The following is a 57,168-nucleotide window of genomic DNA, read 5'->3' on the forward strand; positions in this document are numbered from 1 at the left end:
CCTACCAAGCCGCCTCGGGCGCCGGTCAGGTCGGCGTGGACACGCTGCACGACCAGCTCAGCAAGGTGGCCGGCGATCGCTCGCTGGGTTCCCGGCCGGGCAACGTGCGGCAGGCGGTCGGCGACGACCTCGGCCCGTTCCCGGCGCCGCTCGCGCTCAACGTGGTGCCCTGGTCGGGCTTCCTGGAGCCGCTCGGCTGGTCGTCCGAGGAGCTCAAGCTGCGCAACGAATCCCGCAAGATCCTCGAGCTGCCGGCGCTGAAGGTCTCGGCCACCTGCGTGCGCGTCCCGGTGGTGACCGCCCACTCGATCGCCGTGCACGCGGTGTTCGGCTCCGAGGTCACCGCGGACGGCGCTCGTCAGGCCCTGCGCGGCGCGCCCGGCGTGATCCTGGTCGACGACCCGGAGGCCGGCGAGTTCCCGATGCCGATCGACGCGGTCGGCACCGACCCGTCCTGGGTGGGGCGCATCCGCCGGGCGATGGACGACCCGCGGGCCCTCGACATGTTCGTGACCGGCGACAACATGCGCAAGGGCGCCGCCCTCAACACCGTGCAGATCGCCGAGCTGATCGCCGCGGAGAAGAAGTGACCGGCACCGGAGTCGTCGAGGTCGTGATCACCGCGGCCGACGCGCAGTGGCTCGACGCCTTCACCCGCCGCCTGGTCGAGGAGCGGCTCGCCGCCTGCGGGCAGCAGGTCGCCGGGATTCGCTCGATCTTCCGCTGGGACGGCGCGGTGCAGGACGAACCCGAGGTCCGGGTCGCCCTGCACACCCGCGCCGAGCTGGTCGACAAGATCGTCGAGCGCGCCAACGCCGAGCACCCGTACGACGTGCCCTGCGTGCTGGCGCTCCCGGTCCTGGCCGGCAACCCGGCCTACCTCGACTGGGTCTACCGCGAGACCGGCACCTAGGAGAGGTCCTCGCGGGTCAGCAGCGCCCGCAGGGTGATGCCGTCGGCCGCCAGGGCCTGGGAGCCGCCCTCCTGCCGGTCGATCACGCAGAGCGCGTGGTCCACGTGCGCGCCGAGCTTGCGCAGCTCGCCGGTGGAGATCACCACCTGGCCGCCCGACGTCACCACGTCCTCGACCACCAGCACCCGGCGGCCGGCCACCTCGGCGCCCTCGCACAGCCGGGCGGTGCCGTACTTCTTGGCCTCTTTCCGCACGAACGCGGTGGGCAGTTTCGCGTGCCGGGCCAGCGCGGTCACCACCGCGATGCCGCCCATCTCCAGACCCGCCAGCACCTCGGTGCCTTCCGGGATCAGCACCGCCATCCGCTCGGCCAACTGGTCGAGCAGCTCCGGGTCGGCCTCGAACTGGTACTTGTCGAAATACTCGGTCGCGGTGCGGCCGGAACGCAGGACGAACTCGCCGGTCAGCCGGCTCACATCGCGGACCCGCCGAGCCAGGTCTTCAGAGGAAGTCACAAGTACCAAGCCTGGCAGGCCGCCCGGGGACGGATGACAGCACCCCACACGCAACGACTCAGCAACCGACAAATCGTGCCGATCAGGGGATCATGCAGAGCATTCCGCACCGTTGGTTCGGCGCGGGGCAGAGCAGCGCTGCGGACTCCGCGAAGGCCGGCGCCGAGGCCGTCGCGGAGGCCGTCGGCGGCCGCGAGCCCAAGGCCGTGCTGGTCTTCTGTTCGGTGGCCCATGACCTGCGGGCCCTGCTCGCCGGGGTGCGCGCGGAGGCCGGCCCGGACGCGGCCGTCATCGGCTGCACCACGATGGGCGAGCTCGGGAACTCCGGGATGACCACGGGTGGCGTGTCGGTGGCCGCGCTCGGTGGCGACGGCTTCACCGTGCACACCCGGGCGGCGCACATCAGCGAGTCCGACCCGCGGGCCTCGGGCGCCGCGGTCGCCGAGGCGTTGCGCGGTCTGCACGACGACCACAAGGTGTTGCTCCTGCTGTGCGACGGGCTGACCGGCCATCCGCACGACATCGTCCGCGGCGCGTACTCCAGCGTCGGCGCGGTCGTTCCGCTGGTCGGCGGCTTCAGCGCGGACGACCGCAAGTTCGAGCGGACCTACCAGTTCTACGGCGACGAGGTGCTGACCAACTCGGTGGTCGGGCTGGCCCTCGGCTCGGACGGGCCGATCGGCATCGGCATCGCGCACGGCTGGCGCCGCGTCGAACCGCCGATGATCGTCACGAAGAGCCAGGGCGCGCACATCTATCAGCTCGACGACGAGCCGGCCCTGGACGTGCTGCTGCGCCGGAACAACTTCGTCGGGACGGCCGAGGAGTTCTTCGACAACGGCAGGCAGTTGCAGCCGCTCGGGCTGTCCCGCCGCAACGGCGAGGACATCCGGGTGATCCACCAGGGCGACGACGAGGAACGTACGGTCTGGGGCACCGCCGACATCCCGCAGGGTGCGCTGGTCTGGCTGATGGAGGCCGACCGGCAGGCGCTGCTCGACGGCGCGACCTGGTCCTGCACCGAGGCGCTGGCCCGGCTCGACGGCCTGGCCCCGCTCGGCGTGATCGCCTTCGACTGTGCCGGTCGCCGGGCCGGACTCGTCGAGGGCGGGATGGACGAGGAGATCACCGTGCTCCGGCAGGCGCTGAACGGCGCGCCGTTCGCCGGTTTCTACACCGGTGGCGAGATCGCCCGCGTGCGCGGCGCGAGCGGCCTGCACCACCTCACCCTCGTCACCCTGGCGCTGGCCTGACTCGATGATTAACTGGTCGACGCACCTGCTCACCGAGTTCTTCACCGCGGTCAACGCGGCCGAGGGCGAGATGGTGGCGATCACCAACGCGGTCGAGCGCGCGACCGAGATGGTCGAGGCCGAGGTGGGCGCGGTGGTGCGGGAAGGCAAGGTCCTGGGCGCGTACGGCTTCGGACCGGCCGTCCCGGAGGCCCGGCTGCTCGCCGTGGCCGCCGGCGAGACCCTGCTCGACGTGATCGGCATCGGCGAGATGTACGCGGTGGCGAGCCCGCTCGGCGGCGAACAGGCCGACGCGCTGATCGTGGGCCGGCTGGACGAACCGTTCGGCGCCGAGGAACGGCAGATGCTGCAGGGCATGGCCCAGGTGCTCGGCCTGGGGCTGCGCAGCATCCGGGTGCTCGCCGCCGAGCGCCACCTGCGCGCCGAGAAGGAACGGCAGGCGACCAGTGCGCAGACCGGGCAGCGGCTGGTCGAGTCGCTGCTGACCATCCAGCGGGCGATCTCGGCCCGGCGGCCGCTGCCGGAGATCCTGGACGCGGTCACCGGCGGTGCGTCGGAGCTGCTGGGCGGGGCCACGGTGGCGCTGCTGCTGGCCGAGGGCGGCCCGGATCGTCGCCTCACCGTCGCCTCCACCTGCGGCGGCGAGGACGGGGAACCGCTGCACGAGGCGGCCGCGCGGGCCGCGATGGCGTCCGGCTCGGTGCTGGTGCGGCCGGACAGCACCGGCACGGTGATCGCGACCCCGGTGCGGGTGACCGGCGAGATGGCCGGCTGCCTGGTCGCGCACCTGCCCGGCGGCACCGATCAGCATTCCGAGGAGGCCGACCAACTGGCCGCCTTCGCCCAGCAGGTGAGCCTGGCGCTGACCGATGCGCGCACCGTCGAGGCGGTTCGCGAGGCGCACCACGACCCGGTCACCGGCCTGCCGAACCGGGCCCTCTTCCTCAAGATCCTCAACCGGGTGCTGGCGTCCCGGGGCACCTCGATCGACCCGACCAGCGTGCTCTTCATCGACCTGGACCGGTTCAAGGCGGTCAACGACAGCCTCGGTCACGAGGCCGGCGATCAGTTGCTCGCGCTGGTCGCCCGGCGCCTGCGCGGTTGCGTCCGGGCCAGCGACACCACCGCCCGGCTCGGCGGGGACGAGTTCGCCGCGATCCTGCACGACTCCCCGATGGAGGCCGCGACCCTCGTCGGCGAGCGGGTCGTCGCCGCGATCAAGGAGCCGTTCCGGGTGGCCGGGCGGGAGATCTTCATCGGCGCCAGCGTCGGCGTAGCGATCTCCCGGGAGGAGTTCGAGGAGTCCGAGGCGCTGCTGCACAACGCGGACGTGGCGATGTACCGGGCGAAGAAGGACGGCCCGAACCGGGTGCTGGTCTACGAGCCGTACATGCACGCCGAGGCGCTCGACCACCTGAGCCTGCGCGGCGACCTGCAGCGGGCGCTGCGCGAGGGCGAGTTCCGGCTGCAGTACCAACCGCTGATCCGGCTGGCCGACGGCGCACCGGCCGGCGTCGAGGCGCTGATCCGCTGGCACAGCCCGACCCGCGGATTCGTCTCGCCGGTCGACTTCATCCCGATCGCCGAGGAGTTCGGGCTGATCGTCGACATCGGCCAGTGGGTGCTCGAGACCAGCGCCCAGCAGGTGGCCCGCTGGCGGCGCGAGTTCCCCGACCTGGCGCTCAACGTCAACGTCTCCGGGCACCAGCTGATGCACCCGCGCTTCGCCGACAACGTGATGCGGGCGCTGGCCATCGCCGGCCTGCCGTCGAGCGCGGTGACGCTGGAGCTGACCGAGTCGGTGCTGATGAGCGAACCGGATCTCGGCAAGGCGGCGCTGCACACGCTGCGCGGGCTGGGCGTGCAGCTGTCCATCGACGACTTCGGCACCGGCTATTCGTCGCTGGCCTACCTGCGTGAGCTGCCGGTCGACGAGCTGAAGATCGACCGGGCCTTCATCGCGCGGGCCGAGCTGACCGGGGAGGACCTGGCGCTGGTGCGCACGATCGTCGAACTCGCGCAGATCCTCGGGCTGCGCACGGTGGCCGAGGGGATCGAGAACGCCGCCCAGCTGACCGCGTTGCGCCGGCTGGGCTGCGGCTATGGCCAGGGCTACCACCTGTGCCGCCCGACCGACGCCGAGGAACTGCCGTCCCGGCTGCTCACCCAGCTTGTCGAGAACCGCGCCGGTTGATCATCACCCGTCCGCGTACTTGATCTCAGCGGTACAACATGGAAGATCCTTTTGGGGTACTTTTCGCCTAATTGGTGCTAATCACTCGGAAGGAACATTTCCGTGACACCCTTCGCTTTGTTCTTCCTCATCGCACTGGCCGGTTCCTCCTGCTTCGCCCTCGGCCGGGCCCTCGGCCGCGGCGAACGCTACGAGAAGGGTTACCGGGAAGGCTTCCGCGACGGCGAGACCGGCTCCCTCGCCCGCGCCGCCCGGTTGATCCAGCTCAACGGCCGGCCGGCCATCGCCCCCGCGGTCGAGACGATGCTCGGGCCGTACGCGGTGCCGCAACAGCAGCTGCCCGGCCGGACGGTCGGGCCGGCCGTGACGTCGGTCCCGGTCCGACCCCAACTCGCGCTCTAGTTTCTTCTTAAACCCAAGACCCGGGGTGTACGGCGTGAAGCCGGCCCCGGGTCCTTCGTTTTTCCGGCCCTTACGACACCAGGTGGAGCACGATGCCCAGCACGGTGCAGCCCGCGGCGACGTTGACGCCGACCGGGCCGAGGTTCTCGCCGCGGCGGGTGGCCAGGAAGCCGAAGACGACCGCGGCCGCACCGGCCGGGAAGAAGAGCACCGCGACCGCGGCCAGCACGAACGACAGGACGCTGAAGACGCCGACGACCTCGTGGTTCACCGGTTGCAGCGGTTCCGGGCCGGCGGCGACCACCGGCTCGGGGTCGGCGACCACCACAGCGGGGAACTCCTGCGTGTCGTCCATGTCCGGCGGCGGCATCGGGACGACGGGAGCGGCCACGCCGACGGCCACGACGATGGCGGGAAACTCCATCGTCTGCTGATCGGCAAACGGATCCACCAGCAGTTCGTCGGCCGGCGGGGAGATCGTCGCTATGTCGAGCACCAGGCCGCTGGGTGGCGGTGAGATCGGGGTTATGTCCGGCACCAGGCCGCTGGGTGGTGGGGAGACCGGCGCATCGCCGAACGGGACCCAACTGTCCGGGGGATAGGCCGGGGCACGCTCGAGCAACGTCATCTCGGGCGGAGGTGGCGTCGGGAGGGCGAGGTCGGCCGGTGCCGGCGGTGGGCCGGGATCGGTGTCCACCAGGTACCCGATCGGCGCCGGGGAGTGCGGGGCGGTGCCGAACGGGAGGCCGCCGGACGGGTCGTAGGGGCGCGGGGTCCCGAACGGTGACTGGGCCGGGGCCGAGCCGGCGTAGTCCCAGGCCGGGGTGGTCTGGGCAGATGCCGGGGCCGCATAGGGGATCGCCGGGGAGATCGGCACCACGGACGGCTCGCCGTGCGGGTTGCGCGGAGAGCGCTCGATGTTCGTGAGCGGGTCCCAGCCGGCCGGGACCGGGGGCCAGTCCGGTGGCGGGGCGCTCGGGGAAGAAAGCGTCGGCTGGCCGCACGTGCCGCAGTACGGGGTCGGCCGGGACAGGGCCGAGCCGCAGTTGACGCAGTTCATGTGCTCTCCCGGAGTAGTCCTGAGGGAGCACATCGGTTGCTGATGGCCGAACTTTAGGGTGCGGCCTGCTTTTCGCGCGGGAGCCGTCGCGCACCGCTGTTGCGGTTGGCGACGGCGCACGCGCGTACTCCTTAAACGCCCAGCTGTTTGCGCACCTCAGCCGCCACGCGCCCACCTTCCGCACGCCCGGCGATGGCCGCCTGAGCGGCCTTCATGGCCGGGCCCATCTGGGCCTTGCCGGTGAAACCGCCGGCCGCGAGCGCCTCCGCCACCGTCTCGGAGATCTCCTCGGCGCTGAGCTGTTTCGGCAGGTAGCGGTCGATGACCTCGCCCTCGGACAGCTCCTTGGCCGCCTGCTCGGACCGCCCGGCGTCGGCGAAAGCCGTCGCCGCCTCACGCCGCTTCTTCGACTCCTTGGCCAGCACCGCCAGCACCTCGTCGTCGGAGAGCGCACGCGCCTCGCGCCCGGCCACCTCGGCGTTGCGGACCGCGGCCAGCGCCATCCGGAGCGTCCCGGTGCTCAGGTCGTCGCGCGCTTTCATCGCGGTGTGCAGGTCATCGTTCAGGCGGTCTTTCAGCGTTCCCATGGACGGAGAAACTACTCTTGCCGTCATGCGTAAGCGTCCCTTTATCGGCCTGGCCGCCGGCGTCGCCGCGGCCGGCGCCGCCACGTTCGCCTATTCCTCGCTCATCGAGCGGAACATGTTCACGCTGCGCCGTTTCGATGTCCCCGTGCTCGAACCGGACGCCGAACCGCTGCGCATCCTGCACATTTCCGACCTGCACATGATGCCGTCGCAGGCGCGGAAGCAGGCGTGGGTCGCCGCCCTGATCGGCACCGACCCCGACCTGGTCGTGGTGACCGGCGACAACCTGTCGGACCCGGCGGCCGTCCCCGGCGTGCTGCGGGCGCTGGACCCGTTCCTGTCGCTGCCCGGCGCGTTCGTCTTCGGCTCGAACGACTATCGCGGCCCGGTGTGGGGCAACCCTTTGCGGTACGTTTTGCCCGGTTCACGGGAGTACGTGCAGGGTGTGGAGCTGCCGACCGAGGAGTTGCGCGGCGCCCTGGCCGACGGCGGCTGGGCCGACCTGAACAACGCCCGCACCGTGGTGAAGGCGGGCGGCCGCTCCATCGAGCTCGTCGGCGTCGACGACCCACACGTGGACCGCGACGACTACGCCTCGGTGTCCGGCCCGATCTCCGGCGGCGCCGACCTGCACATCGGCGTCACCCACACGCCCGCCACCCGGGTGCTCGACGCCATGGCAGCGGACGGCTTCTCCCTGCTGCTGGCCGGCCACACCCACGGCGGCCAGGTGTGCGTCCCGTTCTACGGCGCCCTGACCACCAACTGCGACCTGCCCCACGCAATGGCCAAGGGCCTGCACCGCTGGCCCGGCTCCGACGTCTGGCTGCACGTCTCAGCCGGCCTGGGGACCCACCCCACCGCCCCGATCCGCTTCGCCTGCCGCCCGGAAGCCTCGGTGCTGACGTTGATACCGCGCTGACCTGCGGTTTTGCTGCATGGGGGATACCGATTTCGCCGATCGCGTAGGCGTCGGATAGTATTTCCTGGCAGCTCGGGGTATGGCGCAGCTTGGTAGCGCGCTTCGTTCGGGACGAAGAGGCCGTCGGTTCAAATCCGGCTACCCCGACCAGGTTAGAGGCCGTTTCCTTCATTGGAAACGGCCTCTGCTGTTTCCGGAGCGCCGGTCAGCGGGTCAGTTCGTTGTAAGCCGTCAGGACGGCGGTGGTGTGGTCGGCCAGGTCTCTGGCGTTGTCGGCCGGCGGTGTCAGCTCTGTTGCCTCGAAGAGGTAGTCGGCATCTCGCAAGGCTTCTCGGGCCCGGGCCAACGAGTCCTGGCGTTGGATGAAGGCCTCGGTCTCGTCGGCCAGCTTGGTCAGGTGGGCTATCCGCGACGTAGTGTCCGCGGTCAGCCGTTCGAATAAGGCTTGTGCCCTGTTCACCCGGTCGGCGGTCTCGGCGTGGATCGGGGTGTCCGGCGGGATCTCCTCGAGGATCTGGGCCAGCTCGGACCAGGTGTCCCCGACCCGCTCGCGTTCCAGCAACGTGCCGGTCAACTCCCAGATGGTGGTGGCGATCGTCGGGCTGGGGTCGTCCAGGTTGAGGTGCCGGCGCAAGGCGGGCCAGCGGTCGAGGGTCAGGATCGTGGCGTCGATCGCCCGGCGCAGGTCGTCGCGGTCCTCGGGGACCGTCAGCACGCGGTAGTCGGCGGCCGAACGGCCCAGGAGGCGCCAGTTCGCGGTCGCGGGGATGCCGACCTCGTCGGAGCGCTGCCTCAGCCGGACTATCACCACCGAGCCGAACTCCAGGTTGTCGCTGGGGCCCGAGACGGTCGGTGGGCGACGACTTACCAGTGTCTGAGTCTTGCCGTCGGCCAGAAAGAGCTTCACACCTGGATTTTGCCGTATCGCCGCGAGGATCCGGGGAGTCGCCCGAGTACGGGCTGGTCCGCACCGGCGGCGGCGATCGGAAGGCGGTCGTGGTCGCGCGGAGCTGGCTGGACAACACCCGGGCCGCCCTGGTGCGGATGTGCGCGGACGTGGCGCCCCGGCTCGCCCCGTCACCGGCCGTGGCCGCCTGGTGCGCGGTCCCGGCCGGGATCGAAGCCATCCGGGACGCGATGAAATAAGGGGCGCGGCCTAACGCCTTGGTCTGGTCGGCCCGACGGTGGGCTGGCCCGGTGCCGTCGGCGGGTCGGGCTTGTTGTCCTTGCCGTTGCTCTTCTGGATCACCACGACGCCGCCCTTGATGGTGCGGCCGCTCGGGTCGGTGCCGGCCGCGGTGCCGGCCGGGCAGGACGAGTCGGTCTCGCCGCCGACGCTGACGTCGAAGCCGGCGCCTTCCAGGCGGCTGCGGGCGCTGTCGATCGAGTCGCAGGTGACGTCCGGGATCGAGCGCTGGTCGCCGACCGCGATCTTCTTGTTGTCCGGCGTCTTGAACTGGACCTTCGGCTTGCCGTCCATGAAGTCGCCCAGGGTGTTCCAGACCGCCGGGTTCACAATGCCGTGCGACATGCGGTCGGAATGGTCCTGGTAATCGGGGTTGACCAGGTAACCGGCCACCACCAGCGACGTGGTGCCGGCGATCAGCGCGGCGGTCTTGTCACTGTCGGTGGTGCCGGTCTTGCCGAACACCGGGTGCTTCACTACGCCGTGCGTCTGGCCGGCCGTGGTGCCGTGGCATTGGCCGAGCTGGGCCGAGTCGCCGACCGGGCAGCGGGCCGCGTCGAGCGCGGCGCGGGCCACGTCGGCGCTGGTCGCCCGGATGCAGTGGGATTTGCCGACGTCGAGCTTCTCGTTGTCCTGGGTGGCGATCTGCTCGATCGGGGTGGGCTCGCAGTACATGCCGTCGCCGGCCAGCGTCGCGTACGCGTTCGCCATGTCGAGCGGGGTCGACGCCGAAACGCCCAGGGTGAAGGCGCCCCACTGGTTGGCCGACACCGGGTCGTTCGCGAACGTCGCGTCGGGATAGGAGACGCGGAACTGCACGCCGAACCGCTTGGCCACGGCCACCACATTTTCCGCGCCGGCCCGTTCCTCCAGCGGCACGAAGAACGTGTTCACCGAGTTACCGAAGCCGGTCCACATGTTGTAGACGCCGGCTTCACCCTCGCCCGCGTTGCCCGGACACCAGAAGTGCGTTCCGGCGCAGGCGGACGGGTTGCTCGAATTGATGATGTAGCCCGATTTGTAGCGAACCGGAGCATTGATCGTGTACCCGAGCGGATAGCCCTTTTCCAGGGCGGCCACCATCGTGAACATCTTGAACACCGAGCCGGCCTGGTAGCCGGTGATGTCGCCGCCGCCGCTGAGCAGCGGGTTCGTCGTGTTCGGGTAGGTGCCGAGGATGCCCTTCTTGGCCTTCTTCGGGTCGGACGAGATCTTGTTCTGCGGGTGGGCCGGGTCGTCCAGCTTGTAGCGCCGGTTGGCGGCCAGCGCCCGGACCTTGCCGTCGCCGGGCTCGACCGCGGCGATCAGCAGAGCGTTCTTGTCCTTGTCCGAGATCTTGTCGTTGATGTTCTTGCGAGCGGCGTCCTGCGCCTTGATGTCCATCGTCGTGGTGATGCGGTAACCGCCGCTCTTGAGGCGACGCTCCCGGTCGTACGCCGTCTCGCCGAACTCCTCGCGCCCCATCCACCAGCGGTAGAAGTAGTCGCAGAAGAAGCCCCAGGCGTTCTTGGCCACCGAAACGCAGCCGTTGCCGATCGGCTTGACCTGGCGCGGCAGGGTTTCCTTGACCGCCTTGTCCGCCTCGGCCTGGGTGATGGCGCCCATCTCGACCATGCCGGGGATGACGTAGTTGTTGCGGCGCTGGAGGATCTGGTCGTAGCCCTCCTGGCTGGTCGGGTTGAAGCTGGTCGGCGCCTTGACGATGCCGGCCAGCATCGCCGCCTGGCCGATGGTCAGATCCTTCGGCTTCTTGTTGAAGTAGATCTGACTGGCCGCGAAGACGCCGTACGCCTGGTTGCCGAACGGCGCGATGTTCAGGTAGCGCTCCAGGATCGCGTCCTTGCCGAGCTCCTTCTCCACCTGAATCGCGTACTTCATCTCGGTGATCTTGCGTTTCGGGGTGTCTTTGGTGGCGTCGACGACTTCCTGCGGGTTGGTCGCCGAGTAGGCCAGCGACATGCGCACCCACTGCATGGTGATCGTCGAGGCGCCCTGCTTGCCGGACTTGCCGTTGTTGTTGCTGACCACGGCGCGGGCGACGCCCTTCAGGTCGACGCCGTTGTGGTGGTAGAACTCCCGGTCCTCGGCGGCCACGATCGCCGCCGCCATGTATTTCGACATGTCTTTCAGCGCGACGTCGCTGCGGAACTCGTCGTAGAACTGCGCGATCTGCGTCTTGTTGTCGGACGCGTAGATGCGGGTGATCTGTGGGGAGCTGAAGGTCTTGAGCTCACTGGGCAGGTCCGCGAACGTCTTCCCGCCGGCCTTGGCGGCCAGTCCCGACATGGCGGCGGCCGGGAAGGCGGCGGCCGCGACGACGACGCCGGCGAGTAAACCGCAGATCAGCAACGACGTCGCGTTGGCGAAGATGTTGTGATCGCGTCTGCGAATCCAGGAGGTCACCTGAGCAGGGTACGCGAAGGCGACCCGCGGTCACGCCACGAGAAGGGCGCGCTTTGCCCAGAATCATTCTCCCCGGTCAGCATTGATGCGGGGCGGAGTTTGGCCAAGAAACTGGGTGGCCTTTGCCCGGTAGGCCCGAGCTATGCGTATTTGACGGACAACGTTGCGTAATCGCCCGACTACAGAGCATGATGGTGCGGCGAGCTATCGCAGGACGTCTGCACTGCTTGGGGGACATAAGAGCGCGGGCGTCTGGGGGTGAACGCAAGGGGGGACGTGTACAGATGGGGATGATCAGCGACTGGCCAAGCATGGCGGCGTGTCAGAGTGGCGACCCTGACGCGCTGTTCGTGCAGGGCGCTGAGCAGAACGTGGCGAAAAGGATCTGCCGCAGCTGCCCGGTCCGCTATGAGTGCCTCGCCGATGCCCTGGACAACCGGATCGAGTTCGGCGTCTGGGGCGGGATGACGGAACGGGAGCGGCGAGCCCTGCTCCGCCGTCACCCGCACGTGGCGAGCTGGCGGAAGATGTTCGAGGCCGCGCTGAAGGAGAAGAGCGCCGACAAGGTGCTGGTCCCGACCCGCTGAGCTCAGCTCACGAGCAAGGCGCCGATCGTCCGTAGCCCGTCGACGTCATGAACGTCGGCGGGCTGCGCAGTGATCGAGACGGCCGGAACCGCGGGGAAGCTCCCGGTGAACGTCTCGGCCACGCGTACCTCTCTGGTTGCCTGCCGCATCAGCGCGGCGTGAATCCGCAGCGCATCGGCCGTCATGGCCTGATCGCCGGCGTCCGTCAGGGCCTCCGCCGCCTCTTCGCTGCGCTCCGCCGAGAGGTCATCGATCGTCGAGTCGTGCATCCGGTTGAGGACCAGCCCGGCGAGCGGCATCCGCTCGGCCACCAGTCGCTCCGCGAAATAGGCCGCCTCCCGGACCGCATCCCGTTCCGGGGCCGCGACGAGCAGGAACGAGGTCTCCCGGTCCTGCAGGATGCGGTAGGTCTCGTCGGCGCGGTGCCGGAATCCGCCGAACATCGAATCCAGCGCCGCCACGAAACCCGACAGATCAGTCAAAAGCTGAGCACCCAAGATTTTTTGTACGGCGCGGGAGAAGATCCCGAACGACGCCGTGACCAGGCTGAACATGCTCTTGCCGGAGCGCGCGGGGGCCAGAAGTAGGCGCAGCATCCGCCCGTCCAGGAAGCGGGACAGCCGGGCCGGGGCATCGAGGAAGTCGAGCGCCGACCGCGACGGCGGAGTGTCGACCACGATCAGGTCCCACTCGTCGGTGGCCCGCAGCTGGCCCAGTTTCTCCATCGCCATGTATTCCTGCGTGCCCGCGAACGTCGAGCTCATCGCCTGGTAGAACGGATTCGCGAAGATCTCGGCGGCCCGCTGCGGCGTGGTGTGCTGCTGCACCACCTCGTCGAACGTCCGCTTCATGTCGAGCATCATCGCGTGCAGCTCGCCGCCGTTCTCGGTGTCGATGCCCTTCACCTGGCGGGGGGTGTTGTCCAGCTCGCTGAGGCCCATCGATTGGGCGAGCCGGCGGGCCGGGTCGATGGTCAGCACCACCGTGCGCCGGCCGTGCACCTCGGCGGCGCGCACACCGAGCGCGGCCGCGGTCGTGGTCTTACCGACGCCGCCGGCCCCGCAGCACACGATGATCCGGGTGGCCGGATCGGCGAGGAGGCCATCGACGTCGAGGCGAGGGGCGGCAAGCTTCAGGGGCACCCTTCGAGCGTACTGAGGCGAAACCGCTACGGCCCTGTAGATCAGGTCACCCAGGTGGCCACCTGTTTTCATATGCATCTACAAGCTTGAATTGCCGATGCCCTGGTGATCCCACGTTCGACGCGACCACCGGCCGGCTCACCCGCGTGAGGAACTGGCCGGGCTCGGCTCGACCGCGTTCGCCTACGACGCGGCCGACAACCCGACCACGGTGGGCACGGCGACCCAGGCGTTCGACCCGGCCGGCTCTGCTGGTCGCAAGCGAGCGGTACGGTCACCAGCCCGGCCTGCGGCACGGTGCCGTCCGGCGCGACCGCGTACACCTACGACGACCTCGGCAACCGGCTCACCGCCGGATCGAAGACGTACGCGTACGACCAGGCGTCCCGGCTCGTCTCGGCCGCCGGCGCCACCTATAAGTACGACGGCGACGGGCTGCGGACGAGCAAGACGGTCGGCGGAGTCACCACGACCTTCGTCTGGGACGGCAACGCGACGCCGAACCTGCTCAGCGACGGCACCGCCAGCTACCTGTACGGGCCGGACGGCACCCCGATCGAGCAGATCAACGCATCCGGTACGGCGTTCTACGTGCACGACCAGGTCGGCTCCACGATGGCGCTGCTGACCTCGACCGGCACCATCGGCGCGACGTTCGCCGCTCGGCACCGGCCTGATGGTGCTGGGGGCCGCGGCGGCGGTCACCGGCTGCATCGTCCTCGAGCCGTGCGGCGCGGCGGCCCTGGTGGTCGGCGGCGGCATCGTCATCACCGACGCGGTGGCACTGGGCGGCACCGCCATCCTCGGCGCGGCCGGCGGCTACGCCCTCGGCGCCATGCACTCCTCGGGCGGCGCCACCGCCGGCTGGAATCCCGACTGGGAGAACCTGGATTGGGACTCCGGCGACGACGATGACGACGGTTACCGCACCTCGCACAGCCGGGAGGCTCAGCAGGAGCAGGCGGACGCGGCCTGGGCCGCGATCAAGCGGCGGGCCCGCATGGTCGGCAAGGATCTGACCGAGGCCGACAAGCGCAGGTGGCACGATGCCATCACCAAGCAGGGCGGCGACTACAACGACATTCTCAAAGAGGGCCTCAAATTGTTCTGTGACGAATGATGGGTAGCACCAGGCAGGACCAATCCGAGCTGGCCTCCGCCGTCCGCGCCCTCGAGGGGGCGCGGCTGGTGGAGGTCCGCCGGACCCTCAACATCGCGATCGTCGGCCTGCTGCGCGGCGACGAAGAGGTGCGTCTGCACGCGCAGTGCCCGCTCCGGATCGGGGTCGGCGACCGGCTTCTGATGGCCTCCGGTGACATGCGGTACCCACTGAGCGGCGCCGGTGACCGGGCGGAGGCGTTCGACAGCTACCGCACCAACTACGACCGGTTCGCCGAGCAGGTGACGGCGCGGTTCGCCGCGCACGACTTCGACATCATGCGGGCCGAGCTGGGCCGGGGCGGAAAGATCACCCTGGAGGCGGTGGACGACTTCTGGATCGAGGTGGCGCCGGACGTCTCCGGGCCGATCGAGTGCTGGCGGCTGTTCGTCAAGGATTCCGACGAACACTTCGTCTATCAGGCCCGCTAGGCCTTCATCAGCAACGCGGCGAGTTCGTCGAGGGCGGCCCGGTCCACGCCACCGGGCAGCAGGGGCAGCTCGACGATCGGGTGGCCTGCCTCGGCGAGCTCGCCGCGCAACGTCTCCTCCAGATCACGCCGGGCCAGGTAGGCCTTGGCCTCCGCGGCCAGGCCGTTCACCGTCGTCGCGTCGGTGGCCAGGCCGGCCTCGGCCAGCCCTCGCTTGAGTTCGGCCTTGGTCACCTTGCCCCCGGTCAGCAGCGCCGGGCGGGCGTTGTTGACGATTATCCGGCCGAGCGAGATGTTCAGCGCCTTCAGCTCGGCCATCGCGTCGAGGGTCTCCTGCACCGGCATCTCCTCGAGCAGGGTGACCACGTGCACCGCGGTGATCGGCGAGCGCAACAGCGACGAGACACCATCACTCTGCGTCTTGATCGGGCCCATCTTCGCCAGCTTCGCCGTCTCGGCGGTGACGTTGAGGAACCGGCCGATCCGGCCGGTGGGTGGGGCGTCCAGCACGACGGCGTCGTAGATCCGCTTGCCGTCCTGCGAACGGGTGGTCGCCTCCTTGACCTTGCCGGTCAGCAGCACGTCCCGCAGGCCGGGGGCGATCGTGGTGGCGAAGTCGATGGCGCCGACCTTGCGCAGCGCCCGCCCGGCCGCGCCCAGGTGGTAGAACATGTCGAGGTATTCCAGGAGCGCTTCCTCCGGGTCGACGGCGAGCGCACGCACCTCGCCGCCGCCGGGCACCTGCGCGATCCGCAGCTCCTTGTAAGGGAGCGGTTCCACCTCGAAGAGCTGGGCGATGCCCTGCCGGCTCTCCACCTCGACGAGCAGGGTGCGGCGGCCGCTCGCGGCCAGGCCCAGCGCGAGCGCGGCAGCCACCGTGGTCTTGCCGGTGCCGCCCTTGCCGGTGACGACGTGCAGCCGTTCCGGCCATCTGCTGTTGACGCGCTCGCCCATGCCCCCCACGTTACGGCGGCCGATCAGCCGGCCACTTCGCAGACCAGCCAGCCGGTCTTGCGGATCACTGTGAACTCGAGGTCCTGCTTGGCGGTCTTTTCGTCGGCGGTGGAGAGCGTGAGCTGCACGGACACCAACGCGCGGTTCTCCCCGGAGTTGGACACGGCCGGCTCCTCCCACCGGTAGACCGGGTCCTGGTAGCCGTCCGAATAGCTTTTGATCTCGGCCACCCGGTCGGCGAGCTTCGTCTTGTCGCGGGCCTCCCGGCAGACCAGGTTGTCGGCGGCGGTCGCGTCCTGCTGGGTGTAGACCGCGGTGAGGAAGCGGTTGACCGCGGTCGCCGGGTCGGCCGAGCCCGGATTGTCGGCGTCCCGGAGCAGGAAATAGGCCGAGACGGCGCCGCCCGCGCAGAGCAGCAGGGTGGCGGCGAGCGCGAGCGACACCCAGACCGCCCCGCGCCGGCTCTTGCCCGCGGGCGCGGCCGGTGCCGCCGGGGCCTGCTGGGTGCCCGACCAGATCGGCTCCGCGGCCGGCGGCGCCGATTGGGGCCACGCCAGATGGTCGGGCGGCTGGGTCTGCCACTCGCCCGGAGCCTCGTGCTGCGCATGCCACGGCTCGGCCGGAGGTATCACTTGGGTGTATTCCGCCGCGACGGCCGGCATCGTGTCGGTGGGCACCTCGTCCGACCAGCCGGCCGGAGGCAGGAACGGTTCGGACGGCGCGCTGAGGTAATCGCCGGCCGGGTGCCGTGGCCACGTGTGCGGTGGCTCCGGCGCCGGGACCGGCTCGGCCGGCGGGATGGGCTGCGGCGGCTCCGGATCTGGCGACGGCACCGGCGAAGGCTCCGGGTGACCCGGATGGCCGCCGTACGGGTGCGTCATGTCGCCCTCCGTGATCTCGCTTGGTGTGTCTCAGCCTAACTAAGCAGACCCTCCCGCGGGTCCTAAGCTGACGCGGTACCCGACGATTAGGGAGTATCCAGGCGATGCAGAAGTGGGAGTACGTGACCGTGCCCCTGTTGGTCCACGCGACCAAGCAGATCCTCGACAACTGGGGCGAGGACGGCTGGGAGCTGGTTCAGGTGGTGCCCGGGCCGAACCCGGAGCAGTTGGTCGCGTACATGAAGCGGCCGAAATCGTGACGACACCTATCAGTGGTGAGGGCGGCGTGGACGCGTACGGCCGGTTGGCCGAACTCGGTCTCACGCTGCCGCAGGTGGTGCCGCCGGTGGCGGCCTACCTCCCGGCCGTGCAGTCGGGCAACCATGTGTACGTCTCCGGGCAGCTCCCGATGGTGGAGGGCAAGCTCGCGGCGACCGGCAAGGTGGGCGCCGAGGTGACCGCGGAGCAGGGCGCCGATCTGGCCCGGATCTGCGCGCTGAACGCGCTGGCCGCGATCGAGGCGCTGGTCGGCCTCGGTCAGCTCGTGAAGATCGTCAAAGTGACCGGGTTCGTGGCATCGGCGCCGGGCTTCACCGGTCAGCCGGCCGTGATCAACGGCGCGTCGAACCTCTTCGGGGATGTCCTCGGTGAGCAGGGCACGCACGCGCGCAGCGCGGTCGGCGTGGCCGAGCTGCCGCTGGGCGCCCCGGTCGAGGTCGAGGTCATCGCCGAAGTTCAGTAAAAAGGTTGCTCTGCGTTACCTGAGCGGCCGCTGAGATCGCACATCCGGTCCTCGGCTTATCCCCCATGCGCGACGTACGATTTCGCGCATGGGGGGTGCTGCGCTCGACGGACTGCCGGGCTGGGTGACGCTGCTGCGCGCGCCGAACCCGGGACCGATGACTCTGGATGGCACCAACACCTGGGTGTTGCGCGCTTCGGGCGAGGGCCTGGGCGTGGTGATCGACCCCGGTCCGCTGGATGAGTCGCACCTGACCCGGATAGCCGAGCACGGCCCGTTTCGCTCCATCCTCATCACGCACGGTCACCACGACCACGTGGAGGGTGCGGCCCGGCTGTCCCGGCTGCTCGGTGGCACGCCGGTGCTGGCGGCCGACGCCGAGCACGGTGAACCGTTCGATGGCGTCGGTGACGACGACGGCCTCAAGATCCAGATCGTTGGCACACCCGGACATACGGCGGATTCGGTGTGTTTTCTCGTCGAACACGGGAATACGTCCGCAATGTTCACCGGAGACACGATTCTGGGCCGTGGGTCGACGGTGGTGGCCGCCCCGGACGGCGATCTCGGCTCCTACCTGACGAGTCTCGAGGTGCTCACGGCGTACGAAAATGTCCTGATGTTGCCGGGTCATGGCCCGGCGCAGGACGACGTCGCTGTTCTCGCGCGGGGTTATCTGGCCCATCGCCGCGAGCGTCTCGCGCAGGTGGAAGCGGCGATGTCCGCGGGCGCCGAGACCCCGGAGCAGGTGGTCGATCTCGTATACCCGGACATCGATCCCGCCATCCGATTTGCGGCGATCTTCTCGGCCAAAGCTCAACTGGATTATCTCGGTCACAAAAATCGGGAATCAGGAACAAGGGCGAACGGGTTGGATCGGCTGTGACTTGCCAGGTGTGTGGAACCGTCGCCGTGCCCGGCGCGCGCTTCTGCCACAACTGCGGCGCCGCTCTGCCGGCCGCGGCCACCCTGCCCGCCACCGAGCGGCGCATCGTGACCGTGCTCTTCGGTGACCTGTCCGATTTCACCTCCTGGTCCGAAGACCTCGACCCGGAACGCGTCGGCGCCGTGACCGACCGGGTGCTGGCCGCGCTCGCCGGAGCGGTGAAGACGTTCGGCGGACATGTCGACAAGCTGACCGGCGACGGGATCATGGCGGTCTTCGGCGCGCCGGTGGCCCACGAGGACGACGCCGAGCGGGCGGTGCGGGCGGCGTTGAGCATGCAGCGCGCGGTCCGCCGGGTGCTGGACGACGAGCGCGGCGGTGGCGCCCCGCTCGGCCTGCGCATCGGGGTCAACACCGGCGAGGTGGTGGCCGGCATCCAGGCCGGCATCGAGTACACGGTCATCGGCGACACGGTCAATACCGCCGCTCGGTTCGCCGACGCGGCCGCGGTCGGCGCCGTCTATGCGGGCCAGCGCACCAGCGGTGGCACCCGGCACGTCGCCTCCTGGCGGCAGTTACGCCCGCTGCGGCTCAAGGGCAAGCGTGAGCCGGTCCCGGCGTTCGAGCTGCTCGGCCTGCACGACGCGCCCGGCACCCGATCCGGTCTCGGCGACGAGGCGCCGTTCGTGGGCCGGGAATCCGAGCTGGGCCGGGTCGCCGGCCGGCTCGCCGAGGCGATCGACTCGAACACGGCGCGCGTCATGGTGATGACCGCCGAGGCCGGCATCGGCAAGTCCCGCTTCGCGGGCGAGGTCAAACGGCTCGCGGCGGGCTACGACATCAGCGCCGGCGGGCGCTACGCGGCGCACACCGGCGCCCGGGTGCTTCGGGTGCGCTGCCGCGCGTTCGGCGAGCGGCGCCGTTTCGCGCCCCTGGCCGACCTGGTCCGCAAGTCCGTCGGACTGCCGAAAGATGTGGTCTCCACGGTCGGCCGGGTGGTCGTCGAGGAGCGGTTGCGCAAGCTCGCCAACCGGCTGAGCCGCGACGGCTCGCCCGCCAAGATCGACATCGACCGGCTGCTGGCGCTGCTCGGCTACGGCGAGGCCCCGGCCAATCCGGTCGGCCCGGCCGCCCCCGCCGACTGGCACCCCACCGCGCGGCGGCTCGACGCCGAAGCCATGTCGCTGGCCGTCGCCGAACTGCTCACCGCCCTGGCCGCGGAGACGCCGCTGGTGGTCATCGTGGACGACCTGCACGACGCGACCGCGTCGACGGTCGACGCCCTCGGCCGCACCCTGTCGCTGCTCGAGGGCCCGGTCGTGGTGCTGCTGCTGGGCCGGCCCGAGCTGGTGCGCACGGCCGGCGCGCTGACCCGGCTCGCCGACGCCGAGGTGCACTCGCTGCCCCCGCTGCGCGGCGCCGACGCGTCCCGGCTGCTCACCTCCTATCTCAACGGCGGCAAGCTGCCGCAGCCGGACAACGACCGATTGCTGGCCACCGCCCAGGGCAACCCGTTCTATCTGGCCGAGATGGTCACGCTGCTGATGGAGCGGGGCGCGCTCACCCCGGCGATCGGCGCCAACGCGGCCGGCAAATGGCAGCTCGCCGCCGGTTCGCTCGGCAGCCAGCTGCTCTCCCGCGACCTGGCCGCGGTGCTCGCGGCGCGGATCGACGCGCTGCCGGCCGAGCCACGCGCGGTGCTGCGCGACGCCGCCGTGGTCGGCGACACCGTGCCGACCGGGGTGATCGAGGCGCTGCGCGAGCGGCGGGCGGCCAGCGACGCGCGCCCCGGTGCGGTGGCCGCGGTCGAGCTCGAGCGCTCCATCGACGAGCTGCTGCAGCGCCGCATGCTGCACCGGGCGCGCGGCGGTTACGCGTTCACCACCCCGCTGATGCGGGAGGCGGCCTACGCCGGCATCGGCAAGGCCGACCTCGCCGACCGGCACGCCTACCTGGCGACCTGGGCGGCGCCCGAGACGATCAGCCGGCTCGGTTACGACGGCGCGAGCCGGCTGAGCCTGACCGAAAACGAACGGGACGCGTTCGTCGCCACCCATGTCGAGTGCGCGGTCGAGCTGGCCGACCAGGTGCGGCTGCGGCCGGAGGCGTCGGTGCGCGACGTGGCCCCGATCGGCGTCGCGGCGCTCGGCCGGCTGGCCCGGCGAGCCCTGGCCAACATCGAGCCGGCCGCCTCGATCGAATACGCGGAACGCGCCGCCGTGCTGGCCAAGGAGCCGCTGCCGCTGCCCGACCAATTGGTGCACGCCCGCGCGCTGCTGCGCCTGGGTCGCGCCGAGGAGGCCCTCGCGCACGGCGCGAAGATCGCCGAACACTCGGCCGAGGAACCGGTCTGCCGAGCCGAGGCGCTGCTGGTGGTGGGCCGGGCGCACGAGGCGCTGGGCGACGGCGCGCTGGCCGTGACCGCCTGGCAGGAAGCGCTCGACGTGGCCACCGAGGCCGAGCTGCTGCCGGAACGCGCCAACGCGATGCGCCGGCTCGGCATGGCCGACTTCCTGGCCGGCCGGCTCAGCCAGGCGAGCAGCCGGTTCGCGGCGGCCTACCAGGTGACGCTGGCCGCCGGCGACCGGCACGGCCAGGCCTGGGCGCTGCAAAATCTGGCCTGGGTGACCACCACCCGGGGCGACTTCGCCGGCACCGACGCGGTTCTCGGCCGGGCGGCGCGACTCTTCGCCGAGCTCGGCGACCCGGTCGGCCGGTCCTGGCTGCGCGGCACCACGGCGTTCGCCCGGCTGTTGGCCGGCCGGCTGCAGGAATCGCGCCGGCTGGCGCGGGTCTTCCTGCCCTTCGGCGACCGGGTCGGTGAGGCCTGGGCGGTCGGCACGCTGCGCGCGGTCGAGGCGTACGCGTCGAGCGAGCTCGGCGAACTGGGGGAGGCGGACGGCGAGGCCCGGCGGGCGTTCCGCGACTTCAACGCGGTTGGCGACGACTGGGGCCGCGGGCTCGCGCTCGTGGTCCGGGGCGCCATCGCCCGTGGGCTGGGCGAGTTCGACCACGCTTTCGACCTGCTCACCGACGCCGTGGGCTACGCCGACCGGACCGGTCACCCGCTGCTGCTCGGGATGGCCGGCACGCTGCGCGGCTTCGTCTCGCTGCACCGCGGCGACCTGGGCCTGGCCGAGGAGGACGCCCGCCGGGTGATCGCCGCGGTCGAGCCGCACAATCCGCTCGCCCCGGCCCAGGCCGGCCCGCGGGTGCTGCTGGCCGAGGCGCGCAACCGCTCGGGTGACGCGAAGACGGCGATCGGGCTGCTCGCGCCGATCGCCAGCGACACCGCGCCGTCGTTGCTCTTCTCCCGGCGGCACGCGCTCACCGCCTATGCGTCGGCGCTGCTCGCCGACGGCCGGGTGGAGTCCGCGGCGAACTGGATCGAGCGGGCTCGCGACGTGCAGTCCGAGGACGTGCGCAGCGGTGTGCTGTCGGCGATGGTGCACGCCCGGGTGCTGGCCGCGAGCGACCGGTGCGACGAGGCGAGCGAGGCGGCCGAGGAAGCGGTGCTGCTGGCATACGCCACCGAGCAGGCCAGTGAGCGGGTGGCGGCCGAGGAGCTGCGGGCGACCCTCGCGTCGGCCCGGATCGAGCCGTCACCGCCGGAAACTGTCGCCTACGCGTCCGACGTGCCCGGATGATGAGCGCGTAAGTTCTGTGGAATGACGGAGACCCCGCCAGGACGACTGCCTACCCCGTACGTGCCTGGCATGTCGGGTTTATCGGTTATGGCTCGTGGGGGGCATGCGACCGTCTATCGCGCCACCCAGGATTCGGTCGGCCGCGAGGTCGCCATCAAGATGGAAAATCGGCGGCTGGAAAGCAACCGTGACCAGGCCCGATTCCTGCGCGAGGCGCGGGCGGCGGGCAAGATGTCGTCGCATCCACACGTGGTCGACCTGTTCGACGTGGGCGTCACCGTCGACCAGCACCCCTACCTGATCATGGAGCTGTGCGACGGGTCATACCTCGATCGCATGCGCGTCTCCCCGCTGGGCGCGACCGAGGCCCGCGACCTCGGCATCAAGATCGCCGACGCGCTGGTGCACTCGCACGCCAACGGGGTGCTGCACCGCGACGTGAAGCCGGCCAACATCCTCTACTCGCACTTCAACTCGGCTGTCCTCGCCGACTTCGGCCTGGCCGTGCTGGGCGAGATGCGCGACTCGTCGGTCAACCTCGAGGTGCTCACCCCGGCGTACGCTCCGCCCGAGTCGTTCCGCCACGACAGCCCGTCCCCGTCGGTCGACGTCTACGCGCTGTGCGCCACGCTCTATGCGGTGATGCGCGGCCATCCGCCGCGCTGGGACACCGACCGCAGCCCCAGCCTGATCACCCTGATGGACCTCTTCCACCGGCCGATCCCCGACCTGCCGGGCGTGCCACCGGAGATGACCCAGGTCCTGCGGTACGGCATGGACAACGACCCGGCGTCGCGGCCCACCGCCGAGCAGTTGGTCGCCCTGCTCACCAAGGTCGACCTGGACGACAGCCGGCCGGCGGGGCCGTGGGTGCCACCGCCCCGCTACGGCGGCAGCGACGACACTCCCACGGTGCGCCACCAGCTCAAACAGTCGAAGAAGCGGTGGTTCTTCGGCCTACTCGGGATCGAGCACCGCTAGCAACTCTCCGGTGTCCACCTCGGCGCCGGGGTGCACCGGCAGCGAGGCCACCACGCCCGCGCTCGGCGCGTGCACCGGGTGCTCCAGCTTCATCGCCTCCAGGGTGAGAAGCAGCTCCCCGGCCCGCACCCGCTGACCGGGCACCACCAGCACCCGGCGGACCGCGCCCGGCAGCGGGGCGATCAGCGAGCCCTCGGCCGCCTCCGGGGCCGGCAGCGGGAAGCGGGACAGCTCGCGCAGCGCGACCGAACCCTCCGGGCTGTCGACGTAGGACACCTCGCCGACCCGGTGCACGTTGAAGGTCAGCCGGATGCCGTTGACATCCAGCACCACCCGCTCGTTGCCGGTCTCGATCACCACGGTCCGCGGGTGGTCGTCCAGCACCGGCGCCTGCCCGAGCCCGGCCAGGTCCAGCTCCTCCGGGTCGACGGCGCGCACCCACCAGCCGGCCAGCTCGCCGTGCCGGTTCATCCGGTAGCCCACCTCGACCGGGCCGGCCGGGCCCCGGTACACCGCGGTCTGCGAGCCCGACGGCACGTTGCGCCAGCCGGACGGCAACGACGCGAGCACGGCGGCGGTCGCGCGCCGATCGGCCGCTCCGGCGAGGGCGGCGGCCAGACACGAGATGCGTACGGCGTCGACCGCGGACAACAGCGGCGCGAACACCTCGGGCCGCCGGTCGAGGAAGTTGGTGTCCAGTTCGCCGGCCCGGAACGAATGGTGCCGCAGCACCCGGACCAGCAGGTCCCGGTTGGTCGCCACGCCGTGCAGCTGGGTGCGGGTCAGCGCGGACGCGAGCATCCGGGCCGCCTCCTGCCGGGTCGGCGCCCAGGCGATCAGCTTGGCCAGCGTCGGGTCCGGGTGCACGCCGACGACCGAGCCGTCCTCGACCCCGGCGTCCAGGCGCAGGCCGGGCGCGGGCAGCGGGCGGAACACGCCGGCCACGTCGGGGACGAAGAAGCGGTGCAGCGTGCCGGAGGCGGGCAACCAGGCGTACGCCGGATCCTCGGCACAGATGCGCACCTCGATGGCGTGCCCGCGGATCGGCGGCGGACCGGGCATCGGCAGGACGCCGCCCTCGGCCACCAGCAGCTGCAACCGGACCAGGTCGTAGCCGGAGACGCACTCGGTGACCGCGTGCTCGGCCTGCAGGGTCGGGGTGAGCTCGAGGAACCAGAAGTCGCCGTCCGGATCGAGCAGGAACTCGACGGCGCCGGCGCCCACGTACCCGATCGCCCGGACCGCGACGATCGCGGCGCGGCACAGCTCTTCGCGCAGACCGGGGTCGACCGCCGGGGACGGGGTCTCCTCGATGATCTGCTGGTAGCGACGTTGCACCGAGCACTCGCGCTCGCCGAACGGGATGATCGAGCCGTGCTCGTCGGCCAGGATCGGGATCTCGATGTGCCGGACGTCCTCGACGTACGGCTCGCAGTAGACGTCGCAGCCGACCTCGCGCCGGGTCGAGGCGACCGCCTCGGCCAGCGTGGTGGCGTCCCGGACGACCCGCATGCCGGCGCCGCCGCTGCCGCAGTCCGGCTTGATCAGCACCGGAAATTCGGGCACCTTTGCCGGGTCGGTCCAGGTCGGCAGCACCGGCACCCGGGCCTCGGCGACGAGAGCCTTGGTCTCGCTCTTGCTGTGCAGCGTGGCGAGCGTCTTGGCCGGCGCGCCCACCCAGATCATCCCGGCGTCGACGACCGCGGCCGCGAACTCCGGGTCCTCGGCCAGCGGGCCGTTACCGGGGTGGATGGCGTTCGCACCGGTCCGCTGGGCGGCCGTGATGATCAGATCGCCACGAAGGTACGCGGCGGCCGGTGTGCCACCGTCCAGCCGGACCCCGTAGTCCGCCTCACCGACGTGCGGCGCGTCGGAGTCGGCATCGGAATAGACGGCGACCGTCTCGATACCGACCAGGCGGCAGGTGGCGAACACCCGGCGGGCGATCTCCCCTCGATCTGCCACCAAGAGACGTCGGATCACTGGTCTACCTTTCCGGAACGGAACACGCCGACGTGCCCGGCGCCCTCGACGACCGCGCTGTGCACGGCGGAGAGGCAGAGTCCGAGGACGGTACGGGTGTCGCGGGGGTCGATGACACCGTCGTCATCACGGCCGGCCGGCTCATCGGCCGGCCAGCTGAACACGAAACGTGGATCGCCGGCCCGGCCGGTGCCGAGCGCGAGATGCGGCACGGCGGAGTGCGCCAGCGCCTCGATCTCGGCCGGGCCGAACTGGGCGGTCAGAAACACCAGGGCGGTGTCGGTGGTGTTGGCGAGCTGGATGAAGTGCACGGCCTTCTGCGTCTCGACCGTGGTGTGCGGCGCGCCGGTGCCGGCCAGCACCCCTACCGGATAACCGTGCAGCTCGCCCCAGCCGGCCACCAGGGCGGTGCCGAGGTCGGGCATGAACTCGTCGAAGTCGCTGCCGTCCAGGATCCGGGCGAGGATCTCGCGCGGGTCGATGTCGGGCTTCTCGATGCCGGCGATGGAGAGCAGGTCCCCGGGGTCGTACTTCGGTGGCGCGGGCGGGAAGGTGCGTGGCAGCGGGCCACGCTTGCGCCAGTTGAGCCGGCGGACGCACTGACGGGCCAGCCGCAGGCCGTCCCGCTCGTCCTCGGCCAGTTGGTCGGCCGGGCCGGCGCCGCCACCCATGATCCGGACCATGATCGTGTAGTCGGAGAGCTCGGGCAGGTAGGCGGCCTCACCGCTGACCGGGCCGAAGACCACGCAGAACGTGGGCACCCGGTCGGTGGCCAGCCGGCCCAGGTCGCGGGCCAGGCCACCACCGGGGGGAGGCCCGCCCGCCGGGGCCTCGGCGGCCGATTCGACCAGGCCGACCAGGGGCAGGCGGTTGGTGGCGGCGATCCGGGCGGCCCGGCGGATCTTCTCGACCGGGTACGGGTCGACCGGGTTGCGCGGCAGGGTCGGGTCGGTCGCGACGATCATGCATTCGACGCCCTCGACCACGCCGATGCCGGTGACCACGCCGGCGCCGACCGCGAACTCGGTGCCCCAGGCTGCCGCCGGAGACAACTCCAGGAACGGGCTGTCCTGGTCGAGCAGCATTTCGACGCGTTCCCGGGGAAGCAGCTTGCCGCGCGCGTGGTGCCGGGTCACGGCCTTCTCACCGCCACCGGCCCGCGCGGCGTCGAACGCCGTCTCCAGCTTGCCGAGCCGTTCCAGGGCGACGCCGCGGTTCTCCAGGTAGGCAGGGGTGCGCGGGTCGATCGCCGTGTCGAGCACGGTCACGACGGGACCCCGTTGCGCTGTACCCCTGTGTTCAAAGCCGCGCCCTCTCGTGTTCGCCGGTGCCTCTCGACCACCTCCGTAACGAGTGGCCGAGCGGGTGCGACACGGATCTGAATGCGGCGGCTTTGTACCCTTTTCAGGGGTAATAAGGGCGTTTGCGGGGCTTTGCCCGCAAACGCCCTATATCTAGATCAGACGCGAGCGCGACGCGCGAGGCGCTCGGGGTCCAGGATGATCACGCTCTTGCCGTCCAGGCGCAGCCAGGCGCGGGAGGCGAAGTCGGCCAGCGCTTTGTTCACCGTCTCGCGGGAGGCGCCGACCAGCTGGGCCAGCTCTTCCTGCGTGAGGTCGTGAGTGACGCGCAACACACCGCCGTCCCGGGTGCCGAAGCGGCCGGCCATCTGCAGCAGGTTCTTCGCCACGCGGCCGGGCACGTCGGTGAAGATCAGGTCGGCCAGCGCGTCGTTGGTGCGACGCAGCCGGCGGGCGAGCACGCGCAGGAGCTGCTCGGCGATCTCCGGACGGTTGTTGAGCCACGGGCGCAGCGACGTCTTCTTGAGCCGGGCCAGCCGGGCATCGGTCACCGCGGTCGCGGTGGCCGTGCGCGGGCCCGGGTCGAACAGCGAGAGCTCGCCGACCATGTCGGACGGGCCCATGATCGAAACCAGGTTCTGCCGGCCGTCCGCGGCTCGACGGCCGAGCTTGATCTTGCCGGACAGCACGATGTACAGGCTGTCACCGGCCTCGCCCTCGTTGAACAGGACGTCGCCCTTGCGGACCTCGACCGTGTCCATCTCCTTGGCGAGCGCCTCGGCGGCTTCCGGGTCCACGCCCTGGAAGATCCCGCTCCGCGCCAGCACCTCATCCATCTGCCGCACCTCCGAACACGCGCAACGCCTGCGCTCGATCAGTCTAGGCGCACGCGGGCGGGAATCGGGCAGGCACCCCTTGATCCAGATACCGCAGGGTAACCAATCCGACCGTGACGGGCCGTGTTTTTCGTTCCCTTGGACGGAGCGTTACGGGCCTTTCGTCGGGTCGTCCGCGTTGCTACCTGAAGGTATCGTCGCCGTCGATGAATTCCCAGCCCCCTGCAGCGCGGACGGGCCTTTTCGGACGTCCTGTCCTCACAATCACGATTGTCCTGGCGGCACTGGTCGGTGTCGGTGCCGGAACTGTCGCCTTTGCGAATAATGTGGGCACTCGGAAACCGCAATGGCAACAGCCGGTCGCCGGTTCGACAAAAGCCGCGACTTCGGCGAAACCCGCTAGAACCGAATCGGCGCCGCTCGACACCATCACGCTTTCCGCCACCGGCGACATCATGATGAGCAACGCGCCCAGCCGGATGCCGCCGAATGACGGCGACGGCTTCTTCAACTCGGTTCGGGACGGCCTGAAGTCCGACCTCGTGATGGGCAACCTCGAGCAGCCGCTCACCAACGACACCGGCGCCTCCAAGTGCGGATCGCCGCCGACGCCCAACTGCTTCGCCTTCCGCTCCCCGCCGTCCTACGCCAAGCACCTCAAGGACGCCGGGTTCGAGCTGATGAACCTCGCGAACAACCACACCAAGGACTTCGGCACCGACGGCGCGCGCAACACCCGCGCCGCCCTCGACGACGCCGGCCTCAAATACACCGGCAACACCGATGAGATCACCGTCGTCGAGGCCAAGGGGATCAAGGTCGCGGTGGTCGGCTTCTCCGGGTACGCCGGAGCCAACAACCTCAACGACCTCGACCACTCGCGGGCCGTCATCAAACAGGCCAAGCAGCAGGCCGATCTGGTCGTCGTGCAGGTGCACATGGGCGCCGAGGGGGCCGGCATGCAGCACGTCAAGCCGGGCAGCGAGCTGTTCCACGGGGAGAACCGGGGCGACCCGATCAAGTTCAGTCACGCGGTCATCGACGCCGGGGCCGATCTGGTCGTCGGGCACAGCCCGCACGTGCTGCGCGGTATGGAGTTCTATAAGGGCAAGCTGATCGCCTACAGCCTCGGCAACTTCGCCGGCGGCGGGAAGACGCTCTCCAGCTCCGGCGTGCTGAAGTATGGCGGGATCCTGCGCGTCAAGCTGACCCCGGACGGCGCCTACGGGGGCGGGGAGTTCCTTTCGACGTACATGAACTCTGTCGGCCTCCCGACCCGGGACTCTTCACAGGAACAGGGCCGCAAGCTCGTGGCCCAGCTCAGCGAGGACGACTTCGGCGACACCGCGGCGGTGATCGGCAAGGACGGCTCGATCCGCCCGCCGGCGTGACCGAAACCTGTCGTACCCACGACGTACTCTTTACCGGTGACTCTGGTGGGGCGATCGATCAAGCGGTTCGCGGGGGAGACGCCGATCGGGCGCAAGCGACGCGCCCGCAAGATGGCCAAGGTCCTCGCCGAGACGCATCCTGATGCGCATTGCGAGCTCGACTTCACCAATCCGCTCGAGCTGGCGGTCGCCACGATCCTGTCCGCGCAGACCACCGACGTGCGGGTCAACCTGGTCACGCCGACGCTGTTCAAGCGCTACCTCACGGCGGCCGACTACGCCGCGGCCGACCGCGCCGAGATGGAGGAGCTGCTCCGCCCGACCGGCTTCTTCCGGGCCAAGACCGATTCGCTGATCAAGCTCGGCCAGGCCCTCGTGGAGAAATACGACGGGGTGCTGCCGGCCAAGCTCGACGAGCTGGTCGCCCTGCCCGGCATCGGGCGCAAGACGGCCAACGTGATCCTCGGTAACGCGTTCGACGTTCCCGGCATCACCGTCGACACCCACTTCCGCCGGCTGACCAACCGCTTCGGCTGGGTGCAGGAGGAAGACCCGGTCAAGATCGAGTTTCAGGTCGCCGAGCTGATCGAGAAGCGCGACTGGACGATGCTGTCGCACCGGGTGATCTTCCACGGCCGGCGGGTCTGTCACGCGCGCAAGCCGGCCTGCGGCGCCTGCACGCTCGCCGCGATGTGCCCGTCCTACGGCACCGGCCCGACCGAGGCGGCCGCCGCGGCCAAGCTGCTCAAGGGCCCGCGCGCCCGGGAGCTGGCGATCGCCGCCGGCGTCGACCCCGACCTGGTCCCGGCGGCGGCGGTTCTCGCGCCGGAGGCGCCGTGAGACGGCTTTTCTACCTGTCCGCCGTCCTGCCCCTGCTGGCCGTCCTGCCCCTGTTATCAGGCGGCTGCACCGCCGAGGCCAAGTCCGCCGAGACGCCCTCGCCGTTCGCCGCGTGCACCGCACTGACCTCGTCCACCGCGTCGAACGCGTTGCCCGACCTCGAGCTGCCCTGCTTCACCGGCAAGGAGAAGGTCGCGCTGCGCTCGCTGCGGGGGCCCGCCGTGATCAACCTCTGGGCGTCCTGGTGCGAGCCGTGCCGCCGCGAGCTGCCGGTCATGCAGCAGCTGGCCCACACGGCCGGCGACAAGCTCACCGTGCTCGGCGTCGACACCGGCGACGGGCGGGAGGCGGGCGCGTCGTTCGCCGCCGACAAGGGCGTGACGATGCCGTCCCTGTTCGACGAGGACAAGAAACTGGTCAACGCGGTCGGTGGCATCAACCTGCCGGTGACCATCTTCCTGGACGCCTCGGGCAAGGTGTTCGTCAACAAGCTGCCGCTCGACGCGGCCAAGCTCACCGCATTGGTCAAGGAGCACACCGGAGTGGCGGTTCCGCTATGAGTCGCGGCCGGTTGCTGTCGCGGCCCGACGACCTGCCGTCCTGGTTCGAGCCGCTGCTGAGCCGGGTGAGCACCTGCAGCACCGAAGACTTCACCGCTCTGCGGCCGCCGGTCGGCGGCGGTCGGCCCAGCGCGGTCCTGGTGCTGCTCGGCGAGAGTGAGCCGGGCAACCCCGATCTGCTCGTGCTGCAACGCGCGGCAACCATGCGCAACCACGCCGGCCAGCCGGCCTTCCCGGGCGGCGGCACCGACCCCGAGGATGCCGACGCGGTCGCCACCGCGATGCGCGAGGCGCAGGAGGAGGTCGGTCTCGAGCCGGCCAGCGCCGCGGCCCTGGCGCTGCTGCCCGACCTCTACATCCCGGTCAGCTCGTTCGTGGTCACCCCGGTGCTGGCCTGGTGGCGGCACCCGCACCCGGTGAGCCCCCGGCAGCCGGCCGAGGTGGCGCACGTCGCGCGGTTACCGATCAGTGAACTCGTCGACCCGGAGAACCGTATCCGGGTGCGACATCCCAGTGGCTGGGTCGGCCCGGCGTTCCAGGTTCGCGGGTTGCTCGTCTGGGGCTTCACGGCAGGGGTGATTTCGGCATTGCTCGACATGGGTGGCTGGTCGCGGCCGTGGCAGCCGGGTCGCATAGTGGAGTTGCCGGACGCATCCGCCCCGGTGCCGGCCGCGCGGGGCGGCGCTCCCGACGAGGTTCTGCCATGATCGTGCACTGGCCCGCCGTCTCTACGCTGAGTGGGTGCCCGTGGTCGACGCCATCCTGATCGTGCTCATGCTGGTCTTCGCGATCAGCGGCTATCGCCAGGGCTTCGTGGTGGGCGCGCTCTCTTTCGGCGGATTCTTCAGCGGTGTGCTGATCGGCCTCCAGATCGGCCCGCTGATCGCGGAAAACTTCGCCGACCCGACCGCTCGCCTCGTGGTCTCCCTCGGCACGATCTTTGCGCTGGCGGTGCTCGGCCAGACCCTGGCCGGCTGGCTCGGCACCCACCTGCGCCGGCAGATCTCCAGCAAGCCGCTGCAGCGCGTCGACGACGCCGGTGGCGCGGTGATCTCGCTGCTGGCCGTGCTGCTGGTGGCGTCGCTGATCGCGGTGCCGCTCGGGTCCACCCCGTTCGAGGGTCTCAACGGGCAGGTCCGCAACAGCGCCATCCTGCGCGGCCTCGACGGTCTGCTGCCCGACCAGGCCGAGGCGCTGTCCTCGGCGCTGCGCAACACGCTCGACACCAACGGCTTCCCGGACGTCTTCGGCGGCCTCGCGCCGACCAAGACCAAAAATGTCGCGGCGCCCGACCCGAAGCTCAAGAACTCGCAGATCGTCCAGAAATCGCAGAGCTCGGTGATCAAGGTGCTGGGCACCGCGCCGAGCTGCTCGCGGCGCATCGAGGGGTCCGGTTTCGTCTACTCCACCGAGCGGGTGATGACCAACGCGCACGTCGTGGCCGGCACCCGTTCGGTCAAGGTCGAGGCGAACGGCGACACCTTGGAGGGCAAGGTCGTGGTGTACGACCCGGAGCGCGACCTGGCGGTGATCTACGTGCCCGGCCTGCGCGCCCCGATCATGCCGTTCGTGACCAAGGAAGCGGCCAGCGGCAACAGCGCGATCGTCCTCGGCTATCCCCAGGACGGTCCGTACGATGCGCAGTCCGCCCGGGTCAGCGACGTCGGCAACATCACCGGCCCGGACATCTACGACTCCGGCGACGTGACCCGCGAGATCTACACGATCCGGTCGCTGGTCCGCAGCGGCAACTCGGGCGGGCCACTGATCAACCCGAACGGCCAGGTGCTCGGCGTGATCTTCGCGGCGGCGGCCGACGACAAGAACACCGGCTTCGCCCTCACGGCCAAGGAAGCGGCCCCGGTCGCCACTTCGGGCCTCAACCGCACCCGCGGGGTCTCGACCGCCGACTGCGCCTGAGCTCAGGTGGTGTGGGCAAAGCGGCGCACGGTCAGCGTTGCCGCGATCGCCGAGATCAGGAACAGCAGACCGGCTAACCACCAGGCGCGCTGCTTCGGCGCCGGCGGGGCCGCGATCGGCGCGGCGGCCTGACCGGCGGCCACGGCGCGCTCCGACGGAGTGCCCCAGGCATCGGGCGCGGACTGGGCCTGACCCGGCACCGGAGCGCTGCCGAACCGGGCGACGCCCGGCGACGGGGTCGTGTCCAGCGGGTTCTCGAAGATGGCCGGGACGTTGGCGGTCAGCGCGCCGGTCGGGTTGATCTCGCCGAAGCCGAAGGTGGCGTCGCGCCCGGTCGGGCCGAGGTCCTTGGCGGTGCGGATGATCCGGTTGATCACCTCACCGGCCGGCATGTCGGGCCAGCGGGACCGGATCAGCGCGGCCGTGCCGGCCACCATCGGCGACGCGAAGCTGGTGCCCTGCACCTTCCAATACTCGCCGCCGGCTCGGGCGCCGACCAGCTGGGTGGCCGGAGCGGTCACCACGGTCTCCTTGCCGGTGATCGAGCCGGACCAGAGGGTGTTGGCGTCCTTCTCCATGCCGGCCACCGCGATCACGCCGGGCTCACGAGCCGGGTACCACACCTCGGTGTCCGATGACGCGCTGGTGTTGCCGGTGCAGGCGACCACGACGACGTCCTTGGCGAACGCGTAGTCGATCGCCGCGGCCAGGGTGGCGCTGCTGCCGTTGCCGCCGAGCGACAGGTTGATCACCTTGGCGCCGTGGTCGACCGCCCAGCGGACGCCCTTGGCCACGATGATCGCGTCGCTGTACCGGTTTTCCTCGTCCAGGACCCGGACCGGCAGGATCTTCGCCTTGGGCGCGATGCCGATGATGCCGGCGGTGTCGTCGCCGCGGCCCGCGATGATCGCCGAGACGGTGGTGCCGTGCCCGACGAGGTCGGCGTCGCCGTTGCCCTTCGGGTCGACCAGGTCGAGGCCGGGTAGCACCTGACCCTGCAGATCGGGGTGGGTGGAGTCGACCCCGGAGTCGATGACGGCGACGGTGACGCCGGTGCCGTTCGCGTACGTCCATGCGCCGGCCACGTCGAGCGTTTTCAGATACCACTGGTCGTCGCGAACCTGGTCGCCGACCAGTGGATTGGCCGGCTCGGCGACCGGGGGCGGCGTTGCCAGCGCCGGGGCGGCCGGGGTGCTCAGCCCGACGAAGCCGGCGAGCGCGGCCGCGACCAGAACGGCCCCGGGACGGCGTGGAGTCAGCAACGGGCACCGCCGACAGGTGCGCACCATCGCGCCCTTGCGGGCCAGGGACTCACGCTCGCAGCACTCATCGCCATTCCAATCCCGGATGGTCGATGCAGATTACTCCGAAACCTCGTCGTGTTGGTGGGGTCGGTCGATCCATATCGCACTGCGAGTCTGTTAAATCCGTCGCTTCTACGCGTACGGCGGGAGGTGTGCCAGCTGCACGAGGCGTACGCCCTCACGGCGCGTGATGAGGCGGCCACGGCCCGGCGGCATCAGGGCCGGCCGGACGGCGCCGATCAACGGGCCCTCATCGGACGGACCGGACATCACCAGGCCCGGCGCCGAGAGCTCCCGCAACGGCTGGATCACCGGATCGAACATGGACCGGCTCGCGCCGCCGGCCCGCCGGGTGATCACCAGGTGCAGGCCGATGTCGCGGGCCTGAGCGATGTATTCCAGCAGCGGCGACAGCGGGTTCGTCGGCCCGGCGACGACCAGGTCGTAGTCGTCGACCAGCACAAACAATTCCGGGCCGGTCCACCACGAGCGGTCGCGTAGTTGCTGGGCGGTGACGTCGGGGCCGGGCAGGCGGCGTTCCATGTACCCGGCCACCGACTGCATCAGCTCCAGCGTCTTCTGCGCCTGGATGCCGTATCCGATGCGGTGTTCGGACTCGGGCAGGTCCATCAGGCCGCGGCGGTAGTCGACCAGGATGATCCGGGCCTCGTCCGGTGCGAACCGCCGGATCACCGTGGTGGCCAGGGACCGCAGGAACGAGGTCTTGCCGCACTCGGCGTCGCCGAAGAGCAGGAAGTGCGGCTCGGTCGCGAAGTCGAGCTCGACCTGCTGCAGATCAGCCTCGGAGATGCCGATCGGCAGCCGCAGACCGCTGCTGCGGTTGAGATCCATCTCGGCGTACGGCACCGAGGCGGGCAGCATCCGCACCCGCGGGGCGAGCGGGCCGTGCCAGTTGGTGGCGATCGCCTTCACCAGCGCGTTGGTGTCGGCCATGGTGCTCAGCTCGGGCCGGACGGTCAGCAGGTGCAGGAACTTGTTCTTGTCGGTGGGGTGGTCGGTGATGCCACGGCCTGCCTTCTCCGGCACGGCCATCGCGGCCCGGCGGTTGACCACCGAGTCGCTGGGGTCGCCCAGGCGCAGCTCCACCCGGGAGCCGAACAGGTCGCGGATCGCCGGGCGGAAGTCCATCCACCGCGAGGTCGCGGCGACCACGTGAATGCCGTACGACAGGCCGCGGGTGGCGATGTCGGTGATGACGCCCTCGAGCTCCTCGTATTCCTTGCGCAGGGTCGCCCAGCCGTCGACCACCAGGAACACGTCGCCGAACGGGTCGTTGTCCGCCGCGTTGCCGCCCAGGTCGGCGGCGTTCGCCCGGCGGCGGCGGTAGGACGACATCGAGTCGATGCCCATCGACGCGAAGCGGGCCTCCCGCTCGCTGAGCAGCGTCATGATCTCGCCGATCGTGCGCCGCACGCCGACCGTGTCGAGCCGGCCGGAGACACCGCCGACGTGCGGCAGGTCGCGCAGCGTGCCGAGCGACCCGCCACCGAAGTCGAGGCAGTAGATCTGCACTTCGGCGGGGGTGTGGGTCAGGGCCAGCCCGCAGATCATCGAGCGCAGCGCGGTCGACTTGCCGGACAAAGTGGACCCGACCACGGAGACGTGGCCGGCCGGGCCGCCCAGTTGCAGCCACTCCACGTCACGCAGCTGCTCGCGCGGCTTGTCGACCAGGGCGATCGGCACCTGCAGGGCGCCGTGCAGCTCCGGGTTGGCGAAGGCCATGCCGCGAACCGGGTCGACCACCACCGGGCCGAGCAGTTCGTCCAGCGCCACCGACTGGTTGAGCGGCGGCAGCCACACCTGGTGCGCCGGCGGGCCCTGGCCGTTGAGGCGGTCGACCAGCACGTCGAGCACGCTGTCGCCGGCCGGGAGCTCCTCGGGCTGGGGCTGCGCCGGCTTCGGCGGCTTGGGCGCCGGGATGTAGCGGGTCGAGTATTCGAGCACCTGCGGCACCGCTCCGGCGCCGCCGGCCGCGGCGCCCGTGCCGGCCCTGCGCATCGGCCCGGACACGTACGCCGCCTTGAAGCGGATCAGCGGCTCGGTGCCGAACTTCAGGTAGCCGTGGCCGGGCGAGCGCGGCAGCTCGTACGCGTCCGGCACTCCGAGCACGGCCCGTGACTCCAGCGCCGAGAAGGTCCGCAGGCCGACCCGGTAGGACAGGTGGGTGTCGAGGCCGCGCAGCCGGCCCTCCTCGAGTCGCTGGCTGGCCAGCAGCAGGTGCACGCCGAGCGACCGGCCCAGTCGTCCGATCTGGACGAACAGGTCGATGAAGTCGGGCTTCGCGCTGAGCAGCTCGGAGAATTCGTCACAGATCACCAGCAGGGACGGCAACGGTGGCAGCGCGGCGCCGCCGGCCCGGGCCTTCTCGTAATCGCGCAGCGAAGCGTAGTTGCCCGCCTTGCGCAGCAGCTCCTGCCGGCGGATCAGCTCGCCGTCGATCGCGTCCACCATGCGGTCGACCAGCACCAGTTCGTCGGCCAGGTTGGTGATCACGGCGGCGGTGTGCGGCAGCCGGTCGAGCGAGGAGAAGGTGGCGCCACCCTTGAAGTCGATCAGCACGAAGTTCAGCGTCTCGGACGAGTGGGTCGCGGCCAGCGCCATCACCAGCGTGCGCAGCAGCTCCGACTTGCCGGAACCGGTCGCGCCGATCAGCAGGCCGTGCGGGCCCATGCCGTCCTGTGCGGACTCCTTGAGGTCGAGCTCGATCTGGCCGCCGTCGGCGCCCACGCCGATCGGCACCCGCAGCTTGTCGCGGTTGGGCCGGGGCATCCAGCTGCGGGTGACGCTGAACGTCTCCGGGTCGCCGAGGTTGAGCAGCTCGGGCAGGCCCATCTCGGCGGCCAGCGGGGTGTCCGACGACTTGGACATCGCGGCCAGCCGCAGCGGGGACAGCCGGCGGGCGACCGCCTCGGCCTGCGGGACGCTGAGCCGGTCGGGCGTGCCCACCTCGGCCTCGTGGTCCATCGCGTAGGTGTTCAGGACCCGCCGGCCACCGTGGTGGGCCACCTCGAGCACCAGCAGCGACCGGTCGAGCAGGCGCGGCGGTTGTTCGTCGAGGTCGAGCACGGTCACGCCGTCGATGCCGTCGTCGAGCTGGGTGGCGCCCTGCAGGTTGATGCCGTCGAGCACGATCACCACGTGCGGTGAGCCGGTGCTGACCCCGGCGGTGTTGAACCGCGGCCGGTTGCCGATCACGTCTTCGAGCAGTTTTTCGAGGTCGGGGCCGGTGCTGGCGACGAGCCGCACGTGTCCGAGCGCGTCCGTGCGGGACGGGTGCAGGTTGTGCGGGAGCCACTTCACCCACTCCCACTCGGCCCGGCGGTCGGGGCCGGCGCAGATCGCCACGATCATGTCGTCGGGTGCGTGGAACGTGGCGAGCTGGCAGACCACGGCCCGGGTCAGGGCCCGCGCGTCCGGCTCGCCGCCGGGGCCGGAGCCGCGCAGGAAGACCCGCGCGAAGCCGCGCAGCGAGGCCGCGACCGGCAGTTCGGGCACCACGGAATAGGCGTCCAGGAAGCGGCGCAGCGCGCCGGCGGTCATCGGCTCGAGCTCGTCGAGCGGCCGGGTCACCGGCGGGATCAGCGGGGTGGCCAGCGTCTGCGGCCCGAGCGCGAGCCGCACGACGCCGAAGTCGGGGTCGGCCGGCCGTCGCTCCCACACCCGGTGGCTGCCCGCGGTGGACCAGAGCTGGGTCGGTTCGGGGTGCCGGTAGAGCAGGCCGACCCGCTGCATGAGGGCGGTCTCCCGGACCCGGCGGCGCAGGCCGGAGAGGTGCCGGAGGTATTCCCGGCGGGCGGCCATCATCTCGGCCTTCTTCGGCGAGCCGGAGGAGCCGAAGCTGGTGGTGAGCATCGCGATCGAGGAGACGCCGAACAGGCCACCGACCACATAGGAGTACGCGCCGCCGCGGCCCTGCCCCATCATCATGGCCATCGCCACTGAACCGCCCAGCATCGGCAGCGCCATCATCGCCTGCTGCCAGCGACCGCCCGCGTTCTGCGGGATCTCCGGCGGCGGCTCGACGGCGATCTCCCCGGTCGGAATCTCCGGCGCCGGACGGCGTGCCGACCGCTTGATCACCACCGTGCTCATGCCTGGAATGTCCCCTTCGTCCACAAGGGGAGGTCGTCACTCCCCGTGCGCTCGCCGTTCACCGGCCATCGCGTAGCGCCCATGGTAGGTAAAGTGCGCTTCGTTCCGCAGCCTCGTCACCATCGATGGGAAAAAGGTCATGAGCCATAGGGAAGTGTTGATAGTCCCGCTCATGGAGGTAATGGCGTGAGCGTCGGTCTCGCCCGGGTCACCATCAGCGCCCCGCACCGCCGGGTCGACGTCGCGCTTCCGGAGCACGTTGCCCTGGCTGAGCTGCTGCCCGAGGTGCTCCGGCACGCCGGCGAAGGACTCGCCGACGACGGCGAGAAACACGGCGGGTGGATCCTCCGGCGCACCGACGGGGTTGCGCTCTCGACGTCCCAAGGGCTTTTCCCCCAGGGCGTACGCGATGGTGAGGTTCTTCACCTCGTCCCGGCCCACGACGAGTGGCCCGAACTCGAATACGACGACGTCGTCGAGGCGATCGCCGAGGGCGCCCGCCGTCGCGGCAGCGCCTGGACGCCCGCCTCGACCCGCACCGCCACCCTCTCGGCCGCCGGAGTGTTGCTCCTGCTCGGCCTGATCGCGCTGCTGCTCGCCGGTCCGGCCTGGAACGCCGGCGCCACCGTCGGGCTCGTGGCCGCGGTCGTCCTCGCGCTGGGCGGCGTGACGGCTTCCCGGGCGTACGGCGATGCCCGCGCCGGAGCGGCCCTCGGGGCGTACGCGATGCCGTACGCATTCGCCGGCGCCGCGATTCTGGTCGGCTCGCCCGACCGGGTCGGCGTGCTCACCCCGATTCCCTGGCTCGGCGACTCCGAACTGCTGGCCGGCTCGGTGGCGCTGCTGCTGGCCGCCGCGCTCGGCGGGGTCGGCGTGGCCGCCTCGCTGCGACTGTTCACGGCCGGGGTGGTGGTCGGGCTGCTGGGCGCGATCACGGCGCTGGTCAGCATGCTCACCACGGCGGCCGGCGCCGCGGCGGTGCTGATCGCCGCCCTGGTCTGCGGGATCGGCGCGCTGCCGCTGCTGGCCATCCGGTTCGGCAAGATGCCCACCCCGCCGGTCACCCTGCCGACCGGCACCGACGCGTCGGCCGGCTTCACCGGCGCCAACAACTCGCTGGACGCGGCCCGCGAACGGCCCGACCGGGCCACCGTCTTCGCCGCCGTGACCCGCACCGAGGAACTGCTGGCCGGCATGCTGCTCGGCCACGCGGTGCTGGCCGCGGTCGCGTTCGCGGTGCTGGCCACACCGGGCACGCTGTCGGCGCGCATCCTGGCCGCGGTCTCGGCGGCCTCGCTGCTGCTGCGTTCCCGGCTCTTCGTCACGCTGCGGCAGCGGGTGCCGCTGGTGGTCGGCGGGCTGTTCGGGCTGTTCTTCCTCGGTGTCGACCTGATGTTGCGCGCCGACGGCACGACGCTGCTGGCGGTCGTCGGCAGCGCCGTGGTGCTGGCCATCGTCACGGTCGTCGCCGGCGCCACGTATTCACGCAAGCCGCCGTCGCCCTACCTCGGGCGGGCCGCCGACCTCTTCGACACCCTCGTCGTGGTGTCGGTGATTCCGGTGGCGTGCGCGGTGATCGGTCTCTACGACGCGGTCGGCGACATCAGTCTCGGCTGACGCCTATTTGTTTCGTTCTTGATCGGCCCGGCCGGTCAAGAACGACAACGCGGGCGGCCAATGGCCGCCCGCGCAGAATCGAATCGGTGGGGATGCGGCCGGGTCTTCGCAGAATCGGCCGAAATGGTGGGGGCAGACCGACCGGTCAGTGTGCTTCGTGCTCTTCTTCGGTCTCGGCGCGCTTGAACGACGCCCGGATCTCTTCCTCGGCCTCGACCCGGCCGACCCAGGTCGCGCCCTCGACCGACTTGCCCGGCTCCAGGTCCTTGTAGACCGTGAAGAAGTGCTGGATCTCCATCCGGTCGAACTCGCCCAGGTGGTGAATGTCGCGCAGGTGCTCCTGGCGGGGGTCCTCGAAAGGCACGCAAAGGACCTTGTCGTCGCGGCCCTTCTCGTCGCTCATCCGGAACATGCCGATCGCCCGCGCCCGGATCAGGCAGCCCGGGAACGTCGGCTCCTGCACCAGGACCAGGGCGTCGAGCGGGTCGCCGTCCTGCCCGAGGGTGCCCTCGATGAAGCCGTAGTCGGCCGGGTATTGAGTGGCCGTGAAGAGGGTCCGGTCGAGCCGGATGCGGCCGGTCTTGTGGTCCACCTCGTACTTGTTGCGCTGGCCCTTGGGGATCTCAACCAGAACGTCGAAATCCATGATTAGCTCCCTTGACTCGCCCACCGAAAAGTGCCGGTCACGACCGCGGGGAAAGACGGCAGGAAATCAATGCCTGCCGGATCCGCGCGCAACGATGTGCCGGATGTCGCTAGTCTCCCCTAAGTCTCACGCGACGGAAGAGGAGGGGCGCGTGGGGAGGCAAGATTCACACAACGGGCCCGTTCGCGACGGCGCGCCCGAGCCGCATCATGCCTCCGGCAACGGTAACGCACCCGTCCGCCGCCGGAGCGACCCTTCCGGATCTTTTGATACCCGGCATCGGCCACCCGGACGGAATGCCGGCCCGACCGGTCGTCACCGCGTTCCGGGGCTGAATACGCGGCTGCGTACTTGGCGCGGCGCGGCGGCGAATGCTGGGATTCCGGTGCGGGGCGGATGGCGTGCGGCTTCGGTGGGGGTGCGCCGACCGGCGTGACCTGGAGTGTTCCTCGCAAGATGAGCGCGGCGGCAGAAAACGGGCGGAAGATCAACAAATGCAACCCGAAAACCCCGGCGACGGTGTACGGCGACCGGACCCCTCGACGCAGCAGCCCGGTCCCGCCGGACGTGCGCGTGTGCCGGGAAACAGCGGGTCGGAAATCGGACAACCGCCCCAGATCGATCGGGCGGAACTGGCCGGTGGCCCGTGGGCGTCGCCGCCCGCCCGGGTGACGGGGGCCGGGGTTCATGGGCAGGTGTCGGTTCCGACGGATGCCGCGCAGCCGACCTCCCCGGCCGGGCCTTCCGCCGTGGCGGGTCCGGCCGGATTGAGCGGGGTGCGTCCGGCGGTCGAGGGCGCCGCGACTTCGGGGGCTCCTGCTGGTTCGGGTGGCTTTGCGGGGCTTCCGAAGCCGGCTGACCCTGGATCGGGGGCTCGGGACGCGGATCCGGGCCGTGCGGGCGCAGCGGCCGTGACCAGCGACGGTGGCCGCCCTGAGGAGGCGGCGGGTGTTGGCCAACGCCGTATCCATAAAAAGCGGAGCCTCATCGCCCTGCTCTCCGTCGCGGTGGTTTTGATCCTTGGGGTGGCTTTTGTCTTCGTGGTTCGGCCGGGGCCGGTTGATCGGCTGCTCAGTGCGGCGACCACCCCGGCCACGACGGCCGCTCTGACGCCGGATCCGACGCCGTCGGCCGTGCTGGCGGCCGCGTCCTCCGGTGGGACGGCGCCCGATGCGGCGAAGGTCAAGGCCGCGCTCGATCCGCTGATGAAGTCGGCGGCGCTCGGGAATGAGGTGCATGCGTCGGTGCTCGACGCGGCTACCGGGAGTGTGCTCTATGAGCAGCTCGCGGACGTTCCGGCGACGCCGGCGTCGACCACCAAGCTGCTGACCGCGGCCACCGTGCTGGCGGTTCGCGGGCCGGCCTATCGGCTGACCACCCGGGCCGTCGCCGGGAGCGCGGGTGAAGTGGTGCTGGTCGGCGGCGGTGATCCGACGCTGTCGATGAACAAGACGGCGCTGTTCCCCGGGGCGGCTCGGCTCGATCAGCTCGCGGCGCAGGTCAAGACGGCGCTCGCCGGGGTCGCGCCGACCAATGTCATCGTGGATACGACGCTGTTCAGTGGGCCGGAGACGGCCACCGGATGGGCGTCCGACGACATCTCGCCGCTCGGGCAGGTGGCCCGGATCCAGCCGCTGATGACCAACGCGGGGCGGATCAAGCCGGTGCACAACGAGCACGGTGGGGATCCGCGCTACCCGGATCCGGCGATGGCGGCCGGCAAGGCGTTCGCGAAGATGCTCGGCGTCCCGGCCGTCGCCCGGGGTAAGGCGCCGGCCGACGGCAAGGAGCTGGGCGCGGTGCAGTCGCCGCCGCTGGTGCAGGTCATCGACTGGATGCTCGAGCAGAGCGACAACACCATCGCCGACGTGCTGGCGCGGCAGGTGGCGATCGCCGCGGGCAAGCCGGCGACGTTCGACGGCGCCACCGGAGCGATCGCCGCGAAGCTGACCGAGCTGGGGCTGCCGGGCGACGAGGCCGACCTCTACGACGGGAGCGGGCTGTCGCGGCACAACGGGATCAGTCCGGCGCTGCTCACCCAACTGCTGGCGCTCGCCGCGAGCGGGAAGCAGCCGGCCCTCACCGCGATCTTCGGCGGGCTGCCGGTGGCGGGCTGGTCGGGGACGCTCGAGGAACGGTTCGCGACGCCCAAGCCGAACCAGGTCGCGCGGGGCGTGGTGCGGGCCAAGACCGGGACCTTGAGCGGGGTCAACACGATGGCCGGGCAGCTGGTCACGGCGGACGGGCGGCTGCTGGTCTTCGCGATCATGGCGAGCGGGTCACCCAGCGCTTATCCGGCCAAAGCCGCTCTCGATCGGGTGCCGGCCCGCTTGGTTCTGTGTGGTTGCTGATCAGGGTTTCACCTGAGTGCGGGCTGGATTTCCGCGGGTACGGTGGGTTCATGGCGCAGTTCGTTGATTGGGATCTGGCCGCTGCGACTGCGGGGGCGCTGTCGAAATCCGGCCCCGCGGTCTCCTATAAAGACGCGATGCAGGTGGTGTCCGAGCTGCGGGCGCTGACCGACGAGGCGGCTGGGCACGTGTCCGCCTATACCGGGCTGATCCCGCAGGTCGAGGTCCCGCCGGTGCGGGTGGTCGACCGCAAGGACTGGGCCGCGGTCAACATCACCGGGCTCAAGCAGGTGATCATCCCGCTGGTCAGCAGGCTCTCCGGCGACAAGCCGCCGGGCGGCCTGGCCGACGCGATCGGCTCCCGGGTCACCGGCGTGCAGGCCGGCACGATCCTCGCTTATCTTTCCGGCCGGGTGCTGGGGCAATACGAGGTGTTCTCCGGCAACCCCGGCCAGCTGCTGCTCAACGCGCCCAACATCGTCGAGATCGAGCGCAAGCTCGGCGCCGACCCGCGCGACTTCCGGCTGTGGGTCTGCCTGCACGAGGTCACCCACCGGGTTCAGTTCACCGCGGTGCCCTGGATGCGGGGCTATTTCCTGGGCGAGGTGCAGGCGTTCGCCGACGCGTCGCAGAGCGGCGGCGAACACATTCTCGAGCGGCTGCGCCGCGGCGTCGGCACCCTCTCCGAGGCGCTGCGCGACCCGGAGAGCCGCGCCTCGGTGATCGACATCGTGCAGACCCCCGCGCAAAAGGCAGTGCTCGATCGCCTGACCGCGCTGATGACGCTGCTCGAGGGGCACGCCGAGTTCGTGATGGACGGCGTCGGCCCCGAGGTGATCCCCTCGGTCGAGTCGATCCGGTCCAAGTTCAACCGCCGCCGCGAGAGCGGCAACCCCCTGGAAAAGGCGATCCGGCGGCTGCTCGGCATCGAGGTCAAGATGCGGCAGTACGCGGAGGGCCGCAAGTTCGTGCACGGCGTGGTCGAGCGGGTCGGCATGGAGGGCTTCAACAAGGTCTTCGACTCGCCGCTGACCCTGCCCCGCCTCGACGAGCTCGGTGACCCGGACGCCTGGGTGACCCGGGTGCACGGGTCGCAGCCGGTGATCGGGGGGTAAGTGGCCCGGATCCCGCCGTCGGTCGCGGCGGTGCGGCAGGCGGTCCGGCGAGCTGTTCCGCCGGGCCTCGTCCTGGTCGCCTGCTCCGGTGGCGCCGATTCGCTGGCCCTGGCCGCGGCGGCCCGGTTCGTCGCGTCATCGGCCCGCCCGTCTTCGGCGGGCTCGGGGTCGGTCGGCTCGGGGTCGGTCGGCTCGGGGTCGGTCGGCCTGGTCACCGTCGATCACGGGCTGCAGCCGGGGTCGGATCGGCGGGCGCTTGACGTCGCGACGTGGGCGCGTGAGGCCGGGTTCGCGCCGGTCGAGGTGGCCACCGTGTCGGTGGCCGGCCTTCCCGGCGGGCCGGAGGCGGCGGCGCGCACCGCCCGCTATGACGCGCTGTCCGCGGTGGCGGCGCGGGTCGGGGCGGCCGCAGTGCTCCTCGGGCACACCCGGGACGACCAGGCCGAGACCGTGCTTCTGGCGCTCGCCAGGGGTGCCGGGCCGCGCGGGCTCGCCGGGATGCCCCGGCGCCGTGGGATCTTCGTGCGGCCGCTGCTGGACGTGGGGCGGGCCGATACGCGCAAGGCCTGCGCCGCTCTCGGACTTGTGCCCTGGGAGGACCCGCACAACTCGGATCCGGCCTTTGCTCGCTCCCGGGTGCGAGGCGGGGCGTTGCCGGCACTGGTCGACGCTCTTGGTCCCGCGGTGGTCGCGAATCTGGCGCGCTCGGCGGAGCAGATCGCCGCGGACAGCGCGGCTCTGGACGCGATCGCCGAGCGCGCGTATTCGTCAGACACCCTCGATGTTTCGGACTTGTCCGGAATGATGCGCGCGATCCGGACCCGTGTTCTGCACGGCTGGGCCAAGTCGCTCGGCTGCTCCGGGTCGGCGCTCTCGCATCGGCACGTCGAGGCGCTCGATGCGCTGGTCACGGGCTGGCACGGGCAGGGAGCCGTACACCTTCCCGGGGGGATTCGAGTGGCCCGGGTGCGCGGACAACTCGTTCGGGTGCCCGATTGACTTGTGAGAACTGTCACTCACCGTGTCCGATTCACCGGTCAACTGGGGCTTTCCGTGCGGTTTAGCAGTCATGAAGTGCTGCCCCGTGCGACGGACGGCAACCTCGATGCGGCAGTCTTACTCCCATGGCTGACGGCTCCTGGTACGACGCCGACATCGATCACGTAATCATTTCCGAGGAGCAGATCCGGGAAAAGATCGCCGAGCTGGCGAAGCAGGTCGCTGCCGACCACGCCGAGGCCGACGAAGGCGTTCTGCTGGTCTGCGTGCTGAAGGGCGCGGTCATGTTCATGGCCGACTTCGCCCGGGCGCTGGGCACGTTCGGCCCGTCCACCGAGATGGAGTTCATGGCGGTCTCCTCCTACGGGCAGGGGACGACCTCCTCCGGCGTGGTTCGCATCCTCAAGGACCTGGACCGCGACATCGCCGGCCGGCACGTCCTGATCGTCGAGGACATCGTCGACTCCGGGCTGACGCTCTCCTGGCTGATGAAATACCTGCAGTCGCGGCAGCCGGCCGGCGTCGAGGTGGTGGCGCTCTTCCGCAAGCCGGACGCGGTCAAGGTGCAGGTGCCGGTGAAGTACGTCGGCTTCGACATCCCGAACGAGTTCGTCGTGGGTTACGGCCTGGACTTCGCCGAGCGCTACCGCGAGATGCCGTACGTGGGAGTTCTGAAGCCCGAGGTCTACGCCCGTAGCTGAACCACTTTCTCAGGTTCTTCTCAGAAATCGTCTTTATGGGTGGATTTGGCACGAAACCGTACTGAACGGACGGTCGCATCGAAGTGTCCGGCCCCCGGGCTCACGGAGTCGCGACCGGCACCCACGGTGTACGGTCGAGTGACCAATGGCGCAGTGTCACTTAGCGCTGGAGGGGCCGCCGGAGGGCGGCGACGTTGAGGTCACCAGGACGCTGATCAGGAGGGTCCGGGCGCTCGTCGCCCGACAACAGCATGGAGCGTACGCGTTTCTTCCGCCGCCCGGTGGTCTGGATCATTCTGGTGATCATCGGCGTTATCGCGCTGAGCTCGTTCTTCACCAGTGGTCCGAGCTACCAGCGCGTCGATACCTCGGTGGCGCTCGAGCGCCTGAACCAGCCCGGCATCAAAAAGGTCGTCCAGAAGGACAAGGAGCAGTCGCTCCAAATCGACCTGGCGAGCCCGGAGAAGTTCGAGGGCAAGACAACCGACAAGATCGAGACCCAGTACCCGTATGAAGTCACCAGTGACATCTGGGACGAGGTCCTGCAGGCCAAACAGGCCGGCCGGATCACCGGGACGATCAACACCACGGTCTCCGGCGACAACATTCTCTTCAGCCTGCTGATCAACCTGCTGCCGATCGCCATTCTGGTGATCCTGCTGCTGCTGTTCATGTCGCAGATGCAGGGCGGCGGCTCGCGGGTGCTCAACTTCGGCAAGTCCAAAGCGAAGATGATCACCAAGGACACGCCGAAAACCACATTCGCCGACGTGGCCGGTGCGGACGAGGCGGTCGAGGAACTCCACGAGATCAAGGACTTCCTCCAGAACCCCGCGAAGTACCAGGCGCTCGGTGCCAAGATCCCGAAGGGCGTGCTGCTGTTCGGCCCGCCCGGAACCGGTAAGACGCTGCTCGCCCGGGCGGTTGCCGGCGAGGCCGGGGTCCCGTTCTACTCGATCTCCGGTTCCGACTTCGTCGAGATGTTCGTCGGTGTCGGCGCGAGCCGGGTCCGTGACCTGTTCGAGCAGGCCAAGTCGAACGCGCCGGCGATCGTCTTCGTCGACGAGATCGACGCGGTCGGCCGGCACCGCGGCGCCGGCATGGGCGGCGGTCACGACGAGCGCGAGCAGACGCTCAACCAGCTGCTCGTCGAGATGGACGGCTTCGACACCAAGGGCGGGGTCATCCTGATCGCGGCCACCAACCGGCCCGACATCCTCGACCCGGCGCTGCTGCGCCCGGGCCGTTTCGACCGGCAGATCCCGGTGGACAACCCGGACATGGAGGGCCGCAAGGCGATCCTGCGGGTGCACGCCAAGGGCAAGCCGTTCACGCCCGACGTCGACCTCGACTCGGTGGCCCGCCGCACGCCCGGTTTCTCGGGCGCCGACCTGGCCAACGTGATCAACGAGTCTGCGCTGCTGACCGCGCGTAACGAGAAGCGGGCGATCTCCAACGAGTTCCTCGAGGAGTCGATCGACCGCGTCATCGCCGGCCCGGAGCGCAAGACCCGGGCGATGAGTGACAACGAGAAGAAGATCACCGCCTACCACGAGGGCGGCCACGCCCTGGTGGCGTACGCACTGCCGCACTCCGCGCCGGTGCACAAGGTGACGATCCTTCCGCGTGGTCGCTCGCTGGGTCACACGCTGGTGCTGCCGACCGAGGACAAGTACACCCAGACCCGGGCCGAGATGATCGACACCTTGGCGTACGCGCTGGGTGGCCGGGCCGCCGAGGAGCTCGTCTTCCACGAGCCCACCACCGGCGCCGGCAACGACATCGAGAAGGCCTCCGGTCTGGCCCGTGCCATGGTCACGCAGTACGGCATGAGTTTGAAGCTGGGCGCCGTGAAGTACGGCACCAGCGGGGACGAGCCGTTCATGGGCCGCAACATGGGGCACGAGCGGGACTACTCCGACTCGGTAGCTGCCGACATCGACTCGGAAGTGCGGGCGCTCATCGAGCTCGCACATGACGAGGCGTGGGAGATCCTGGTGGAATACCGGGACGTCCTCGACAGCATGGTCCTCGAGCTGATGGAGAAGGAAACCATCACCCGCGAGGACATGGACCGGATCTGCGAGCGTGTGGTCAAGCGCCCGCCGATGTCGCCGTTCAACGGCTTCGGCAAGCGGCTGCCCTCCGAGGCGCCGCCGGTCCTCACCCCCGCCGAGCGGGAGAAGCTGAAGGCACAGGCCGAGGCGGACGGGCAGATCGCGGTCGGCCCGAACCCGAACGGCACGGTGGAAGGCAGCAACTGATCTCCGACGACGACGAGCTCGACTATCTCGCCGCGCGCCTGGTCGACGGCAAGCTCACCGGAACCCCGGTGGAGCAGGCCGTCGACCTGGCCCGGATCGAGAAAGCGGTCCGGGAAATTCTCATCGCGATCGGTGAGGACCCGGACCGCGATGGTCTCACCCGCACCCCGGCCCGCGTCGCCCGCGCGTACGCGGAGCTCTTCGCCGGCCTGCGGGTCGACCCGGCCAAGGTCCTCACCACCACGTTCGAGGCCGATCACGAGGAGTTCGTGCTCGTCCGCGACATCGAGGTGATGAGCATGTGCGAGCACCACCTGCTGCCGTTCAAGGGCGTGGCGCACGTCGGCTACATCCCGGGTCCGCACGGCCGCATCACCGGTCTGTCGAAACTGGCCCGGCTCGTCGAGGTCTACGCCCGCCGCCCTCAGGTGCAGGAACGCCTCACCTCGCAGATCGCCGACCTGCTGCTGGAGCGGCTCGAGGCGCGCGGAGTGATCGTGGTGCTCGAGTGCGAGCACCTGTGCATGGAGATGCGCGGGATCCGCAAGGTGGGCGCTCGCACGGTGACCAGCGCGGTCCGCGGAGCCTTCCAGACCGACGGCAAGGTCCGCGCCGAGGCGATGGCGTTGATAAACGCCCGCTAGGCCCTCACCAGGCGATTCGCCAGGGTCGACATCGTGTAGGTGCCGATGCCGAGCACCACCTCCAGGGCGTTGCGGGTCGTGTAACCCGCCTTTTGGAACTCCTCGATCTCCTCGTCGGGCACCTCGCCCGCGGTGGCGAGGACTTTTTCGACAAACTGCCTGAGTGCTTCTCGCTGCGGATCGGGGAGCGGGCCGCCCTCGCGCAGCGCCGTGATCAACTCCGGGCCGCCGGTCATTTTGCGGAGGCGGCCGGTGTGCATGGCTATGCAGACCTGGCAGCCGTTGCGGACGGCGATCGTCATGACCACCACCTCGCGGCTGAGCGGATCGAGCGTGCTGCTCTCGAAGAGCTTGCTGGCCTGCAGGAACCCGCCGAGCATCTCGGGCGACTCGGCGAGCAGGGCGATGGCCTCGTGCGTCGGGCCCTGCATGAACGGCCGGGACGCGGCCGGGGCAGACTCGAGGGTGTGCTGGATGAACACGATCTTCTCCCATAGGATCGACAACGTGGTTGTCCAAACAGTAAACCAGGTTGTCGAGTTTGCCAATGTCTGACTCCGATCCGCCCGGCTGGGAACTGCCCCTGCTGCTGTTCGCCGGCTTCCGTTCACTGATCGACCAACTGCACGCCTCGCTGGCCGAACGCGGCCACCCGGACGTGCGGCCGGTGCACGGATTCGCCATGCAGGCCATCGGGCTGCACGGGGCCAGCACCAGCGAGATCGGGCGGCGGCTCGGCGTCTCCAAGCAGGCGGCCGGGAAGACCGTCGACCGCCTGGCCGAGCTGGGCTACGTGGAACGCGTCGACGACCCGCGCGACGCCCGCAGCAAGCTTGTCCGGCTCACCCCGCGCGGCCTCGACTCGCTCCGGCAAGCGGCGGCGATCTTCGACGAACTGCGGGCCGGCTGGGTCGCGCAGCTCGGCCTGGACCGCGTACGCCTTCTGGAGACCTCGCTGCGGGCCGTCGTGCCGGCCACCGGATATCCGGTCGATGTGCCCGGCTGGTTCGGGTGATACTGCCGTCGTGCTGCACAAATTCAACCCGCCCGGCATCCACGACCCGGCCGGCTACAGCCATGTGACCATCACCGGCGAGGGGCGGCTCGCCCACCTGGCCGGCCAGTGCCCGCTCGCCCTCGACGGCACGGTGGTCGGCGCCCCCGGCGACTACGACGCGCAGACCGACCAGGTCATTGCCAACTGCCTGACCGTCCTCGCGGCCGCCGGCGCCACACCCGGCGACGTGGTCCGCTCGATCATCTATGTGGTCAGCGCGGACAGCGCCGTGCTCGCCGCGGTCTGGGATCGGCTCAACGCGTCCGCGCTCGCCGACGCCTTCACCACGGCCAGCACACTGCTCGGGGTTACCACGCTCGGTTACCGCGGCCAGCTCGTCGAGGTCGACCTGACCGCCTATCTTGCGGCTATTTGAAGAAGGCGAGCAGGCCGACGCCCATACAGGTCAGGAGCACCGGGGTGAGGCAGGTGACGGCGCCCAGGATCGGCGTGCGGTCGACCGGCTCGGGGCCGCCGCCGTACACGAAGCCGATCGTCACCCAGCCCAGGCCGAACGCCAGCACCGGCATGCTCAGCCCGCACAGCAGCGCATAGGTCGGCACCGAACCCTGCGGCGCCACCAGGTAAAGCACGATCTGCACGATCAGCACCGCGGCCGCGAACGGTCCGTACACCAACAGGTTGCGAATCCATGGCCGTAGCGGACTCGCCGGGGCCGGCCCGATGATCGTGTTGTCTGCCGCGTCCGCGGTCACTCGCGCCTGCTGCAACGCCACCACCACCGCGGCCGGGCCGCCGGCCACGGCCCGCGCTGCCGCCTCCCGCTCGGCCTGCCGCGGGATCAGCTCCCCATCCGGTACGCCGAAATCGCGCACCATCCGCAGCTGCTGGGGAACGAGCCGTGCGCGGACCGCCTCGAGCTCCTGGCGCGCGACCGTGGTCGCCGCCTGCTGCTCGCTCGCCGCGGCGCTGGCGGCGCGGCGAACCGCATCCAGGCTCTGCGCGGCGGCCAGGTATTCCGCCCACGGTCCCGGCGCCGGCTCGGCCGGCTGCACCGGAATCGCGCCGGTCGTCTCCTGCTGCTGCTCCGTCATAGCTCTTCGCTCTCGGGCTGCAGGAACGGGACCACGGTGGCGGTGCGGTCGGCATGCCGGTCGTGCAGGAGCGCGCGGTTCGGCCGCGGCTGCCAGTCGATCGGGCGGCCCAGCATCAGCGCCACATCGGACTGCGGTACGTTCAGGAACATCAGCCCGGCCACGTCACCGATGCTGCCGTCCGTTTCCTCGCTGAACCGGCGCAGGCCCCGCCACCAGGACAGCAGGTGCACCCCGCGGCCCGGGCCGTCGCACAACAGCTTGCGCAGGCCCGGCAGGCTGCCCGGGCTCACCGCGTCCATCCCGAAGACCACCCGGTAACCCGGAGTGCCGAGATCTGCCAGCTCGGCGGCCAAGCCGGTCGCGTCGACCAGCGAGACCTCCTGCCGGTGCCCGATCTCGGCCGCCAGCCGCTCGGCCAGCTGATCACCCTCGGCCACCAGCGACGCGATCACGAACCGGGTCGTACGCGGCTGGTGGAACGCGGCCACACTGCGAGCCGCCGCGTCCAGCACCTCCGAACCCGACGCCTGCGAGCCGAAGATCGCCAGGTGCCGGCCGGGCGCCGAATCCAGCGGGAACGCCGCCGTCGACAGGTTCACGTCGATCACCCGGCCCACCAGCGCCGCCGGCCGGGCCGCGCGACCCGCCAGCGCGGCCCGATAGGTCGGGTCATCGGCCAGATGCTGGTGCGCGTAACCGGCGAAGATGCGCGGCGGCAACGCCTCCGGATCGCGAGCACCCCACAATTTGTGCCGCAGATCGCTCAGCACGTCCTTGTCCGCATGCGGATCCGGGAACCGCACCACCCGCTCGTGGCCCCGGGTCGCACCACGCGGACCGCCCAGGCCACCCGCCGTGTTGACCACCGCGGTGCCCAGCGGCAGACCGGCCGCGGCATCGTTGGTCGGCTCCAGCACGTCGCCACCGCCCGGCAGGGCAATCCGAACCGGGAACTGGCCGAAGACCGAGTCACGTTTCGCGTAGAGCGCTTCCACGCCCAGCACGGTCTGGCTCGCCAGGATCAGATGAATGCCGTACGACCGGCCTTTGCGCGCCAGCGACTCCAGCAGAGCCACCGCCTCGGTGGCGATCGGGTCGTTGCCGGCCAGCAGCACCTGGAACTCGTCGATGACACAGAGGACCCGCGGCAACGGCTTGCCCTCCGCCTGCCGCAGCTCAGCGAAACGGCTGACACCCGCTTGCTCGTACGCCGCCGAGCGCCGGGTCATCTCCGAATCCAACTCGCGCAGGACCGCCAGACCGTACTCCCGGTCGGACTCGACACCCACCGCGCGGGCGTGCGGCAACCAGGTGCGGTCCCGCAGGGTCGGCACGAACTCGGCGAACGACACGCCCTCCTTGAAATCCAGGAGGTAGAGCGCCATCTCGGCCGGGCTGTAGCGAGCGCCCAACCCATACAACACGTTGATCAGGAAAGCGGTCTTGCCGCCACCCGCCCGGCCGCCCACCAACCAGTGCGGGCCCAGATCGTTGAAGCTCAACTTCAACGGGGTGTCCCCGTCCTGGCCCACCACCGTGCTCAACCCATCAGCCGCATCGGCCGCCCAGGTCTCGCCCGGGTCCGGCAGCAGGTCCGACAGGCGGACCCGGGACGCGGCGGACGGATCCGTGGCCAACTCGCGGCAAACCGCGTCGATCAGGTGCGGTGGCGGCTCCTTGTCGAGATCGACCCGCGCGTTCAGCCACCGCGCCTCCGGTATGGAGCCGAACGTCGCGCCGGGCGGATCACCGACCACCGCATACGGATTACGCACCGACACCATCATCGTGCGCGGCAACGGCGGCTGGGTCGTCTCCGCGGTCAGCGGCGGCGGAGGCCACCCCGCCACGATCAGGTGCAGGCCCGAGTCGGGCCCCTGCTGAGCCAGCGCCGCAATCCGGCGCAACTCCTCACCCTCGGTGAGCTCCGGCAGGCTGGCGATGACCACCAGCTTCATCCGGTCACGCCGCCCCCGCCGCGGCGCCGCACCCCGCCCCGGCCGCAGCCACTTCTCGGCGTCGGCCAGCACCTCCCGCAGCCCCTGCCGGTCAGTGGCCGGCGGCTCCATCAGGCCGGCGTCGGTCAGATCGGCGAACGGCGCGAACACCGCACCCCCACCGACCCCGTCGACCGCCCGCACCAGCAGCGACCCCGCCGGCGCCGCCGCGAGCAGCCGCAGCAGCAAACACCGCAGCAGCCCGAAAACCCGCTCGTCGGTCGCGCTCGCATCAATGGCCAAATGCCCGGTGCCGAGCAGCGGCACGATCACCGGGAACCGCGCGTCATCCAGCAGCTGAGCCACGCCCAGCCGAACGAACTGCGGCGGAAACACACCCCCCAGCGGCGTGTTGGCCGACTGCGCGTCGAGCGGCGCACCGAGCCACCCCGGCGCCAGCATCGACGCGGCCGAACGCAACTCCGCGGCCAGCGTGTGCTGCTCGAGCGGGTCGACGGCCAGCCCAGCGTCACTCTCCAGCACGGCCGCGGCCGCCTCGGCAGTCGCCACCGCCTGCCGGTGCAGGGCAGCAGCCTGCTGGACCCGCAAACCCGAATCCGCCACCGCCCTCACCTCCTGTGTGCGGATAAAACCTATCCCAGAGTGGGGCCGGCATCGCGTTCCCGGGGGTCAGCAGGTTGCGCGCCGCGTACATTCACATGCTTGGGTGGTGTGGCACGGTTCGGGTGCCGGGAGGCACTACTGTCGTATGTGTGCAGCCGCAGGAGCCCATAACCGGACCCGCATCGCAGCCGCCCCAGGCGCGGCCCCCGATGCCAGTGTCCGGCGGCCCACCCGGCTTCCCCCCGCCACCGGCCCTCCCCCCAGGCAAACGAGCCAACCGCCGCATCCGCCTGATCCTGGCCATGGTGGCCGGCTTGCTAGGCCTCCTATGCCTAGGCGGCGTAGGCGTAGCCATCTCCCTCTACGACGGCGCCACAGAAATCAAACGCACCGCCCCAGACGCTGTCGTCGACAATTTCGTGCGCGCCTACCTCGTGAACCGCGATGAGAAGGAAGTTCAGCTTTACGCCTGCAAATCTGGCGCGGACTTTGCGCAGCTGGATGCCTATCGAACGGACATCGAGAATCGCGAGTCTCGCTATTCGATGAGCATCCAGGTTACCTGGGAAGGCTTACGCGTCTCCACTAACGGAACGAAAGGTAGCGTCGAGCTCGACCTGACACGTGCAATCCAAGATGGCAGCGAGCAGATAACTAACACTTGGCGCTTCGATGTTGTGGATCAAGACGGTTGGCGTGTCTGCGGAGCCAACGAGGTCAAATAACCTATTCAACCCAGAGTAGGTGTATTGCGACCTCAAGCGTCCTGGGTGCCCGGCCATTCCAACCCCAACGATACCAATCCAGCTCCTCAGCTACTCGAGCGCAGATGTCGCCATCGCTGTTCGTGTGAGGCTCGGTAACTGCACGGAGATCGCGTTGCTCGCCGCCGTCGTCCAGTAGCCGGATAACTCTCCGTCCAGTTAGCGCACCGGCGTCAAGGGCTGAAACTGGGACACGACGTGGCGGTTCGTCAATGGAGACCAGCCGGGAAATCAAGTCACCGGTAGGCGCGAAAGCACCGGTGACACCGAGTTCCTCGATCCATACGCGCTCGACCGGCACGAGCGGAGCGAAGACCTCAGTCTGTTCTGCTTCGGCGCGATACCACTCGCCCTCAGACATCACCGGCACATACGTCCTGCTGCCCTGCACTACCTTCTCGTCGGCTCGCATCTCGGAGCGCCAGCCAAGGCCGGGTAGGCCGACAATCGCGCGCCTGCCACGTAGCTGACCGACCATCGTCGCAGGCGTCGGCACGATGGGTCGTGGCGGATCCAGTGCCCAGTCCGGATGCCCAGCGAAGGGGTCGGGCATTGATTCGCCCGTCATCCCTGACCTCCCAATGGCGAGCCCTGTTCCCGCATGAATGGCACCGGGTCGATGGCGCCGGCGCTGGACCGATCGTTGTTGAGGTGCACCTCGAAATGCAGGTGCGGCCCGGACGAATTACCGCTCGTGCCGACCCTTCCGATGACCTCACCGGCTGTGACTTCCTGGCCCTCTTTCACGAAGGGCCGCTGCACCATGTGGCAGTACCGCGTCATGATGTTACCGGCGTGCTGGATCTCTACCATCCAGCCACAGCCGCCCTTGCCCGGATATCCGTCGACATTACAGGTCTGCCGACCGCTGTGGTCCTCGTCGCACTTCACCTTGGAGACGATCCCGCTCGCTGCTGCGTGGATCGGCGTGTACCGCCCGACGATCAGGTCGACCCCTTGATGCGTGGGTCTGGAAGCGGTGCGGAAGCCGGAACCGACCGCGGCCTTCACCGGATTGGTCCAGCCCGAGGCGGCGATGTCGCCGGCCGCCGCGCAGACCAAGCTGACCGAATTCCCGATCGCGGCGGCGGCACCGTCTGCAAGCATGTTGACGATCTGAGTGGCCACCGGCTCGTGCTTCGCGTAAGCGTCCGGGTAGGCGCTGATCTGGACCCGTTGTGCCGCCTCGGTGAGCGGCATGTTCTCCCAGCCTTCGATCGTCTTGAGTTTTTCGTAGAACTTCGTGCTCGCATAGACCGGATCCGTGACCTGCGCGGGCGTCCCCCACCCGGAACTGGGCCGCTGTTGGAAGAGACCGAGCGAGTCGTGATCGTTGCGAGAGCCCAGATTCCCCAGGTTCGTCAGGCGGGACTCCTGCATGGCAGTAGCCACTGCGATTACCCAGGCCCGCGGCGGTAGCTTGAGGTCGCTGCCGACGTTGATGATGATTGCCGCGTTCCGGATCTGCGCTGCACCGTAGGAGCGGACACGCGGGAGCTTGGAGTCCGGGTCAACCGGGCCGCCCTTGCCACAGCCGACCGCCGTATTCAGCTTGTTCGACCCGTCGTCGGTGAGCCCTCCAAGCAGGATCGCGGTAACGCTACCGCCGCAGCACAGGAGCGCCAGCGTCGCGACCACGGCAACGAGGATGACAATCTTCCGTGGCCGCGGGACTTTCATGACCCGTCCCAGTCGATTCCGTCGACGAGCCAATGTCCGTCTGGCGCAACCAGGCGCAGATTGAGCTTGCCGGAATCCATCGTGACGACCGCGTTCACCACGGTCGTGCCGACCGGCACGAGGCTGGGCTGGCCGATTACCCGGTCGGCCGGAACGCCGGCCGGGTCAACACCGTTCAGCTCATCCGCGAGGTTTTTGGTGGCGTTGGGCAGCAGCCGGTCGCGCCACGCCTTCGGCGTGACGCCCTTGTGGTTGGCCCACGCCGAAGCGAAGGCGTAGGCGACGGTCTCTGGCTGCGCCCGCCCCGGAATCGTGGACGGGCTAGGGGGCGGGTCCGAGTCGATGATGCTGTCGTCATCGCTCGGATCGATGCTGATCGCCGGCGCTGGCGAGGCGTTGCTCAGCGACGGTGAGTTCGATTCGCCGTCGGAGAACAGCCGCCCGATGCCGACCACCGCCGCGATGATGACGACGATGACGATGGCTACGCCCCATCGCGAGCGGAAGATGCTGTTGAGACCTTGTTCGAGTATGCGGGGCATTCGAATCACTTAGCCTCGGTGCGCACCCGTGGAGTCGCCGGTTCCCGGGTGGTGTTCCCGGTCTCCGGCCGGTAGATCGCATAGGACGCCGGCTGTTCGGACACGTCCGGCTCGGTCCAGCCGGTGCTACGCCGCGGAAGATTCGGCGCACCTGGCTTCTGACGCGGCGCATCACCCGTCGTCGTCACGGGTCCGTCGTCGCGGGCCGACTCGATGCCGTCGGGTCGGGTCTGCGCCGTTGCCATCTCCCGGCCGCCTCCGGTCCGCGCCGACTCGAGTTCCCTGCGGTTGCCGGCGTGTGCCGGATCCTCGAGACGTGCTTCCGGGCGGAGGTTGGTTTGATCGGCATATACGGTCCGCCCATTCCGGCCCATGGTCGGCTCCCGGGTGCCACCTCCGTCGGCGATGTCGAGCTTCGCCGCCTCACGCATGTCCCGGAAGAATCGCCGGTGCCACGATCCGCCCGACACGATGGCCCGAGTTCCGTCCTTACCCCCCAACTGGGTGATCCGCCGATACGGACGAAGCAGCAGCCAGCCAACAATGCCGCAGAGCCACACAAGTACGACCTGCAGCCAACCGGGAAGACTGGCGGTGTTCATGATGAGATCGACCGCGAACAGATAAATGGCTGCGCCGGTGCCGAAGATCGCGATGTTGAAGACGGCGGCGACCACAGCATTGCCGAGACGCCGAATTCCTGCGCTCGCCGGTCGCAGAAGGCCGATTGTGCCAAGAATAGGTGCGGCAATGACAGCCCATCGGAAGATTAAGAAACCGAGCAGCACGAGAATCGAAGCAGTCAAATCGAACATCGCGAACATGAATGCGGCGAGCATGGCGATGAAGCCAGCTCCGATGCGATCCATGCCATTAACGCCCTGAAGATACTCGTAGGCTTCCGGATCTTCCTGCTTGATCTGTTCGGCGACCTTTTCCCACTGCGTATTCTTAGCCTTGAGCGTCGCCTCGCGTGTCTCGGGATTCTGCCGAATCTTCTCCGCCTCACCCCAAGTGAGAGACCGGGCATCGTAAAGCGCGCGACCATATTTCTGAGCCGTGACACTGTCTGCGGAACCAAGAATTCCACGAAGCCAGTTGCGATAGAGCATGGTGTCTGTCGCGGTGTCGCTAGCACGAACCGCAGGGGGCCTGTTGTCCTTGCATGCCGCGGGATCGCCGAGTTTGCATCCAGCAGAGGTATCGCCGTCGGCTGGCTGTGGACCAACCGCATCATGGACAACGCCCAATGAGGTAATAAGGCTTTGATCTGCGATATTCGCAGACTTGACTGGCCATGCGGCGATCGCGGTGACAATCACCATTATCAGAATTGCCCAGCCGGCCGTCGTGGTGGCGGCGCCCATGTCTGCTTGGCGTGAGCGCCAAAGGAGGTACAGGCCAACGATTGCTAGCGTAATGGTGCCGAATACACTGAATACCTTTTCGTAGACTGCCTTGGTGGCTTGATCGACCAGTGGATCGGCCCAGCCCCAGAGCGATGCTGGGTCCCAAGCGCGCTCACGGAGTGCGTTCGAAGCGCCGATTACGGCTGTGGCCACCATGAATTCGCCGTTGGCGACGGTCGTCTCGAATTTGTAATCAGGATCTATGAGAGTCGAAGCGCAACCACTATCAAGGTCATATGTCGTATAGCTATATCCAGCGTAGCCGTATTTACTGTAAATTCCCTGTGGCCCTGGCAAGGTGGAGGAAGCGGGGCGCTCGGCGAACCAGCCGGCGAGACCGGAGTCTGGCGTGCTGGGCGTTGGCGGCAGGAGGCACTCGGCGCGATTAGCGCTCACGTCTGCCAGGCGGCTTACACATGACTTGAAGTCCTGTTGCCATTCCTCCGTGCTGCATGCGCCGCCTGGCGCTCGCAGCACGCCGCCGCCGACTGCGGCGCCGGCCGGCGCGGGCGCAGCCACGGCCCAAACGATTGACGCCACCACCGTGACGAACATCGTCATGGCCAGCGCTAACGCCCGCCGCACCATCTCATGCCTCCAGGTCGGACGGCGACATCGGAAGTGCCGTAGGCGCCGACTTGGCCGCCGCGGGCGTGGTGTCCAGGTGC

The 57,168-nt window shown here is 69.9% G+C and carries 52 protein-coding genes and 1 tRNA gene (2 of these 53 cut by a window edge); 31 read left to right on the top strand and 22 right to left on the bottom strand.

The annotated features are described in order from the left end of the window. Both AB0E90_RS17155 and cutA read left to right on the top strand, forming a co-directional pair. Positions 1-590 carry the 3' portion of an aspartate-semialdehyde dehydrogenase gene (locus AB0E90_RS17155; protein WP_360405675.1) on the top strand. 463 nt of this gene lie to the left of the window's left edge, so only the last 590 of its 1,053 coding nucleotides appear in the window; its start codon lies beyond the left edge, outside the window; it ends in the stop codon at positions 588-590. Then, entirely contained in the window at positions 587-913 is a 327-nt protein-coding gene (cutA, locus tag AB0E90_RS17160) for a divalent-cation tolerance protein CutA (RefSeq protein ID WP_360405678.1), read from the top strand. Before AB0E90_RS17155 ends, cutA begins: the two co-directional genes overlap by 4 nt. Here the strand turns inward: cutA and pyrE are convergent. Next, positions 910-1,428, bottom strand: coding sequence for an orotate phosphoribosyltransferase (pyrE, locus tag AB0E90_RS17165; RefSeq protein ID WP_360405681.1), 519 nt, complete (start codon positions 1,426-1,428; stop codon positions 910-912). The two genes, cutA and pyrE, sit on opposite strands and share 4 nt — an antisense overlap. A 92-nt stretch (positions 1,429-1,520) precedes the next feature. Here pyrE and AB0E90_RS17170 point away from each other — a divergent pair, with 92 nt between their 5' ends. The 3 genes from AB0E90_RS17170 to AB0E90_RS17180 all read left to right on the top strand — a co-directional run bounded on the left by AB0E90_RS17170 (position 1,521) and on the right by AB0E90_RS17180 (position 5,277). Further along, a complete protein-coding gene (locus tag AB0E90_RS17170; RefSeq protein WP_360405684.1) occupies positions 1,521-2,681 on the top strand; it encodes an FIST N-terminal domain-containing protein in 1,161 nt (386 codons plus the stop codon). A 4-nt stretch (positions 2,682-2,685) separates the two neighbouring features. Next, positions 2,686-4,875 carry an EAL domain-containing protein gene (locus AB0E90_RS17175; protein ID WP_360405687.1) on the top strand — a complete coding sequence of 730 codons (2,190 nt, stop codon included), beginning with the start codon at positions 2,686-2,688 and terminating at the stop codon, positions 4,873-4,875. A gap of 102 nt (positions 4,876-4,977) precedes the next feature. Then, entirely contained in the window at positions 4,978-5,277 is a 300-nt protein-coding gene (locus tag AB0E90_RS17180; RefSeq protein ID WP_360405690.1) for a hypothetical protein, read from the top strand. Between the two features lie 70 nt (positions 5,278-5,347). Here AB0E90_RS17180 and AB0E90_RS17185 read toward each other — a convergent pair whose 3' ends face one another. Then, a complete protein-coding gene (locus AB0E90_RS17185; protein WP_360405693.1) occupies positions 5,348-6,337 on the bottom strand; it encodes a hypothetical protein in 990 nt (329 codons plus the stop codon). 131 nt (positions 6,338-6,468) lie between these two features. Next, the gene (locus tag AB0E90_RS17190; RefSeq protein WP_360405696.1) at positions 6,469-6,924 is read right to left on the bottom strand and encodes a GatB/YqeY domain-containing protein; all 456 of its coding nucleotides are present in this window, start codon (positions 6,922-6,924) and stop codon (positions 6,469-6,471) included. Between the two features lie 25 nt (positions 6,925-6,949). Here AB0E90_RS17190 and AB0E90_RS17195 point away from each other — a divergent pair, with 25 nt between their 5' ends. Together AB0E90_RS17195 and AB0E90_RS17200 are read left to right on the top strand one after the other, a co-directional pair. Next, complete coding sequence (locus tag AB0E90_RS17195; protein ID WP_360405699.1) at positions 6,950-7,846, top strand: metallophosphoesterase; 897 nt, start codon at positions 6,950-6,952, stop codon at positions 7,844-7,846. 73 nt (positions 7,847-7,919) lie between these two features. Further along, a tRNA-Pro gene (locus tag AB0E90_RS17200) sits at positions 7,920-7,996 on the top strand. 55 nt (positions 7,997-8,051) lie between these two features. On the opposite strand, the gene AB0E90_RS17205 is transcribed toward AB0E90_RS17200, so the two are convergent. Next, positions 8,052-8,753, bottom strand: coding sequence for a hypothetical protein (locus AB0E90_RS17205; protein WP_360405702.1), 702 nt, complete (start codon positions 8,751-8,753; stop codon positions 8,052-8,054). A gap of 89 nt (positions 8,754-8,842) precedes the next feature. Between AB0E90_RS17205 and AB0E90_RS17210 the strand changes: the two genes are divergently transcribed. Beyond that, a complete protein-coding gene (locus AB0E90_RS17210) occupies positions 8,843-8,992 on the top strand; it encodes a hypothetical protein (protein WP_360405705.1) in 150 nt (49 codons plus the stop codon). Positions 8,993-9,002: 10 nt separating this feature from the next. Here AB0E90_RS17210 and AB0E90_RS17215 read toward each other — a convergent pair whose 3' ends face one another. Further along, positions 9,003-11,435, bottom strand: a complete 2,433-nt coding sequence (locus AB0E90_RS17215; protein WP_360405708.1) for a transglycosylase domain-containing protein — start codon at positions 11,433-11,435, stop codon at positions 9,003-9,005. A 284-nt stretch (positions 11,436-11,719) separates the two neighbouring features. Here AB0E90_RS17215 and AB0E90_RS17220 point away from each other — a divergent pair, with 284 nt between their 5' ends. Beyond that, positions 11,720-12,022 carry a WhiB family transcriptional regulator gene (locus AB0E90_RS17220; protein WP_203814849.1) on the top strand — a complete coding sequence of 101 codons (303 nt, stop codon included), beginning with the start codon at positions 11,720-11,722 and terminating at the stop codon, positions 12,020-12,022. A 2-nt stretch (positions 12,023-12,024) separates the two neighbouring features. Here AB0E90_RS17220 and AB0E90_RS17225 read toward each other — a convergent pair whose 3' ends face one another. Further along, positions 12,025-13,164 carry an ArsA family ATPase gene (locus AB0E90_RS17225; protein WP_360405711.1) on the bottom strand — a complete coding sequence of 380 codons (1,140 nt, stop codon included), beginning with the start codon at positions 13,162-13,164 and terminating at the stop codon, positions 12,025-12,027. Between the two features lie 676 nt (positions 13,165-13,840). Between AB0E90_RS17225 and AB0E90_RS17230 the strand changes: the two genes are divergently transcribed. Together AB0E90_RS17230 and AB0E90_RS17235 are read left to right on the top strand one after the other, a co-directional pair. Continuing rightward, positions 13,841-14,284: a hypothetical protein gene (locus AB0E90_RS17230; RefSeq protein WP_360405714.1), complete on the top strand. Its 444-nt coding sequence runs from the start codon at positions 13,841-13,843 to the stop codon at positions 14,282-14,284. Then, entirely contained in the window at positions 14,281-14,754 is a 474-nt protein-coding gene (locus AB0E90_RS17235) for a hypothetical protein (protein ID WP_360405717.1), read from the top strand. The genes AB0E90_RS17230 and AB0E90_RS17235 overlap by 4 nt, the downstream gene beginning before the upstream one ends. On the opposite strand, the gene AB0E90_RS17240 is transcribed toward AB0E90_RS17235, so the two are convergent. Together AB0E90_RS17240 and AB0E90_RS17245 are read right to left on the bottom strand one after the other, a co-directional pair. Then, complete coding sequence (locus tag AB0E90_RS17240; RefSeq protein WP_360405720.1) at positions 14,751-15,707, bottom strand: ArsA-related P-loop ATPase; 957 nt, start codon at positions 15,705-15,707, stop codon at positions 14,751-14,753. The two genes, AB0E90_RS17235 and AB0E90_RS17240, sit on opposite strands and share 4 nt — an antisense overlap. Positions 15,708-15,730: 23 nt before the next feature. Next, on the bottom strand, positions 15,731-16,588 hold the full coding sequence (locus AB0E90_RS17245; protein WP_360405723.1) for a hypothetical protein: 858 nt from the start codon (positions 16,586-16,588) through the stop codon (positions 15,731-15,733). A gap of 104 nt (positions 16,589-16,692) precedes the next feature. On the opposite strand from AB0E90_RS17245, the gene AB0E90_RS17250 reads away from it, so the two are divergent. The 5 genes from AB0E90_RS17250 to AB0E90_RS17270 all read left to right on the top strand — a co-directional run bounded on the left by AB0E90_RS17250 (position 16,693) and on the right by AB0E90_RS17270 (position 22,844). Beyond that, positions 16,693-16,848 carry a DUF4177 domain-containing protein gene (locus AB0E90_RS17250; protein WP_185038204.1) on the top strand — a complete coding sequence of 52 codons (156 nt, stop codon included), beginning with the start codon at positions 16,693-16,695 and terminating at the stop codon, positions 16,846-16,848. Then, positions 16,845-17,330, top strand: a complete 486-nt coding sequence (locus tag AB0E90_RS17255) for a RidA family protein (RefSeq protein ID WP_360405726.1) — start codon at positions 16,845-16,847, stop codon at positions 17,328-17,330. Before AB0E90_RS17250 ends, AB0E90_RS17255 begins: the two co-directional genes overlap by 4 nt. An 88-nt stretch (positions 17,331-17,418) precedes the next feature. Beyond that, the gene (locus AB0E90_RS17260) at positions 17,419-18,216 is read left to right on the top strand and encodes an MBL fold metallo-hydrolase (RefSeq protein WP_360405729.1); all 798 of its coding nucleotides are present in this window, start codon (positions 17,419-17,421) and stop codon (positions 18,214-18,216) included. Next, complete coding sequence (locus AB0E90_RS17265; RefSeq protein ID WP_360405732.1) at positions 18,213-21,863, top strand: adenylate/guanylate cyclase domain-containing protein; 3,651 nt, start codon at positions 18,213-18,215, stop codon at positions 21,861-21,863. Before AB0E90_RS17260 ends, AB0E90_RS17265 begins: the two co-directional genes overlap by 4 nt. Before the next feature lie 21 nt (positions 21,864-21,884). Continuing rightward, positions 21,885-22,844 (top strand): serine/threonine-protein kinase, encoded by a 960-nt coding sequence (locus AB0E90_RS17270; protein WP_360405735.1) that lies wholly within the window; start codon positions 21,885-21,887, stop codon positions 22,842-22,844. On the opposite strand, the gene AB0E90_RS17275 is transcribed toward AB0E90_RS17270, so the two are convergent. The 3 genes from AB0E90_RS17275 to AB0E90_RS17285 form a co-directional block, all read right to left on the bottom strand. Then, entirely contained in the window at positions 22,821-24,827 is a 2,007-nt protein-coding gene (locus tag AB0E90_RS17275) for a biotin carboxylase N-terminal domain-containing protein (protein WP_360405738.1), read from the bottom strand. The genes AB0E90_RS17270 and AB0E90_RS17275 overlap by 24 nt on opposite strands. Then, positions 24,824-26,095, bottom strand: coding sequence for a carboxyl transferase domain-containing protein (locus AB0E90_RS17280; protein ID WP_360405741.1), 1,272 nt, complete (start codon positions 26,093-26,095; stop codon positions 24,824-24,826). Before AB0E90_RS17280 ends, AB0E90_RS17275 begins: the two co-directional genes overlap by 4 nt. A gap of 191 nt (positions 26,096-26,286) precedes the next feature. Further along, a complete protein-coding gene (locus AB0E90_RS17285; protein WP_020515203.1) occupies positions 26,287-26,964 on the bottom strand; it encodes a Crp/Fnr family transcriptional regulator in 678 nt (225 codons plus the stop codon). A gap of 206 nt (positions 26,965-27,170) precedes the next feature. Between AB0E90_RS17285 and AB0E90_RS17290 the strand changes: the two genes are divergently transcribed. From AB0E90_RS17290 to AB0E90_RS17310, 5 genes are read left to right on the top strand one after another with little or no spacing between them, the layout of a single operon-like run. Further along, complete coding sequence (locus tag AB0E90_RS17290) at positions 27,171-28,355, top strand: CapA family protein (RefSeq protein WP_360405744.1); 1,185 nt, start codon at positions 27,171-27,173, stop codon at positions 28,353-28,355. 57 nt (positions 28,356-28,412) lie between these two features. Further along, complete coding sequence (gene nth / locus AB0E90_RS17295; protein ID WP_360406547.1) at positions 28,413-29,195, top strand: endonuclease III; 783 nt, start codon at positions 28,413-28,415, stop codon at positions 29,193-29,195. Then, positions 29,192-29,755 carry a TlpA disulfide reductase family protein gene (locus AB0E90_RS17300; protein ID WP_360405747.1) on the top strand — a complete coding sequence of 188 codons (564 nt, stop codon included), beginning with the start codon at positions 29,192-29,194 and terminating at the stop codon, positions 29,753-29,755. Before nth ends, AB0E90_RS17300 begins: the two co-directional genes overlap by 4 nt. Further along, positions 29,752-30,462, top strand: a complete 711-nt coding sequence (locus AB0E90_RS17305) for a CoA pyrophosphatase (protein ID WP_360405750.1) — start codon at positions 29,752-29,754, stop codon at positions 30,460-30,462. The genes AB0E90_RS17300 and AB0E90_RS17305 overlap by 4 nt, the downstream gene beginning before the upstream one ends. Positions 30,463-30,496: 34 nt before the next feature. Next, complete coding sequence (locus AB0E90_RS17310; protein WP_360405753.1) at positions 30,497-31,675, top strand: MarP family serine protease; 1,179 nt, start codon at positions 30,497-30,499, stop codon at positions 31,673-31,675. A gap of 2 nt (positions 31,676-31,677) precedes the next feature. Here the strand turns inward: AB0E90_RS17310 and mycP are convergent, their stop codons facing one another. Together mycP and eccCa are read right to left on the bottom strand one after the other, a co-directional pair. After that, positions 31,678-32,850 carry a type VII secretion-associated serine protease mycosin gene (gene mycP, locus AB0E90_RS17315; RefSeq protein ID WP_360406550.1) on the bottom strand — a complete coding sequence of 391 codons (1,173 nt, stop codon included), beginning with the start codon at positions 32,848-32,850 and terminating at the stop codon, positions 31,678-31,680. 261 nt (positions 32,851-33,111) lie between these two features. Further along, positions 33,112-37,092, bottom strand: coding sequence for a type VII secretion protein EccCa (gene eccCa, locus AB0E90_RS17320; protein ID WP_360405756.1), 3,981 nt, complete (start codon positions 37,090-37,092; stop codon positions 33,112-33,114). A gap of 186 nt (positions 37,093-37,278) precedes the next feature. Between eccCa and eccD the strand changes: the two genes are divergently transcribed. After that, the gene (eccD, locus tag AB0E90_RS17325; protein ID WP_360405759.1) at positions 37,279-38,709 is read left to right on the top strand and encodes a type VII secretion integral membrane protein EccD; all 1,431 of its coding nucleotides are present in this window, start codon (positions 37,279-37,281) and stop codon (positions 38,707-38,709) included. 145 nt (positions 38,710-38,854) lie between these two features. Here eccD and AB0E90_RS17330 read toward each other — a convergent pair whose 3' ends face one another. Then, positions 38,855-39,355 carry an inorganic diphosphatase gene (locus AB0E90_RS17330; RefSeq protein WP_360405762.1) on the bottom strand — a complete coding sequence of 167 codons (501 nt, stop codon included), beginning with the start codon at positions 39,353-39,355 and terminating at the stop codon, positions 38,855-38,857. 1,025 nt (positions 39,356-40,380) lie between these two features. Between AB0E90_RS17330 and dacB the strand changes: the two genes are divergently transcribed. From dacB to folE, 6 genes are all read left to right on the top strand, one after another. Further along, a complete protein-coding gene (gene dacB, locus AB0E90_RS17335; protein ID WP_360405765.1) occupies positions 40,381-41,706 on the top strand; it encodes a D-alanyl-D-alanine carboxypeptidase/D-alanyl-D-alanine-endopeptidase in 1,326 nt (441 codons plus the stop codon). Positions 41,707-41,756: 50 nt separating this feature from the next. After that, positions 41,757-42,821, top strand: coding sequence for a zinc-dependent metalloprotease (locus tag AB0E90_RS17340; RefSeq protein ID WP_360405767.1), 1,065 nt, complete (start codon positions 41,757-41,759; stop codon positions 42,819-42,821). Continuing rightward, the gene (gene tilS, locus AB0E90_RS17345) at positions 42,822-43,820 is read left to right on the top strand and encodes a tRNA lysidine(34) synthetase TilS (protein ID WP_360405770.1); all 999 of its coding nucleotides are present in this window, start codon (positions 42,822-42,824) and stop codon (positions 43,818-43,820) included. 125 nt (positions 43,821-43,945) lie between these two features. After that, the gene (hpt, locus tag AB0E90_RS17350) at positions 43,946-44,521 is read left to right on the top strand and encodes a hypoxanthine phosphoribosyltransferase (protein WP_360405773.1); all 576 of its coding nucleotides are present in this window, start codon (positions 43,946-43,948) and stop codon (positions 44,519-44,521) included. 251 nt (positions 44,522-44,772) lie between these two features. After that, positions 44,773-46,785 (top strand): ATP-dependent zinc metalloprotease FtsH, encoded by a 2,013-nt coding sequence (gene ftsH, locus AB0E90_RS17355; protein ID WP_360405776.1) that lies wholly within the window; start codon positions 44,773-44,775, stop codon positions 46,783-46,785. After that, on the top strand, positions 46,782-47,429 hold the full coding sequence (gene folE, locus AB0E90_RS17360) for a GTP cyclohydrolase I FolE (RefSeq protein WP_360406553.1): 648 nt from the start codon (positions 46,782-46,784) through the stop codon (positions 47,427-47,429). Before ftsH ends, folE begins: the two co-directional genes overlap by 4 nt. Here the strand turns inward: folE and AB0E90_RS17365 are convergent. After that, positions 47,426-47,911, bottom strand: a complete 486-nt coding sequence (locus AB0E90_RS17365; RefSeq protein WP_360405779.1) for a carboxymuconolactone decarboxylase family protein — start codon at positions 47,909-47,911, stop codon at positions 47,426-47,428. The genes folE and AB0E90_RS17365 overlap by 4 nt on opposite strands. Positions 47,912-47,976: 65 nt before the next feature. Between AB0E90_RS17365 and AB0E90_RS17370 the strand changes: the two genes are divergently transcribed. Both AB0E90_RS17370 and AB0E90_RS17375 read left to right on the top strand, forming a co-directional pair. After that, positions 47,977-48,444 (top strand): MarR family transcriptional regulator, encoded by a 468-nt coding sequence (locus AB0E90_RS17370; protein WP_360405782.1) that lies wholly within the window; start codon positions 47,977-47,979, stop codon positions 48,442-48,444. Positions 48,445-48,454: 10 nt separating this feature from the next. Then, entirely contained in the window at positions 48,455-48,862 is a 408-nt protein-coding gene (locus tag AB0E90_RS17375; RefSeq protein ID WP_360405785.1) for a RidA family protein, read from the top strand. On the opposite strand, the gene AB0E90_RS17380 is transcribed toward AB0E90_RS17375, so the two are convergent. Beyond that, complete coding sequence (locus AB0E90_RS17380) at positions 48,855-49,541, bottom strand: hypothetical protein (RefSeq protein ID WP_360405788.1); 687 nt, start codon at positions 49,539-49,541, stop codon at positions 48,855-48,857. The genes AB0E90_RS17375 and AB0E90_RS17380 overlap by 8 nt on opposite strands. After that, positions 49,538-52,105, bottom strand: coding sequence for an FtsK/SpoIIIE domain-containing protein (locus AB0E90_RS17385; RefSeq protein ID WP_360405791.1), 2,568 nt, complete (start codon positions 52,103-52,105; stop codon positions 49,538-49,540). The genes AB0E90_RS17380 and AB0E90_RS17385 overlap by 4 nt, the downstream gene beginning before the upstream one ends. A gap of 302 nt (positions 52,106-52,407) precedes the next feature. Between AB0E90_RS17385 and AB0E90_RS17390 the strand changes: the two genes are divergently transcribed. Next, complete coding sequence (locus AB0E90_RS17390; protein ID WP_360405794.1) at positions 52,408-52,830, top strand: hypothetical protein; 423 nt, start codon at positions 52,408-52,410, stop codon at positions 52,828-52,830. Position 52,831: 1 nt separating this feature from the next. On the opposite strand, the gene AB0E90_RS17395 is transcribed toward AB0E90_RS17390, so the two are convergent. The 5 genes in view from AB0E90_RS17395 to AB0E90_RS17415 are tightly spaced (at most 5 nt apart) and all read right to left on the bottom strand, a layout consistent with a single transcriptional unit that may run on beyond the window. Beyond that, the gene (locus tag AB0E90_RS17395; RefSeq protein ID WP_360405797.1) at positions 52,832-53,437 is read right to left on the bottom strand and encodes a hypothetical protein; all 606 of its coding nucleotides are present in this window, start codon (positions 53,435-53,437) and stop codon (positions 52,832-52,834) included. Beyond that, positions 53,434-54,549 carry a M23 family metallopeptidase gene (locus tag AB0E90_RS17400; RefSeq protein WP_360405800.1) on the bottom strand — a complete coding sequence of 372 codons (1,116 nt, stop codon included), beginning with the start codon at positions 54,547-54,549 and terminating at the stop codon, positions 53,434-53,436. Before AB0E90_RS17400 ends, AB0E90_RS17395 begins: the two co-directional genes overlap by 4 nt. Continuing rightward, complete coding sequence (locus AB0E90_RS17405; RefSeq protein ID WP_360406556.1) at positions 54,546-55,091, bottom strand: hypothetical protein; 546 nt, start codon at positions 55,089-55,091, stop codon at positions 54,546-54,548. Before AB0E90_RS17405 ends, AB0E90_RS17400 begins: the two co-directional genes overlap by 4 nt. Positions 55,092-55,096: 5 nt before the next feature. Beyond that, on the bottom strand, positions 55,097-57,088 hold the full coding sequence (locus AB0E90_RS17410) for a DMT family transporter (RefSeq protein WP_360405803.1): 1,992 nt from the start codon (positions 57,086-57,088) through the stop codon (positions 55,097-55,099). Position 57,089: 1 nt separating this feature from the next. After that, on the bottom strand, positions 57,090-57,168 hold the 3' end of the coding sequence (locus AB0E90_RS17415) for an ATP-binding protein (RefSeq protein WP_360405806.1). Its footprint extends 3,218 nt past the window's final position; the window shows 79 of its 3,297 coding nt (coding positions 3,219-3,297); the start codon falls outside the window, past its right edge; the stop codon is at positions 57,090-57,092.

The sequence above is a fragment of the Actinoplanes sp. NPDC026619 genome, assembly GCF_040638295.1.
In the GTDB taxonomy this organism is placed as follows: Bacteria; Actinomycetota; Actinomycetes; order Mycobacteriales; family Micromonosporaceae; genus Actinoplanes.

Excerpts from the sequence above, each read along its gene's own strand:
- AB0E90_RS17330 (WP_360405762.1), bottom strand. The coding sequence starts at position 39,355 with ATGGATTTCGACGTTCTGGTTGAGATCCCCAAGGGCCAGCGCAACAAG.
- AB0E90_RS17250 (WP_185038204.1), top strand. The coding sequence starts at position 16,693 with ATGCAGAAGTGGGAGTACGTGACCGTGCCCCTGTTGGTCCACGCGACC.
- AB0E90_RS17395 (WP_360405797.1), bottom strand. The coding sequence starts at position 53,437 with ATGACGGGCGAATCAATGCCCGACCCCTTCGCTGGGCATCCGGACTGG.
- hpt (WP_360405773.1), top strand. The coding sequence starts at position 43,946 with ATGGCTGACGGCTCCTGGTACGACGCCGACATCGATCACGTAATCATT.
- AB0E90_RS17340 (WP_360405767.1), top strand. The coding sequence starts at position 41,757 with ATGGCGCAGTTCGTTGATTGGGATCTGGCCGCTGCGACTGCGGGGGCG.
- AB0E90_RS17380 (WP_360405788.1), bottom strand. The coding sequence starts at position 49,541 with ATGACGGAGCAGCAGCAGGAGACGACCGGCGCGATTCCGGTGCAGCCG.
- AB0E90_RS17230 (WP_360405714.1), top strand. The coding sequence starts at position 13,841 with ATGGTGCTGGGGGCCGCGGCGGCGGTCACCGGCTGCATCGTCCTCGAG.
- AB0E90_RS17305 (WP_360405750.1), top strand. The coding sequence starts at position 29,752 with ATGAGTCGCGGCCGGTTGCTGTCGCGGCCCGACGACCTGCCGTCCTGG.
- AB0E90_RS17235 (WP_360405717.1), top strand. The coding sequence starts at position 14,281 with ATGATGGGTAGCACCAGGCAGGACCAATCCGAGCTGGCCTCCGCCGTC.
- AB0E90_RS17370 (WP_360405782.1), top strand. The coding sequence starts at position 47,977 with ATGTCTGACTCCGATCCGCCCGGCTGGGAACTGCCCCTGCTGCTGTTC.
- AB0E90_RS17290 (WP_360405744.1), top strand. The coding sequence starts at position 27,171 with ATGAATTCCCAGCCCCCTGCAGCGCGGACGGGCCTTTTCGGACGTCCT.
- AB0E90_RS17195 (WP_360405699.1), top strand. The coding sequence starts at position 6,950 with ATGCGTAAGCGTCCCTTTATCGGCCTGGCCGCCGGCGTCGCCGCGGCC.
- eccCa (WP_360405756.1), bottom strand. The coding sequence starts at position 37,092 with ATGAGCACGGTGGTGATCAAGCGGTCGGCACGCCGTCCGGCGCCGGAG.
- AB0E90_RS17170 (WP_360405684.1), top strand. The coding sequence starts at position 1,521 with ATGCAGAGCATTCCGCACCGTTGGTTCGGCGCGGGGCAGAGCAGCGCT.
- AB0E90_RS17285 (WP_020515203.1), bottom strand. The coding sequence starts at position 26,964 with ATGGATGAGGTGCTGGCGCGGAGCGGGATCTTCCAGGGCGTGGACCCG.
- AB0E90_RS17185 (WP_360405693.1), bottom strand. The coding sequence starts at position 6,337 with ATGAACTGCGTCAACTGCGGCTCGGCCCTGTCCCGGCCGACCCCGTAC.
- AB0E90_RS17405 (WP_360406556.1), bottom strand. The coding sequence starts at position 55,091 with ATGCCCCGCATACTCGAACAAGGTCTCAACAGCATCTTCCGCTCGCGA.
- AB0E90_RS17220 (WP_203814849.1), top strand. The coding sequence starts at position 11,720 with ATGGGGATGATCAGCGACTGGCCAAGCATGGCGGCGTGTCAGAGTGGC.
- AB0E90_RS17260 (WP_360405729.1), top strand. The coding sequence starts at position 17,419 with ATGGGGGGTGCTGCGCTCGACGGACTGCCGGGCTGGGTGACGCTGCTG.
- AB0E90_RS17270 (WP_360405735.1), top strand. The coding sequence starts at position 21,885 with ATGACGGAGACCCCGCCAGGACGACTGCCTACCCCGTACGTGCCTGGC.
- AB0E90_RS17240 (WP_360405720.1), bottom strand. The coding sequence starts at position 15,707 with ATGGGCGAGCGCGTCAACAGCAGATGGCCGGAACGGCTGCACGTCGTC.
- AB0E90_RS17245 (WP_360405723.1), bottom strand. The coding sequence starts at position 16,588 with ATGACGCACCCGTACGGCGGCCATCCGGGTCACCCGGAGCCTTCGCCG.
- AB0E90_RS17410 (WP_360405803.1), bottom strand. The coding sequence starts at position 57,088 with ATGGTGCGGCGGGCGTTAGCGCTGGCCATGACGATGTTCGTCACGGTG.
- AB0E90_RS17190 (WP_360405696.1), bottom strand. The coding sequence starts at position 6,924 with ATGGGAACGCTGAAAGACCGCCTGAACGATGACCTGCACACCGCGATG.
- AB0E90_RS17400 (WP_360405800.1), bottom strand. The coding sequence starts at position 54,549 with ATGAAAGTCCCGCGGCCACGGAAGATTGTCATCCTCGTTGCCGTGGTC.
- AB0E90_RS17390 (WP_360405794.1), top strand. The coding sequence starts at position 52,408 with ATGGTGGCCGGCTTGCTAGGCCTCCTATGCCTAGGCGGCGTAGGCGTA.
- ftsH (WP_360405776.1), top strand. The coding sequence starts at position 44,773 with ATGGAGCGTACGCGTTTCTTCCGCCGCCCGGTGGTCTGGATCATTCTG.
- AB0E90_RS17175 (WP_360405687.1), top strand. The coding sequence starts at position 2,686 with ATGATTAACTGGTCGACGCACCTGCTCACCGAGTTCTTCACCGCGGTC.